The sequence below is a fragment of the Enterobacter cloacae complex sp. ECL411 genome (genome assembly GCF_021869665.1).
GTDB classification, from domain to species: domain Bacteria; phylum Pseudomonadota; class Gammaproteobacteria; order Enterobacterales; family Enterobacteriaceae; genus Enterobacter; species Enterobacter intestinihominis.
In genome coordinates this window covers 173015-230025 of record NZ_CP091487.1, presented here as the reverse complement: position 1 = coordinate 230025, position 57011 = coordinate 173015, and the positions used below count along the sequence as shown (strand labels likewise).

Below are 57011 nucleotides of genomic sequence, written 5' to 3'. Positions count from 1 at the left end.
CCACGCATGGTGAGTGAAGGCACGTTCCGCGCCGACCTGCTGGATCGTCTGGCCTTTGACGTGGTGCAACTTCCCCCGTTACGCGAACGTCAAAGCGATATCATGTTAATGGCTGAACATTTTGCCATTCAGATGTGCCGTGAGATCGGGTTACCGTTGTTTCCTGGGTTCACCGATGAGGCCAAAGAAACGCTCCTCCACTACCGTTGGCCGGGCAATATTCGTGAACTGAAAAACGTCGTGGAGCGTTCGGTATACCGACACGGGACCAGCGATTACCCACTGAATGAGATTGTGATTGACCCGTTCAGGCGTCACGCCGCACCGCCGCTGGCGCAAGAAACCAGACATACATCAGTAACCCTACCGCTGGATCTGCGTGAATTCCAACAGCAGCAGGAGAAGGAATTTTTGCAAACCAGCTTACAGCAGGCGAAATTTAATCAGAAAAAAGCCGCTGAATTATTAGGTCTGACCTACCATCAACTCCGCGCATTACTGAAGAAACACCAAATTTAGCGTGCAGGGGCAGACGTTGGACGCGAGAGTTAAAACAGTTTACCATGTTGCAATCACTGTATAAAAAAACAGGTTAATCATGATGACTCTGGCGTTAGTTGGCGAAAAAATTGACAGAAACAGGTTCACCGGTGAAAAAGTTGAAAATAGCACATTTTTCAACTGTGATTTTTCGGGTGCCGACCTTAGCGGCACTGAATTTATTGGCTGCCAGTTTTATGATCGAGAAAGTCAGAAAGGATGTAATTTTAGTCGCGCTAACCTGAAAGATGCCATTTTCAAAAGTTGTGATCTCTCCATGGCTGATTTCAGGAATATCAATGCGCTGGGAATCGAAATTCGCCACTGCCGGGCACAAGGGTCAGATTTTCGCGGCGCAAGTTTTATGAATATGATCACCACCCGCACCTGGTTTTGTAGCGCCTATATCACCAATACCAACTTAAGCTACGCCAACTTTTCAAAAGTCGTACTGGAAAAGTGCGAGCTGTGGGAAAACCGCTGGATGGGTACTCAGGTGCTGGGCGCAACGTTCAGTGGATCAGACCTCTCTGGCGGCGAGTTTTCATCCTTCGACTGGCGAGCAGCAAACGTTACGCACTGTGATTTGACCAATTCGGAACTGGGCGATTTAGATATCCGCGGGGTTGATTTGCAAGGCGTCAAACTGGACAGCTACCAGGCATCGTTGCTCCTGGAACGTCTTGGTATCGCTGTCATGGGTTAATGTTCAGGGAGCGGTATATGCCGCCCCCTGCCCTTATACAATATTGTCCGGGCTGGCTTTCCCCCTCAGACGTTTCGACTTCGGGGGCATAAACGTCAGAGGGTTCCGGTCCCCCCGTCAGAACACCATACCTGACCGGATGTATAGCTGTTCTCTTCAGCCGCTAAAGTGACATACAGCGGAGCAATTTCTACCGGTTGGCCAGGGCGACCAAGCGGCGCATTTGCACCAAATTTCTCAATTTTTTCCTGTGGTTGGCCGCCGCAGCACTGCAATACCGTCCAGTACGGCCCAGGCGCGACAGCATTTACACGGATCCCTTTAGGGGCCAGTTGCTTCGCCAGCGATTTAGTAAATGCCACTATCGCCGCCTTGGTCTGAGCATAATCAAGCAGGATCTCACTCGGCTCATAAGCCTGTACCGATGAGGTGTTAATAATCACGCTGTCTCGGGAGAAATGGGGAATAGCCGCCTTGGTGATCCAAAACATGGCGTAGACATTGGTCTTGAATGTCGCATCAAATTCTTCTGTGGTGAGGTCTTCGATCGATTCACAAAATTGCTGACGGCCTGCGTTATTCACCAGGATATCCAACCCTCCCAGCGCGTCTACCGCCTGTTTTACCAGATGGTTACAAAAAGTTTCGTCACGAATATCGCCGGGAATCGCCGCAACTTTTCTCCCAGCTTTTTTTATCAACTCAACAACCTCACGAGCATCGTCCTCTTCTTCAGGTAAATAATTAATCGCGACATCGGCGCCTTCGCGGGCATAGGCAATGGCAACAGCACGCCCAATACCTGAATCACCACCGGTAATTAATACCTTGCGACCATTTAACCTGCCGCTTCCCTGATAGCTTTGTTCGCCATGATCGGGGCGCGGTTGCATTTTTCCGGCGAGCCCCGGAAAAGGTTGTTTTTGATGTGGAAAAGGCGGCTGCGGAAAACGCTCTGAATTAGTTTTATTGGTGGTCTGTTTTCCTTTATTTAGGTCAGTCATTCAATCACCTCTCGTGAGTCATCATTCATCGCAAAGACTAATAAGCGTAGAACAAAATGAATGACATGGTCTTTATAATTTACCTACCACTTAATTTTCTCCTAATATTAACCTGGCTCTCACGACGATAACTTCACATAGCATTGAAATATTTCCTAGGATAAGTCCTGGTTTATTTATTTGTTCTTCCAGGCTGACACTTCTTCAATCAATACCGCCAGGCTAAAACGTACCGCCTTTTCAATGACGTCCTGGCAATCCCCGGAAAAACACTCACGTTTTGTTATTATCTGTCCGCGGAAATTCCACGCAAACCACACGGTTCCTGCGGGAGTACCATCCTCCCCACCCTCCGGCCCTGCATATCCGCTGATGGCTATACTGATATCGGTTTCGGCTTGCTGACGTATTCCTACAGACATCTCACTGACCGTTTGCTCACTAACGGCGCTATATTTCTTCAGCGTACTGGCCCGCACGTCGAGCATTTTCTGCTTGGCGCGATCGCTAAAGGTTATAACGCCGATATCATAAAATTCTGCGGTATCCGCCTGTGCGCAAAGCGCCGCGGCCAGCTTTCCTCCTGTACAGGATTCTGCGGTGGTCAACGTTAAATCGCTATCAATGAGCGTGTTTGCAAGCCGTTTTGTCAGTTCATTGACTGTTTTTGCGTCATTGTACTCCGTATTCATTACCGCCTCGCTAATTCTCTTCAGGAATGACAGAAATATGTCCGTTGCGTTCCAGAATGGCATACTTGATTTTACTTGATTCGGTAATCCCCTGATTTTGTCGCGCAGCGACTAATATATCTTCAAGAGAGACATCCACTTTCTTCATTTTATCTAATAAAGGGATCCCGTGATCAAGCAGGATAACCGGGGAACCATCCAGCACGGATTCGGCCCCACCCACCTTTTTTTTAATGAAACCGAACAGAATATCAATAGTAACCAGAGTGACAATCGTGATCATGGCGCCGGTTATCGAAAAATCATTACCCAACAAGGCTTGTTGAGTTGCTTCACTGATAATCAGTAATAAAATCAGATCGAAGCTGGTCATTTGTAATAATGCCCGGCGACCTGCTATTTTGAAAACCACCAGCAAAATAAGGTAAATGGCGGATGCCCGGAAGACCATCTCCATACTCACCTCCTAGGGATAAATAAATTGTCTGAAGCGGATTTCAGGTTCGCCATTTAGCTGGAGAAAACTCTTTACGCTTCCTGGCTTCACGGGCGTAACCCGCAGCCAGATAGTAAAGTTCTGCATTGCTTCAGAATCATTGTAGACGAGGTAAAGATCGTTCCCCTTGCTGTACATGCTGTCTGGCTGCGGCCAAATATTTTCCATTTCATAAAATTTGTTGAAATCGCCGCCAATGCGCAACGTCTTGTTCACAGAATCATACTTTTGTGCAGAGATTTTAAATTTAAATTCCGTTTGCAAGCGCCCAAACCTTTCGTACTGTAACCCTGTTGTCTTTAAGGTGTTTTTTCTCGTCACCTCACTTAAATATCCGCCGGAAAACGCTCCCACCGAAGCAAGAAAAACAATGCAGAGCAAACAGATAAAACCAATCTTGTGAAAGCCAGATTCAAAATTCAGAAAACGCAGGCTCTCTTTTACTCCTTGAAAATGGGTTTTCTCTCTGTTCATCTCCCCGCCTCGCTTATATAACACCAAGCCGTTGTTTTATTGAAAAATTACAATTTGAGACTTATCCCACTCGCCAGATTAATAAATAGCTACCAAACTTAATAAGTCAAATCAATTTCAATGGAGGCTCTATGAAAATATCGTTCGCCCCCTTACTGTTCTGTTTTTTATTGCCATCAGCGTTTGCCGATGATAATGGCGGATTGAAAAAAGATACCGCCCCGCCACCTGCCCATGCACTGGATGAAGGCTATCGCGGCACTGAAAATGCAAGAATCATGACCGTCGAACAAGCTAAAACCATGCATGACGGTGCGACCATCTCTTTACGAGGTAATCTCATTGAGGATCAGGGAGGAGATAAGTTTATCTTCCGTGACAAAACCGGCAGTATCAATACGCTAATCCCGCTTGCGGTCTTTGATGGCCGAACGATAAAACCCGATCAAATGATCAGCATTAACGGTAGCCTTGACGCTAAAATGCAACCGCCGGTGGTGCGCGTTAATAAAATCCAGAAGTAATACCTCAGCCGGGAAGAAATTCACTCTTCCCGCCTCCCACACAACAGATTCATTTTCCCCGTCAGACACCTCACATAATCTCTCTGGCAGCAAATCCAGCGTTTAAGCGAGTCAGAGGGGCCATGAAAATGCTAAGATAGCTACAAGAGTATATGCAAAGTGGATAGCGGGTATGAATTTTGACCAGTACGCGATGTCGAATTCGCGGTTATCAACCCCACTGCCCCAAAAACAAACGGTAATGGCAAATGTCATTAAGTATTAGTAAGATAGCTTCTTTATATATAACCCTTTAAAATTATGCGCCTGGTTTTATCATCTCTGATCGTGATGGCTGGATTTCTGAGTGGTCAGGCTGCAGCTGCGCCTGAGCAGGCCTCGTACGCTGATATTCGTGACAGTGGCTTTGTCTATTGCGTTAGCGGGCAGGTCAATACGTTCAATCCACAAAAAGCAAGCAGCGGTCTCATCGTAGACACATTAGCGGCCCAATTGTATGACCGACTGCTTGATGTCGATCCCTACACCTATCGCCTGGTGCCAGAACTGGCTGAAAGCTGGGAAGTATTAGATAACGGCGCAACCTACCGCTTCCATTTACGACGCGATGTTCCGTTTCAAAAGACTGCCTGGTTCACGCCCACCCGCAAACTAAATGCGGACGATGTGGTATTTACCTTCGAGCGCATCTTTGATCGCCAGCATCCGTGGCATAATGTCAATGGTAGCAGTTTTCCTTATTTTGATAGCCTGCAGTTCGCCGATAACGTCCAAAGCGTGCGTAAACTGGACAACAACACCGTTGAATTTCGCTTAAATCAACCCGACGCCTCCTTCTTGTGGCACCTTGCCACACATTATGCCTCTGTGATGTCGGCCGAATATGCCGCCAAATTAGCAAAACAGGATCGCCAGGAATTACTCGACAGACAACCCGTCGGCACAGGCCCGTACCAACTTTCAGAAAATCGTGCAGGCCAATATATTCGCCTACAACGGCATGAAAAATTCTGGCGTGGTACCCCCTTGATGCCGCAGGTCGTGGTGGATCTCGGCTCTGGCGGGACCGGACGCTTATCGAAATTACTGACCGGCGAGTGCGACGTCCTGGCATGGCCTGCCGCCAGCCAGCTCAGCATACTGCGTGATGACCCGCGGCTGCGCCTGACGCTGCGTCCGGGGATGAATATCGCCTATCTGGCGTTCAACACGGATAAACCGCCGTTGAACAACCCTGCCGTACGACATGCGCTAGCGCTGGCCATTAACAACCAACGGTTAATGCAATCTATTTACTACGGTACGGCGGAAACCGCGGCATCTATTTTGCCTCGCGCCTCGTGGGCTTATGACAACGAAGCTAAAATTACCGAGTACAACCCGGCAAAATCGCGCGAGCAGTTAAAAGCGCTGGGGCTGGAAAACCTGACGTTACAACTCTGGGTACCTACCAGCTCTCAGGCCTGGAACCCCAGTCCGCTGAAAACCGCAGAGCTGATTCAGGCTGATATGGCTCAGGTGGGTGTGAAAGTGAAGATCATCCCGGTAGAGGGCCGTTTTCAGGAGGCGCGATTAATGGATATGAACCATGATCTGACGTTGTCCGGTTGGGCAACTGACAGTAACGATCCTGACAGCTTTTTCCGACCGATGCTTAGCTGTGCCGCCATTAACTCGCAGACCAATTTTGCCCACTGGTGCAATCCCGAGTTTGACAGCATTTTGCGCAAAGCCCTCTCTTCGCAACAACTCTCCTCGCGAATTGATGCCTACGACGAAGCGCAAAATATTCTTGCGCGCGAGTTGCCGATCCTGCCTCTGGCCTCTTCGCTCCGTTTGCAGGCTTACCGCTATGACATCAAAGGGCTGGTGCTCAGTCCGTTCGGCAACGCTTCTTTTGCCGGGGTTTCCAGGGAAAAGGCTGACGAGGTGAAAAAACCATGATTATCTTCACCCTACGCCGATTTTTATTATTGCTGGTCACTTTGTTCTTCCTGACCTTTATTGGCTTCAGTCTGAGTTATTTCACCCCCCATGCGCCGTTACAGGGCGCATCGCTGTGGAACGCTTGGGTATTCTGGTTCAATGGCCTGATTCACTGGGATTTTGGTGTGTCCAGTATTAACGGCCAGTTGATCTCAGAACAACTGAAAGAGGTGTTCCCGGCAACAATGGAACTGTGCATTCTGGCATTTGGTTTTGCACTAATGGTCGGGATCCCCATCGGCATGTTGGCGGGCATAACGCGTAATAAATGGCAGGATCGTTGCATCAGCGCATTGGCTCTGATGGGCTTCTCTATTCCGGTTTTTTGGCTGGCGCTGCTGCTGACGTTGCTATTCTCACTAACCCTCGGCTGGTTACCCGTATCAGGGCGTTTTGATCTGCTTTATGAAGTAAAACCCGTAACCGGGTTTGCCATTATTGACGCCTGGATCTCCGACTCGCCCTGGCGCGATGAAATGCTGGTCAGTGCCATCCGCCATATGGTGCTTCCGGTGTTAACGCTCTCCGTGGCACCGACGACGGAAGTTATTCGTCTGATGCGTATCAGCACTATTGAGGTCTTTGATCAAAACTATGTCAAAGCGGCGGCGACTCGTGGTCTGTCACGGTTAACGATTTTACGCCGTCACGTACTGCACAACGCTCTCCCACCGGTTATCCCGCGCCTGGGGTTACAGTTTTCCACCATGCTGACGCTGGCGATGATCACCGAGATGGTCTTTAGCTGGCCAGGTCTTGGCCGTTGGCTGATTAACGCGATTCGCCAGCAGGATTACGCGGCGATTTCGGCGGGTGTGATGGTGATTGGCTCACTGGTTATCATTGTTAACGTGATCTCTGATATTTTGGGTGCTATGGCTAACCCTCTGAAACATAAGGAATGGTATGCCTTACGATAGCGTCTACAGCGAAAAGCGCCCGCCTGGTACGCTGCGCACCGCATGGCGCAATTTTTACGGCGATGCAACCGCAATGATCGGCCTGTATGGCTGTGCTGGACTGGCAATTCTGTGTATTTTTGGTGGTTGGTTCGCGCCTTATGGCATCGACCAGCAGTTTCTTGGCTACCAGCTTTTGCCGCCGTCATGGTCACGCTATGGCGAAGTCTCTTTCTTCCTCGGGACTGATGACCTGGGGCGTGATGTTTTAAGCCGCCTGCTTAGCGGTGCGGCCCCGACCGTGGGCGGTGCGTTTGTCGTCACCCTTGCCGCCACGTTGTGTGGCTTATTGCTTGGCGTGGTTGCCGGGGCAACACACGGTTTGCGCTCCGCGGTGCTGAATCACATTCTGGACACCCTGCTGTCGATCCCTTCACTGTTGCTGGCGATTATTGTGGTGGCTTGGGTATAGGAAGTATAAACCACCTTTTTGCTCCTCATCCGAAGTATCTTACCTGAAATTCCCTCACTCGTTTACCGCTCAAGCCCCAATTTTAACTGCCGGTCCAGCCTAAACCGCTCTAATAAGGTTCGATTTGGCGGTAAAATCTCTAGCCTGATAGCTCGAGAGATACAAACTGCCCCACCGCCCCGTTTAAAAGTTGGCAGTGTTGAGCAGTGTTGGATTTGGGGTCGTCAGTCAAAGAGACGACTCTGTGATGGATCGAACAGGCTGGGAGTCAGTGGCGGCGCTCGTTCTGGTGGCAGCTCACGCTGCTTGGCGGCATTCGCCTTGGCTGTTTTCTGTTTCAGATGCTTGAGAATCTGCTCAATGACCTTCGGATCTTCGATGCTGGCAATCACTTTGACGTGACCGCCGCAGTGTTCGCAGACTTCAATATCAATATTGAAGACTCGCTTGAGGCGTTGCATCCAGGTCATGGCGCGGTGGCGCTCTGCAGGACTCTTGTCACGCCAGTTAGTATCGAGACCTTCCGATTTGTCGGGCTTCTTGCCCCGCTTGGCGGGTGTTACTTGAACTCGGTGTTTGCTGTTCGGTGCAAAGACGCCGTGGAAGCGTGTGAGGTTGACTCGCGGCTTAGGTACCAACGCAGCGAGTTTGGCGATGAAGTCCAGCGGCTCGAAGATCACATGGGTGGTGCCATTGCGGTACGGAGTTTTGAGCTCGTAACGCACCTGCCCATTGGCGGTTAATGCCAGACGTTTTTCTGAAACCGCTGGCCGACTAATGTAGCGACACAAGCGCTCAAGCTTATCCCGCTGATGCGCTTCGGCCATCACACCGGCGTGTAGCGAGAAACCAGCATGGTTGGCTACTCGACTGCTTGAGTCGGCTTTATCCTCACGCCCTGGCAAGGTTTGCAGGGTGAAGACTTTGCGCCCTTGCTGGGGGCCGACGGCAATGCGATACGTAACCGAAGCACCATGTAATTGAGTCAGCGTATCGTCTTCGCCCTCTTCCAGTGTCAACCACGTATTCTCGGCATCACGCTCCAAAATCCCACGCTTTTCCATGCAGCGAGCGATGCGATGGCTGAGGGTGTGAGCGAGCGTATTCAGCTCATCGTAAGTGGGTGCCTTGACACGATGGAAGCGTTGCTTGCCATAGTCATCTTCGGCATAGACACCATCGAGAAACAGCATGTGGTAGTGGACATTGAGATTTAGCGCGGAGCCAAAGCGTTGGATAAGAGTCACTGAGCCAGTTTGTGCAGAGGCTTTGGTGTAACCGGCTTTTTTGATCAGATGAGTTGAGAGTGTACGATAGACGATACTCAAGACCTGGCCCATCAGCTGGGGATGGCGAGCCAGCAAAAAGCGTAGCTGGAAAGGAAAGCTGAGCACCCACTGGCGAATGGGCTCCTTGGGGAAGACTTCGTCTATCAGCAGCGCCGCACTCTCGGCCATCCGGCGGGCACCGCAGCTAGGGCAAAAGCCGCGTCGTTTACAGCTGAAGGCGACCAGACGCTCGTGATGACAATCCTCGCAGCGAACCCGCATGAAACCATACTCCAGACGGCCACATTGGAGGAGGTCGTTGAATTCTTGTTGGATGTAGCGAGGCAGGTGTTGACCTTGGGCTTCGAGTGAGGCTTTGAAGGCTGGGTAGTGCTGCTCAACCAGCTGGTAGAGCAGCGTCTGGTCGGGTTGGTGGCGTTCGTAACCGTTTGTTTGAGTGGGCGATTGACTCGCCGTGGCGTTCCTTGCCAGCGACATGGGTATCCTCCGCTGATACTGTGGTTATGTACAGTATCAGCGGCTTGCGTTCAGACGTCCAGTCTGGCCCTAGACATCGCTAAATGCTTAACCCGCAATAGCCCTCACGAGTTGTTATCAGCCACTACCGGTTGAGCGAGAAGGTTTTGGGTTCAGGGTGCTATTGCTCCACCAATCACAATACTGAAGCCCCAACTGTTATCAGTTGGGGCTTTTTCTTGTCTGTTTGCGGCGGTTGCGTTTTATCGGTAGTCGTCGAGCTCTGCACCATCCCACATAAGAGCTTAACGGTGCGATCTTCAACGCCATCACACAAAACTTTCTTTTTCACGCACAGTCAACTTATTGGATGTTTTATTAACAACCCAAAAGGAGATATTTAGCGGGCGGCCGGAAGGTGAATGCTAGGCATGATCTAACCCTCGGTCTCTGGCGTCGCGACTGCGAAATTTCGCGAGGGTTTCCGAGAAGGTGATTGCGCTTCGCAGATCTCCAGGCGCGTGGGTGCGGACGTAGTCAGCGCCATTGCCGATCGCGTGAAGTTCCGCCGCAAGGCTCGCTGGACCCAGATCCTTTACAGGAAGGCCAACGGTGGCGCCCAAGAAGGATTTCCGCGACACCGAGACCAATAGCGGAAGCCCCAACGCCGACTTCAGCTTTTGAAGGTTCGACAGCACGTGCAGCGATGTTTCCGGTGCGGGGCTCAAGAAAAATCCCATCCCCGGATCGAGGATGAGCCGGTCGGCAGCGACCCCGCTCCGTCGCAAGGCGGAAACCCGCGCCTCGAAGAACCGCACAATCTCGTCGAGCGCGTCTTCGGGTCGAAGGTGACCGGTGCGGGTGGCGATGCCATCCCGCTGCGCTGAGTGCATAACCACCAGCCTGCAGTCCGCCTCAGCAATATCGGGATAGAGCGCAGGGTCAGGAAATCCTTGGATATCGTTCAGGTAGCCCACGCCGCGCTTGAGCGCATAGCGCTGGGTTTCCGGTTGGAAGCTGTCGATTGAAACACGGTGCATCTGATCGGACAGGGCGTCTAAGAGCGGCGCAATACGTCTGATCTCATCGGCCGGCGATACAGGCCTCGCGTCCGGATGGCTGGCGGCCGGTCCGACATCCACGACGTCTGATCCGACTCGCAGCATTTCGATCGCCGCGGTGACAGCGCCGGCGGGGTCTAGCCGCCGGCTCTCATCGAAGAAGGAGTCCTCGGTGAGATTCAGAATGCCGAACACCGTCACCATGGCGTCGGCCTCCGCAGCGACTTCCACGATGGGGATCGGGCGAGCAAAAAGGCAGCAATTATGAGCCCCATACCTACAAAGCCCCACGCATCAAGCTTTTGCCCATGAAGCAACCAGGCAATGGCTGTAATTATGACGACGCCGAGTCCCGACCAGACTGCATAAGCAACACCGACAGGGATGGATTTCAGAACCAGAGAAAGAAAATAAAATGCGATGCCATAACCGATTATGACAACGGCGGAAGGGGCAAGCTTAGTAAAGCCCTCGCTAGATTTTAATGCGGATGTTGCGATTACTTCGCCAACTATTGCGATAACAAGAAAAAGCCAGCCTTTCATGATATATCTCCCAATTTGTGTAGGGCTTATTATGCACGCTTAAAAATAATAAAAGCAGACTTGACCTGATAGTTTGGCTGTGAGCAATTATGTGCTTAGTGCATCTAACGCGCTGATCACCGGCGGTTGAAAACCGTCCGGTGGATTGGCAGGTTATGCTCCTTCATTTCATTTCTGGTTTCCTATAGGGCAACCAGGCTGTCCTTGCCGGCGCTGGGAACGCAGACGATGGCATCAAATGCCTCGCTCAAATTCGTTTCTACAGAGGCGCTTTGGGACCGCATTCGCTTTGCTTCCATGGGGTCATCTGTCAATGTCAGGCATGAATCCTCCTTACCACAGGCATCGATGACATACTGTTCCACACTATCCTCACGGATTGCATCGGCAGGCGTGGTCACAACAGAGAATCCAAGAGGACTGTCGGGCGATGGGAAATGCATTTCCGGCACGGTGAGTCCAAGATGGGTGAATGCAATCGCACGGTAATCCCCCTCCTCCCTCTCTGCGAGATGCTGTCCCATGGGAACAGCCGTAAGCTCGCCTGAAAAGGAAACTGGAGTTTTTTGTAAATGATTGTTGTGCGCCAGCAGAATTATCCTTACATCCGGATTCGCTCGAACCATTCCATCCACCACGCCCGCCATATACGAGTCACGTACGGAAGTATCTCCCTCAAGAGAGGTACCATCGAAGAAAGCTTTCATTACACGCAAGGTTTCCAACGTATACTCTATCGACTCTATTCGATCAGAGGCTTTTCGGAAAAAATCGCTGTTGACGTGATTTTTCAGGACAGGGGCAAGCGACGCCAAACGGAGCTTCAATCTGGTTACCCCTGAGATAGCTTTCTCCTGCTGAGCCGTTTCCAACTCCCCCCATTTTGCCGATGAAATAACCGCCGACTGGCCATCAATGGACGTCAACAACTGAGTCAGCGCATCAACGTGGGGTTTCATGAGGTGGTCGATGACCTGGATAATTTCGGCCAATTGCGCTAGGTCGTCCCTTGGATTCAAGGTGTTGGGTAAATCGATTCCGACTAACTGCAGTTTTCTTCCTGATTCGCGTAGATATGATTTAACCCAAATCAGCACTGAGCCATACAAAGAAAAGGTCAGGGTATCCGAAAATCGCTCAAGTTCATGAGCACCGGCTGTTGAGTTGAGCCATTCAGATAGCCGGGATGCCTGAATCGCCCCACATTCCAAACCAATCGCATTAAGCATGCTTCCTCCACAATGGAGAGGCCCAGTTACAGGACGTTGCATAACTGCCAGCCGCGACCATTGAGGTCGCGGCATTTCTCTCATGACCGCTTTTGGCGCAATCCGAGCGATCTACTCGGCAGCTGTCGGCCCTTGGGGTCTTGTTTAGGGAACTGGCTCAGATGTTCGTGAGTGATCTTCCAGACATTCGCTTCTCTACGAAGGATAGTTGTTCCTCGCCCACCGCCTTCCAGAGCGCTACCATTTAAAATTGCCCTCCACCGGAAGTGATAGGTGCATCCGGCACAATCTTTCGACTGGGCAACCCACTCCAGGTTTTCTAACCAATAATTTTCAAGAGGAAATTTTTTCCAGGTTTCCTCAAAGGCTTGCCGTATCTGCTTCAGTCCACAAAATGATCCGTCATTGAACCAGAATATCGCATTTGGTGAAATTAACGGCACCAACTGATCGAAGTCGTGCATATTAATCAGTTTGCTCGACTTCACGCGGGATCCAGAACCAGGCGACATAGAGGGCCCGTAGGAAGAGAATCGTCAGCGCCGTTCCCACGACGATGCCGCCCATCATTGCGTAGGCACGATTGCCAGCATGAACTGGCAAAGCGCCGAAGTGCTTGCCAGCCTGGACACGTTTAACCTGACCGAGAGGTACGGTTGCGATGCGGAGATCATATTTGTTAATTAACGCGCTTGCTTAATTAACAATGGCCACGGGATTCTACTCGGAATCCCTTCAAGGCGAGGGGCGATAATCGGCCCCAGGCGGCGAGTGGGCTAAGCAATTTGTGGCATCCGCGACGCGAATAAAGACCAGTGCGGTCATCGGCTACAGTCGGTTCCATGCGCCATGATGGCACTGCCGGCAGGCGACGTTAATCGATGATCTCGGCACCTTCTGCGTTCAGACGCGCCAGGCCCTCCTTCATTTCCCGCAGCCGCTGGGCCGTGTGTGCTTGCCACTTCGTCACTTCAGCAATTACGCGCAATGGATCGCGGGAGCGATAAGACAGGGTCGGGTTACCCGGGAACTTCTTATCCGTCAGGTTCGGATCCTCCTCGATGGCGCCGGTCGGTTCGACGACATAAATTCGTTCCGTTCCGCTGCCACCCGCCAATTCGGCGCCCCAGATCGCCGCATCGAGCGTGCCTGTAAAATACACCCACGACAGGGATTTCGCGTCTGTGAAATTCGATCGATAACCGACGGCGATCAGATCACCGGGTGCAAGAGCGGCTTTGGTTCCATGGAAGAACGACTGGGCAAACATGGTTGCGGTAGCAGACATAGAGTCCCCCTTGATGTTAAGCGCTTCTGTTCACAGTGTCGCGGGGCCCGTATTTTCGGCGGGGCGCACCCTGGATACATAGTCGTTGATAGGGTGCGGGCGAGCATCCCGCATGCCATGCGTCGGATCAGGGCGAGCCAAAGTGCCGTTGAAGATAGTCGACACCGAACGAAACGATATCCCGCGCTTCGAACAAGTAGCAGTGCGCCTGACCGACCAAGCCCTCCCGATGGCGTCGCAGCTCCACATAGGCATTGGTAATTGTCTCGACGGCGTCCGGCTCTCCTTCGATAGCGAAACAATCGAGAATGCCGTTGGAGTCGAAATCCTCGGCGCGTTTCCATCTCACTCCGCCGTCCTCGCTGCGGATCGGCATTTCGTAGCTCACGCGTCGCTTGTTCGGGATGCGGGCAATGGCCTCGGCGTAGTGCAGGACGGTAACGGAATCGAGCGGGGCTCCGAGCAACAGAACCTTTCCGGCACGCTCGACGAAACGCTCCAGCGGCGATCCAGGTCCGAAAGCCTGCCCAAGTTCGTGAGGCCGCGTCAGAGTGCCGGCCAGAGGCCCTACCGCGACCATCGAGGCATCCGGGTGCGCGCTGCGCCGGGCGCCGGGTGTCTGGAGGAGGAACCGGTTGAGCAGGCCGAAGCCGCGATACGTGCCTGATATGGCTGGATCGAACGGCGGCCATCGGTGGCGCAGTTCCGCATCCATCCGTGCGCCATTGAGCGTTTCTTCGTAAGGCGACCGGTCCCACGAGGCGTATCCCATCAAGCTTCCAGTGGGGCCGACGGCATCGAGCAGGGCAGACACTATCGATGCTGCGCCTCCATCGACGGGGCCGATCGCCTTCAGCGATGCGTGAACCATGACGAGAGCGCCGGATTGGACACCCAGCCGTGAAAGGTCCGCCGCAATTGTTTCCCTTGTGTTCATTCCGCTGCCATCCTCTATATCCTGCATTCCCCAAGTGGCGTGTCGTTTGAGGTGAAGATAGCCTGTATCCGAGCGCTAGACAAGGATTTTCTGCCGCAAGCGGCACCTGCGGTCGCGCAGACTGCTGGATCTGGACGGATCAGACCGCGAAGCCGCTGTTTCCTTGCCCAGGGGCGGCGTTTTTCAGCGCAGCGGACAGATCTGTCCAGCCGCTTTCGTTCAGTTTGAGCGTGGATCGCGATCATGCGCATAGCGGTGGCGCTCGCAATCGGCGGATAGCGGCGAGGATGGCGCGTACCATCGTGCCGGTGACAGCGACCTCGGCCAGCTGGAAGGTGATGGTGCGGGCGTGACGGACCACACGTGCCCCGATCTTGATCAGCTTCAGTTGCAGGCTGGTCAACGACCAGTCGGCCATGGCCTCGGGCAGCTCGATGCAGCGCAAGAAGGTGGCCAGGTTGTACGCCAGGGCGTGCAGTTGCAGCCGCACCTCATTGTCGCGGAACTTCCGGCACGACAGCCGCGTCCAGCGAAAGGCGTATTTGCCCTCTTTGATGTGCTGCTCGGCGGTGCCGCGCTGGTTGTAGAACCGCACCACCCAGTCCGGCTCCATCGGCAGGTTGGTGACGATGAAGCCGACACGCGGGAACAGTTCGCCCGGATGCCATTCGATCTTGGCGATCACCCGGCGTTCCTTGTCCCAGGACGCCGCCTGATACTCGAATTCCTCGAAGAACCGCTTGACCTTGGTCAGTGACGGCCGCCCGACAGGGCGCGTTAGCCGATGCGCGATCTTGTCCTTGAGGACCGCGTTTGCGGGCAGCCGGATGGCGTAGAAGAACCGCGCTTCTTCCAATCGCTCATAGATCGCCGGGATCGCGTAGGCAGCATCGGCCCGGAAGAACCTGCCACCAAGGTCGCGCTCCGCGTAGCGCGCAATTACGGGGTCGAGAACATCACGCCAGCCATCGGCGCTGTGGACGTTGCCATGGCGCAGGGCGCAGCGTTCCAGCATCCCGAACTGGTTGAACAGAAAGTTGGGGTGATAGCAGCTACAGTCGAAATGGCCATTCCAGGCGGACCCTTCCTGGTCGCCATGGGTCGGGCTGACCGAGCTGTCCATGTCCAGAACGATGTACTTCAGCCCGTTACGGTCATGGAACCGGTCGATCCATTGCCCGTTCAGGTCGGCCAGCGCGGCACGGTTCCCGGCCAGAGCCAGCGTCTCGGTCTCGAACCGTCCCATCTGCGATGCCGAGGCCGCTTGTGCATCGACCGCTCTGCCGCCGACAACTTGGCGCATGACCGGATCGCAGGCGAGACGGTTGGCGTCGTTGACATCCTCGTATCCGGCCAGCCGCCCAAAGACTGATTGCCGGAACAGGCCGTCGAGCCGATGGACCGTGTTCTTGCCAGAGCGAGTATCGCGCAGCGCCGCTGACGCCAAATCGGACAACCCGAGCGCGTCATCAAGCTCGCGCATCACCAGAAGGCCGCCGTCGGAACTGAGCTGCGTGCCGCGAAATTCCAGCCGCACGCGAGGGTCGAAATCCACCCGATCTGCCCGTTGCAAGCCCGCACCCTCTGGGTGATCCATGAAACGCGCCCCTCGCAGCCTTCAACACCATGTTTTATATAGGAAATATAATGGTCAGGACAGCGAAATCAGCGCCTTACTTGGGAAATGTGGGTTAAAATCATGCCTCTCGACAAAATAGCGAATAAGACTAGCTCTAGCCAGTGAGAACTCCGCGACAAAGTGAGCACCCTCGCCAATGCCGACAATTCGGGCGCCCTCAACTACGGGATTAAGAATCTCAAACTCATTGAACTCCAGCTTTTGAGGCTGTAAAAGTGTTCTGGTCGTTCTCCATGTCATTTTTTTATCCTTTTGCGTTTATTGCTGAAATCGTCATACTTTCGCTTCGCCAATAACCAGGCTCACAGAGCATAACGCCCCAGTTAACCGACATCAACGTGCGCAGCACGTTGATGTCCGGTTGAACGCCCGGTTAGGCTGACGACAGATGCGAAGGCAGATGAGAACACGCCGAGATACCAGTTGGTAGAGATGGTGCAGCCATTCATGACCACTTCCCCTTGATTTTGAAGCTTTGAACAGTGCGCAGGCTTTCGAACGCCTGGCGTGTTTGGACCATGTACACCGCAGGGCCGTCAGGTGTGAGGATGTTTTTTTCTTGAACGAACCCGGCCTTCTCGTAGCAGCGAATGGCGCGATGGTTGCTAGGAGATGGATCGGTTTGGATTTTCGTTACGGCCGGGTCGCTAAACAGGAGTTCAACGAGCGAGCGTACGAGCTTTGTACCCAACCCCTTGTTTAACTGTGATGGATTAGCCAAAGACTGGTCAATCCCGCGGACCCCTGGATCAGTTTCGTCTTCCCACCATCCATCGCCACTTCCAAGTGCGATGTAGGATTGGGCGTAGCCGATGGGTTCGTCATCTAGCATTGCGATGTAAGGCACTACAGCTTGCTTTGCCAGAACTTCGGGCGAATAGTGTTCTAAGACTTCGTCAAGAGTTGGGCGTTCATCCTCGCCGCCCCACCACTCGACTATGTGGGGGCGGTTCAGCCAAGCATGGAGCATTGGCAGATCGTTCTCGGCCATGACTCGTAGAACTATTGCGGCATTGTTGGCGGACATGAGATGTTGATTCCGTGCGGGCCTAACTTTGTTTTAGGGCGACTGCCCTGCTGCGTAACATCGTTGCTGCTCCATAACATCAAACATCGACCCACGGCGTAACGCGCTTGCTGCTTGGATGCCCGAGGCATAGACTGTACAAAAAAACAGTCATAACAAGCCATGAAAACCGCCACTGCGCCGTTACCACCGCTGCGTTCGGTCAAGGTTCTGGACCAGTTGCGTGAGCGCATACGCTACTTGCATTACAGCTTACGAACCGAACAGGCTTATGTCCACTGGGTTCGTGCCTTCATCCGTTTCCACGGTGTGCGTCACCCGGCAACCTTGGGCAGCAGCGAAGTCGAGGCATTTCTGTCCTGGCTGGCGAACGAGCGCAAGGTTTCGGTCTCCACGCATCGTCAGGCATTGGCGGCCTTGCTGTTCTTCTACGGCAAGGTGCTGTGCACGGATCTGCCCTGGCTTCAGGAGATCGGAAGACCTCGGCCGTCGCGGCGCTTGCCGGTGGTGCTGACCCCGGATGAAGTGGTTCGCATCCTCGGTTTTCTGGAAGGCGAGCATCGTTTGTTCGCCCAGCTTCTGTATGGAACGGGCATGCGGATCAGTGAGGGTTTGCAACTGCGGGTCAAGGATCTGGATTTCGATCACGGCACGATCATCGTGCGGGAGGGCAAGGGCTCCAAGGATCGGGCCTTGATGTTACCCGAGAGCTTGGCACCCAGCCTGCGCGAGCAGCTGTCGCGTGCACGGGCATGGTGGCTGAAGGACCAGGCCGAGGGCCGCAGCGGCGTTGCGCTTCCCGACGCCCTTGAGCGGAAGTATCCGCGCGCCGGGCATTCCTGGCCGTGGTTCTGGGTTTTTGCGCAGCACACGCATTCGACCGATCCACGGAGCGGTGTCGTGCGTCGCCATCACATGTATGACCAGACCTTTCAGCGCGCCTTCAAACGTGCCGTAGAACAAGCAGGCATCACGAAGCCCGCCACACCGCACACCCTCCGCCACTCGTTCGCGACGGCCTTGCTCCGCAGCGGTTACGACATTCGAACCGTGCAGGATCTGCTCGGCCATTCCGACGTCTCTACGACGATGATTTACACGCATGTGCTGAAAGTTGGCGGTGCCGGAGTGCGCTCACCGCTTGATGCGCTGCCGCCCCTCACTAGTGAGAGGTAGGGCAGCGCAAGTCAATCCTGGCGGATTCACTACCCCTGCGCGAAGGCCATCGGTGCCGCATCGAACGGCCGGTTGCGGAAAGTCCTCCCTGCGTCCGCTGATGGCCGGCAGCAGCCCGTCGTTGCCTGATGGATCCAACCCCTCCGCTGCTATAGTGCAGTCGGCTTCTGACGTTCAGTGCAGCCGTCTTCTGAAAACGACAGCTACCCCCGGCCAAAAAGGCCGTCATGCGATTTATCTTGGCCGGGTCGTTATTGGCGGGTCTAAATGGCCGCTCCGTGGATCTCATCGCCAGAAATGGCGATGCGAGATCCAGGGCAGGGCGGCCGCCATCGTCAGACCTGGCGATGGTCGACGCCGGCGCGCATCGTCGGATGTGGCGATGCGAGCTCGAGGTCGGTGGCCACCGCCGGCGACCTGGTGCCATCGTCGGCAATGGCGATGCTGCAGCTCGACGTGCGCGGCCTGGTCGTCTCGGCATCGTCGGATGCGGCGATGCTCGAGCGAGGCGAAAAAAAACCGCCTCGGGGTGTCCGAGGCGGCAAGTCTGCATGCGGTTCAGGGAGGAAGAAACCGCGCCGGCGATCAGGGAGGAAAACCGCGCGGCCTGATGTGCAGCTCGGCCACTTTAGCCGGATTTTTCGACTTATCCGATGCGAGCGGCCCGCCGTGGGCGCTGCTCGATCTGCTGTTGCTTTTTCTCGACGTGCTTCTGCTCCTGGTGCTGCTGCTCGTCGCGCGGCACTGTTGCAAAGTTAGCGATGAGGCAGCCTTTTGTCTTATTCAAAGGCCTTACATTTCAAAAACTCTGCTTACCAGGCGCATTTCGCCCAGGGGATCACCATAATAAAATGCTGAGGCCTGGCCTTTGCGTAGTGCACGCATCACCTCAATACCTTTGATGGTGGCGTAAGCCGTCTTCATGGATTTAAATCCCAGCGTGGCGCCGATTATCCGTTTCAGTTTGCCATGATCGCATTCAATCACGTTGTTCCGGTACTTAATCTGTCGGTGTTCAACGTCAGACGGGCACCGGCCTTCGCGTTTGAGCAGAGCAAGCGCGCGACCATAGGCGGGCGCTTTATCCGTGTTGATGAATCGCGGGATCTGCCACTTCTTCACGTTGTTGAGGATTTTACCCAGAAACCGGTATGCAGCTTTGCTGTTACGACGGGAGGAGAGATAAAAATCGACAGTGCGGCCCCGGCTGTCGACGGCCCGGTACAGATACGCCCAGCGGCCATTGACCTTCACGTAGGTTTCATCCATGTGCCACGGGCAAAGATCGGAAGGGTTACGCCAGTACCAGCGCAGCCGTTTTTCCATTTCAGGCGCATAACGCTGAACCCAGCGGTAAATCGTGGAGTGATCGACATTCACTCCGCGTTCAGCCAGCATCTCCTGCAGCTCACGGTAACTGATGCCGTATTTGCAGTACCAGCGTACGGCCCACAGAATGATGTCACGCTGAAAATGCCGGCCTTTGAATGGGTTCATGTGCAGCTCCATCAGCAAAAGGGGATGATAAGTTTATCACCACCGACTATTTGCAACAGTGCCATTTCTTTTCTCATTCCTTCAACACTAAAAGCTCCTTTAAAAAGGTTGCAGGGGGCGCATGATGGAAATAAGTTTTCTATAGCATGCAGTTCAGGGTGCATAACCTTACCCGTACTTCGGGCAACATGAGTTACGCCGCTGCCGACAGGGGCTCTCACCAGTTCAAAGTCGCGTCGAACAGGCTCAACATGATCGGCATGCCACCCTTTTTCAGGAAGCTTGCAACCACAATAGGCACAACGCCCCCCAAATTTCATTCGCAGCTCAGCTCGCTGTATTTTAGAGATCTTATTTTTAGGTTTTGAGAACCTACCATCAGGTGATTCAGCTTTGGATAACTTTGCTGAGGGCTCAGGTAATTCAACTAAATTCCCGTTGATATTTATCACCTTGACCATATCATTTTCCGCCTTTACTAAGCTCACGGGCACAGGAACTGGCTTAAGTAACCGCTAAAGATAACAGCCACTGACTGCATCTACCCAGACCTTCTGTTTATACTCAATAGGCCACCCCTCTTTATCTGCCCGGATGACGCAATCATTTACCGTGGTGCGTGACCGGATACGAACATCAAGCGGAAGCGAATCGTTATCCACACGAGCCTGTGCCTCATTTAAAATGCGTAAAAACATCTCTTTGGTCATTCAGATACCCCCTCAACTTTGCGAATTTTGATCAGATGAGGGCGACTCAGTTTACAAAGTTGTTCTGTCGCTTCATCAATCGAATTGAACCGATGAGCCTCTTCGATATTTAAAGTCCAGTATTTCGCTTTCCCTTCTCCCAGATCGGACTCAAAATAATTTCGCTTTACATCCATTTTTTTAGGCCTGCCATTTATCTTGACGACATTATGTCTGTCATCAAAAAGAAATTCGTCCCCCTCAAAAGTGATTAATACAAATGGCCCCTCAGGCTTGGAAGTCCGGGAACTTTCCATTTTCAAAGTCATACTTCAGCCTCTCGATAGAACTCATGAAACGTCAAATTAAAATGGACTCACACCACACTGATTCAGTATTCCTCCTGAACCCCATTAGGCTCTGTTGTGATTTCATATTTAATTCCGCCAGGTGCTCCCACAGCGTCCGCGACCGACTCACACAGCAGCGAGAGATCGTTGAGGGTCATTGGGTGTTCAATGTCCAGCGTGAAGAGTTTCCCGGCTTGCTTGGCGGCTGTCTTGTCAGCATGTTCGGCATTAAAAAGGTATACGGTGTGTTTTTCCTGAGCGGGTGTATTTTGATTTTGCATTGATGATCCTTTTGTTTAGTTCCCCGATTCCGGGGGTGAGTGAATTAATTTAAATTTATATTCGTCTGGTTTAATTAGAACGTTTCCACGCTATGCGTAAACAGGTAATGCAAGGGCTGTATCAACAGGATTAAAGTTACTTTTCTGGATGCAGCAACGCTTGGACATGATGTCCACATTACATCACGATCAAAGCTAAGTTTTTTTTGTATAACCCCTCCATTTTCGTGTGTTTCGCGTTTCAGACGCTTATACGACCTGCTTGACCATCCTCATCAGAAGGCGGTTTAACAGTCCTTTCGCTGTCGGGCGATTGCTATCGACATAGTAAAAACCTGTTTTGGTCGTACCGTGAGCACTGCTCAGCACCCTCAGTTCCCAGATAACGTCACGGATAACGCCGCCATTTTCTGGCTTAAGGCATTCAGATAAATGGCGCATGAAACGAGCTCTTACGGCACGGTAATAGCGGAACTCCTCTGGCTGGTTAGTATTTTCTTTCACCCGGAGTCGCTGGTTACACAGAGTTAGAACTGCATCCATCATTCCCGCCTTCAGCTTCGCCTGGATCGCACCTTGTTGCTGTTCCCTCTCACCTTCGAGTAACGTTAAAATTCTTTCTCCGAGTGCCGTCTTGTTGTGTACGTGCAACTGAACACAGGCAGCTACGCATGCCCAGAATCTGAACTTTTTTATCTGTCCACGCAATTTCCGGGCTACAACCTGACGGTATGCAGAATCACTGAGTATTTTAAAACGCCGACTGGCAACCAGCTCTGGAAGCGACACTCTGTCGCCTATCCCCAGGCGGGAAAAGGTTTGTCCCCGCTGTGCGAGACGATGATAGACAGCGCCCTTGCCTTTTGAAATTCGGACCGCGCCATAACGAAGAAGATACTGAGCAGCAGTCGTTGGAGTAAACTCACCGTCAGCGATGCGCTGGCGTAACCCGTCGTATTCATGCCAGATAATCCAGGACGCCGTATCTTCTTCAACAGTCAGCTCATCCTCTTCCTCGAATGCCACGACGACAGAACTGCTCTCTCCGGTCTTTAGGCTACGTGAAGCCCTGGGGTCAGCCTGCCCGTCAAAATAGGTCATCAGCGGCAACGTATCAGTCAGTCCATCATAAGCTGTACCGAACCGGCCTCCGGGCAGTTTCATCCAGAGTGGAGCTGGCATTGGTGTACGGGGCACAGGCTGCATGTCAGGCTCATCCTCAAGAAGGTCCAGATCGGCCTCTTCCCAGACCCTGCGATAGATCTCAATTGCCCGAAACGGGCGAGGGTTGAAACAGTGCAACGACCAGAGGAAATCAACGTGGATCACGTTTGCTTCCTGTACAAGCCGAAATTGTGGCTCAGCCATACGACGGTTATAAGCCGTATCGTCAACCTCGCCGGAAAGTAGCTTTCTGCGATGCTCTGCCGCACGTCTTGCTTCAACATAATCAAGGCTGCAACAGGCATGAAAAAGACGTTCAGTCAGGGACGAAGAAAAGATATTGGGTTGAAGACGCACATATCCGCCTTCGAACACTTTACGACCGATATAATCCCGCAGGCTCCAGTCGTACTGGATCTTAGAAAGAAATCGCTGAAGACGACTCAGGCCAGCCTGATAACCGTATTTCTCCGGGTCAGTTCGAAGGAGCGTTTCCATTGAATGGTCAACCCCTACTGCTGTGCAAAATGAGCACCCTATAATTCTGATCATTTAGAAATTTTTTTGCGTTTAAAATCAATGAATTGAAAGATTTCATTTTTCTAAGTCTGATAAAACAGATGAAAACCCAACTGACTATACTCATAAAACTCAATCTTTGCGCTGCTGTACGATACCAGTAATTACAGGTGCCGAGTTTAACATCATGAAAAGTAGCCCAATAATGAATGACGCAACGCCAGCTGCGGTGCCTAACTTCTGACTGAACACCATTGAAACAAAGTACATATTTGGGATAAAAACGGACATAGCAATCACGAAAAGTAACTTATTCAGATAATTATTTATTCGGGTCTTAACCTCAACTCTATCATAAAAAGCCATCGAAACGTAAGCAGTTATCAGTGAATAAAAAGACCATGTCATATAGTTAACCGATTCATTAAATGCCTCTCGCAAAAGCAAAGCACTTTCTGTCATTCCCTACCTCATTAAATCAATAGAAAATAAATCTGAATAATTTATTTTTAAAAGAAAAGAGGCTTTGTTGAATAAATCAGATTTCGGGTAAGTCTCCCCCGTAGCGGGTTGTGTTTTCAGGCAATACGCACGCTTTCAGGCATACCTGCTTTCGTCATTTTGTTCAGCGCTCGTACCAGGGCCATAGCCTCCGCAACCTGACCATCGTAGTCACGCAGCGTCAGTGAACCCCCGAACAGCTGTTTTACCCGGTACATCGCCGTTTCCGCTATCGAGCGACGATTGTAATCTGTTGTCCATTTCCACCGCGCATTACTCCCGGTCAGCCGCTGATTCGCAACAGCACGGTTACGGTCTGCATATTCACCGGGCCAGTAACCCGCACCTTTTCGGGGCGGGATAAGCGCGCTGATTTTCTTACGCCGCAGTTCATCGTGACATAGCCGGGTATCGTAAGCGCCATCGGCGGCGGCTGACCTGATTTTCCGGTGGGTTTGCCGGATTAACCCGGGGAAGGCCTCTGAGTCCGTAACGTTGTTCAGCGACAGGTCAGCGCAGATGATTTCATGTGTTTTACTGTCAACGGCGAGATGCAGCTTACGCCAGATACGGCGGCGTTCCTGGCCATGCTTTTTGACTTTCCACTCGCCTTCACCGAAGACCTTCAGCCCGGTGGAATCAATTACCAGGTGTGCGATTTCACCCCGGGTGGGCGTTTTGAAACTGACATTAACCGACTTTGCCCGCCTGCTGACACAGCTGTAATCCGGGCAGCGTAGCGGAACGTTCATCAGAGAAAAAATGGAATCAATAAAGCCCTGCGCAGCGCGCAGGGTCAGCCTGAATACGCGTTTAATGACCAGCACAGTCGTGATGGCAAGGTCAGAATAGCGCTGAGGTCTTCCCCGTGATGAAGGCGTTGCCGACTCATACCAGGCCTGAATAGCTTCATCATCCAGCCAGAAAGTTATGGAGCCACGGTTGATGAGGGCTTTATTGTAGGTGGGCCAGTTGGTGATTTTGAACTTTTGCTTTGCCACGGAACGGTCTGCGTTGTCGGGAAGATGCGTGATCTGATCCTTCAACTCAGCAAAAGTTCGATTTATTCAACAAAGCCTCATAGAAGTAAAACTCAGTTAAATGAAGATCGTTTTCTTTCACGTATGCCGCCAATTTGCGGATACGCTGTTCAAGCATTGTATCTATCCGTAAGGAAACACTCTGCGGAACGTCACTTGCAAATTCATTGATACAATCAACGGTAGAAACTATGAATTTATTGGTCATGGCAGGCTCCAGGCCACCGGGGAAACCGGTGGCTACGGTAATTGGCAGGCTTAAGCGCCGCAAAGGGTGTCAAGGGAAGGGAGAAGCTTGCTCAGCTTGTCGTAATCGAGCGGAGACAGTTCTGTAACGAGTTCGACCGAAAGACTAGTGTTGTCTTCTTCACACAGAATATAGATTCCGTCTTCTGGCTCTTTTCCGGCACATGCCTTCAGTCGTTTGTTAACGACCTCCTGGGCTGAATCCGCTACGTCGCAGCTCAGGACATAGCTTGCCACATAGCTGCTCTCACCGTGGTAATGCGTCACTTTACACAGAGCATACTGGATACCGGCTTTGTGAGCCTCATTCATGAGACGAGAAAACTGACAGCCATCCTGGTAATAGTGGGTATCCTTTGTGACCAGAATAGTCATACCCCCAAATTCATCTGTCCGGCTTTTACTGCATGTAAATGCAGCAGTAATTGTTACCATTTCCGAGAGGTCGAATACCGACAGCACGGCAGTTGTGAGGCAAATTGCATGGTCAAGATCAATGGTCTCTCCATGAAAAACTGCCAGCCCACTGCTGGTAACTTCTGTTGCGAACAACAGTTCATAATTGCAGTCTGGGCAGGATGGTTGCCCAAAGCTCGGCTCAGAAGGGTCATACTCAGGGTGGTTCTCGATAATACTGAGGATCAGCTTCTCAGTCAGAGAACAATCTGTCAGTGGCTTATCAAGCAAACGCTCACCTTCTGCAATTTCTGCTTCGGTAACGAATGTGATTGCTTCTTGTGCCATTTTTGCCTGCTCCTGAGTGCAGGGAATAATAAACGACGCCTGAGTATAATTATCTGCCACAGTTGACTCCTTGATTATTTAATTAATGTATTTGATGAGAAGATCATAACAAATACACTAATACCAACTAATAACCTGAAGGCGTTTTTTTAGAAAAAATATTAAGAAGAAGAATATGAACACTACCTCATCTTAAATTAATATCATTCAGGATTAATATTCATTTTTGCAAATAAAAACCGCCAGACGGCGGCTTTTATAAAGAGGGAAATATCATTGGAAGTTGAAATTACTTCACGGCAGGCCGACAAATTACGCGACTGCTGTGAGCTGAAGCGAAACTTGTAGAGGAAACTATAATCACCTTTTCTAAGTCGTCGGCACTGTCAGCAATATGATGCCGGAAAGCCTCCTCTGCATCACCAGGGGAGTCGGCTTCGACCAGGTAGGCCTGATCATCATCATCAAACATAATGCGCCCGGAAATGAGATAAAGTCGGCTCAAATCTGGCGTTGCTGCGCTCGTGCTTCGTTCGTTCAGATTCATTTTTTCTCCGTCTGTTGCTCGTAAAAAGAATGACGCCGGTTTAAAAGGCGTCGCCAGGGTTCGGGCTAAAACGCAGGGTTGCCATCGAGGAAGCTCATTGGCTGGCCAATAGCGGATGCCACCCTGAGAATTTCACCTGGTGTGGCATAACGCAGCATTTCAGAGCGTCCAAATTTCTGATACTCATCTACTGACATCTTTCTCCACTCTGGGTGAGGATCTTTTCCGCACAGTGACCAGTTGCTTTCAGAGGAATCACGACGGAGAACGTACACATCAAGCGAGGCTGTAAGCCCACTTCCATATCCCCGCTGCGCTACAATACGAACCTGAGAACCATCGTCGCGTTGCAACGTCTGGGTTAATTTCGTGATAGGATCCTGAGAATGCATGCCATTTACCTCGTTTTCAAAAGATTTACCGTAAGTAAATGATACCGAATCGAGAATTCTGGCTAATAGGTCAGAAGAAAAAATAATGAATATTTTTGAAGTGTAGGATAATGATTAGAATAAAATGGCCTGAATAAATCGCTAGCGGTTAAATCCGCTTATTTCAGAGAAGCTCTGATTTAGTAGTTAGGGAAAACGATGCGGTGAAAAGTAACTTTTACACCGCAATTCAGAAAAAAGTTTCAATTAGTCACATTACGAATAACCCGGCTTACTTTCGCATGTGCGTTCCCCTGGATGTTAAAGTAAAGCCCCTCAGGCAGACTCGTCGCCCACTTAACTCCTCGCTCAGCCATACGCTTCGGTGTTTCCAGCCAACCACGAGGAATATTGCCCGTAACGTCACCGATAACCCGTGAAATGCATGCTGCTACCCGGATGCCGCCGGGAATATCGCATTCGGATTCAACAATATGCATAACCTCAAATAAAGCACCATGCCGCTGGACATGATCGCCAATGTGCAACTCGATAGGAGAAACCATTTCTGTATCTGACTTCATATCTGTCCACCTTTAATTTAGAAACCGTCTAAATTACCAATATAGTTAATGTACCGGATGTTAATTCAACAAGTTCTGTATCACAACCATCAGTTTTTTTTGTTGGGTCTATATCGGAGAAACAAGTGAATATTGAATACACTCGTTAATACAGACAACCGGAAATGAATGGCACCCTAATTATCTCTGCGGCGTATGCTAAGCCGTTAATATTGTCATTTTATGGTAGAAACAATGCAAAATGAATAAACCGCTTGTCGCTTCAAACCACTTTATCAAAACCGTTAACTTGCATTAAGCCCGATACAGTTCGGCGAGCTCGTCCAGCATGGGGTTACTCTTATATCCCGGTGCGGCCGTAAAAAGGTTTCGGGAAATCGCCAGCCATTCCATGATTTTGTCCGTCGCCAGCCAACGTCTGCCAAGTCGCTCGGCTGCGATGGGAACTTTATGCAGGCCAGCGAAGGGATCTACAACAAGATCTCCCGGCTCTGTCAAAAACTCAATCAGAAACGCTGCAAGCCTGGTAGGAGACGTTGCACCATGCAGCGGAAAACCTAGCTCGCGGGCAATGGAATGGCAAAATCTCGTATCAGCGCAGCTATTGCCGTAAAACAAAGTATTTTTGGGGATCGTTCCTTCTGTTTTATTTCCAAAGGATCCGCTTTTAAGCTGGTACGCCCCATCACCATAAAAGGTCGTGCGATTTTCACCGCCTGCTGCCTGCAATTTAAGATGCTGCTCTGAATGCGGTTGCAGTACACGTAAGTTGTTTGAACGAACCTTACTCGCATCATTGGTAAACCACAGCACAGGCTCATACGATGAGCAGAGCTGCACTCGTTGCTTACATGCCCAGTGCGTTGGCGATGGGGGCTTACTGCGATTCACCCACTGAAGCCTGTCCATGAGCTCAAGCCCCAGCTTGTCACATAATGCCAGTGTCAGACGCTCCAGATACAGAGAACGTGAAGGCCTGCCCCTATTAAAGCTATCTTGAGTGATATTCAATGCCACACTTGCGCCGGGTACAAGCTGTTTCACGATCGGTTCGAGGATACGCAGAAGCCAGTCAATATAAACCTGCTCGCCACGCCCCCCGCCATGCCCGTAGTCTCTTGAATTTCGAAGGAGGTAAGGCGGCGAGGTCAGGCAAAGATGAATTTGCTCTGTGATATTGCTGAAGAAGGCATAGGCGTTTCCAAAAACCGATGCCCCAAGAGAAGTTGAGAAACCGACAACACAGAGCTTTTCCCATGACTCGTGTAGGTTTGTTTTCGTCTTAGAGGAGTATCTCCAGACGCCCCGTTTTTCTGGAACGCGTTCGATGACTCCGGCCTGCCGAAGAGTCTGCTGAAACCAGCGTACTTTGTGTTTGACGCCGCTGGTTCTGGTTTTATCTGACCCAAATTCTTTCAGTTCGTGCAATTCGGCATCCGACATGCCAGTTTCACGCTGCACTTCGCGATAAAGCTCGTCGTTGCTCAACGGCAATTCGGAGGCTGCGTAGATCCGTGCAATTAAATCCGTAGAAATCGTGCTCATCAGCCATCCTTAATGGAGATGCAGTTTAAATATCGGCCTGATGGTTGGAAGGGGGATTACTAAATCAAACCGATCTGTTTATTTATAGGCTTTGTCAGGTCATGCAGCACAGCTGGGCATGCGCAAAGAGACCCAGTCTTCTTTAGCGGAGACACCTTCAAAAGTTGTACTCAATCAGCCCCAAGATTTTGAAACTCAATGTGCTTTTGCTCACACTCCTCCCTGCCCCACGAGCCCTGCCATTCACAGATGTCCCGGTACTTAATTTCCAGCTTATCCATCTGTGAGAGGTTAGCTGTTGCGAAGTCTGGCCATATGTCGTGCCAGCATGCGTTGTACGTGACGCCTGCTGGTGGGCAATACATCATTGCATCAGCATGGATAATTTCAACGCGAGGATCGTTTGCAAACGAGGCCGCAACGAGGTTAATAACGTCCTGTTCTTTTTCAATTACTGTTACATGGGTTACATCTTCTTTTTGAAGAATGGCGTGAAGCACCATCCCCAGACCAAGACCATTAATGAGCACGCGCCCGGTGGCTCGCTCTAAAAAATCCTGGCAGGTTCTGATCTCCATCGGGGTATTGGACATCACCACATCCCAGCCGTTGGACAAACGCCGATATCTACCGGGCGGGATAAACTCGTCTGTATTACCTGTATACTCGGCACGAAGGGCGAGGCTCATCGCCTTATCTGCGGTAATTTCGAATGTGTCCAGTTTCCAGGTTCCGGACGTGCCGTCTTTAACGGGTAAATCAGAAAAGCAGCTCTTCATCAAGGCAACCAAAATTCCAGTAATGTTGTTACGCTGAACCTATCACAAACCTGCTCTTAATACAGTTATCAGGAGTGACAGCGATCTTTGAGGAATCGTTTAAATCACGGGCATCCTGTAGCGGACGCCCGATATTTAATCAAATGTCGCAGGTGTTAAAGGAAGCGTTGCAAAGTTGCAACGTCTTCTGGAGCAACCTCCACGCAGCTCCTGACACTGTAGTGATTTTCGCCGTTGTAGTCGTAAACCCCACCGTCTTCAAAACTCAGCTGTTCAAGCTCGCCATGGCACTCTGAAATGAGTGCCGTCTGGCAAGCATTTTTCTCACAATCGCTGACGAGTAACCGAACATAGCTATTCTCATGGTCGCCGTTTCGGTTCTGGATTTTAACGATAAAGTGTTTTTCAGACATTTGTGCCTCCAGCACAGTTTGAGGTTAATTTAGCGTTGCCCCGGCTCACCGGGGCAAGAATAAATCAACCCTTAATGAAACTGTGCCCCCAGGTGTTAGGCTTAAATGCCTGCTCTTTGATATATGTTTTCATTACCTTGCAGGTTTTTTTCAGGGCTTTGGTATTGGCATCGGTTACTGAGATAAAATGGCGAGAATAACGGTTTTCCCGGTATTGCTTATCAGCGTTTGGGTCAATTGCTTCGCTTTGCAGGAGTCCTTCGTGCCTGCCAATTACTATTACGTAGTTCATTTCACCTGAAACACGATCCGTGAGTAATTGAATGGAAATATCAGTCGCTCGCGTGGCCTGGCTAGCAGAAATTTTTGCATGTAAGAAAGCTCCCTTTCGAAAGTTGGCCGGAGTCAAACCTGTAATATCCTCGGTGCTAAAATTAAGTGAAGATAGAGTTGAAAATAAATCACAGCTAATGACTTCAGTATTATTAGACATAACCCGGCTCCGCTCATATTCATGTTAAGGTAATTATATCAGGTTGATAGCATTACCTAATAACTTGGTGGCAAAAAGTTGTGGTTTTTGATTAACTAAAATTGATGTTCTCAATACTGCTCAAGAATTCTTTCTTTACACCCGGAGTAAAAGGTATACGTTCAATGTATTTATAAAGCGTCGCAAAGGTTTTGGTTTCAATGTTTCGTGAAATAACATCATCAATCGGGTCTTCGAACATATTAATAAAAACATCAATATGCTGCTCTCCGCTTTCTGAAGCTAAAGAGAGAATACAGACCACTTCAATGTAGCGGTTATCCTGCTCTGCAATGAACAACCAGTGCCCTTCGTTAAAGGCTGGTGCAGCACTGAAGCGTTTTACAACAATTTCTGAAAGAGCATATCCTGCCTGATCCAACAGATTAATAAAGTTGAGTTGAGTTGAAACCACGTCTAACGCTTTCATAAAACCTCCTTTTCATCTGTACTTATTATACTGTTACCCATCCCCCCAGCTAATAACCTCCCAGCAAACTTTCAAAAAAAATACCACCTTTAATTAGAATTGAACACATCCTTTTTAAATAACAAAAAGGATTATGAAACCCACAATGTTTGTGATGTGCCACCAAGGAAAAGTAACTTTTATGTGCTCATAAATCTTATTTCGTATTCACTTTCCTTTGTCTTTCGGTCGTAGATTATCAGGGGAAGCATAAGAAGAATATGTGAGGTTTAAGCAAATGCGGTGATCGGGCATTATAATTTGGTGAGGCTATTATAAGTGGATAAAGATAGTCGTAGGTATAGGATCAGGTTAAATTGCATTTTCCCGGTTGCCTTCCCTGGCCTACCGGTTTCAGCTCAGATACTAAGACCAGCGGTAATACTTAAAATATTCCTCATTTGCAGCTATAAACTCCCTCAAACCGTTCATTAATCCCTTCTCAAACGCTGTCACGATAAACCGGTAACCGTCCAGTGTTTCAATGTAGTAAATACCGCCTGGTGTAATTCCAACATGCAACACCTCGGCTGTCATCATAAACTGGCCTTCCGGAAAATCATGCGAAAGGTAAATGAAACCAGTAGTGGCCGATGCGGGTGTGGCATTCACTAAGACCCCGTTAAACTGCTGCCCGTGCCTCGCCGGTACAAGCTCACTTCCCCTGGTTGACTTATCAAGCAGCCTCTTAACATCTTTTTCTTCTTTTAACGAGGTATAGACCCGCACATCACTGTCATCACCTGGGCGAGAGCCGGTGCCAACATGAGCAAGACGACGGTAAGCACTGCGCATATTAACGTGGCAGGATGCCCCTGCTCTACCCTGAAGCCTTACGCCAAAGTCTTCGCAAAGTAACAAAATCTGACGTAGCTGGTTTTCATGCACGGACGCTGAGAGTGAAAGATTGAAACAGGAAAAGGTCAGTTCTAAAACCTTTTCGCGTTTGTCATTGAAATGAGCTTCCAGCCTGATGACTGGCTTTTCCGACATTGCAAAAGCTTTGTCCGTTACTCTGTACCGGCATTCATCTCCGAAACATTCTTTAACAACGCTGGCTATGACCGTGTCGTGTTCTCCATCTTCCGGAGCTGGCACAAAGATTTCAAATTGTGCCGGTGTATCCGGCTCAAGCAGAACGGGATAGAGACGCGGAGAATTAAGCAAAGCGCATTCAGAATTAATGAGCTTAACCCAGGCGCTTTTGTCGTCCGGATCCTTAAGCTGCTGTCCAAGGTTATCGCAAAAGTCAACTATCTGACGGGTATGCTCATCCGTGACTGCACAGATCAGGTTAAGACCATGCGTGGCCATACGCAGTTCCCGGGTTCGGGACTGGGAATTGATCGACCAGGGGTTAAGTGAAAGCGAAATAGGGCTTATGGAAGGGACGACCGTCTCATTCTGCAAATCTGTAAGCTGGCAGTTCGCAGTAGGCTTCGGGGAAAGGGTACTAAATATGTAACTTGCCTGTTGTTTAGTACTGGCCTGGATATAAAACATCGCGTCCATGCTTGTATCCCGGGATGAAATTGAAAATAGCTTCATTTTTAACCTTAATGGATGAGCGATTTATAGTCATGTGCAGACAAATGAACATTATGTGCGCCATCATTCCATTCAAAGAATAATCGATACTTAGAGTTTACTCGAATGGAGGAATAACGGTTTGACGTCATTCTTAAGCGTTCATAACGCAAGCTGTTGGATAATAACTCCCGCTCACTCTGGACATTATCCAGCGTTTCAAGTCGACACAGAATCGCGTTAATAATTTCAGAAGGAATACCTGCCGTTGTTTTTCCATTACGGAAGAACTTTTCAAGCCGTCTGTCTTTAAATGAATGGATCATAGTTCCTCCGTAATAATTGACCTTAAAATTAAATTAAAAGGGCTTTGAATTAATGAATACCTAAAATGCGGGCGGCAACTGCCAGCTGCTTATCACTTAACTGACGCTGGTGGGTTAAAGAAGACTTAAGGCTTTCCAGAAAATTATTACTACTGGATTGTTGGGTGATTGCATCAACCATTTTTTGATGAGACCTGCACCATGCTGTGAACGCAGAACTGTGGGCGCTTTCAGTCCTTAAACGCTCGTCTTGCAGGGATGCTGACACTTTGCGGGCAGCTTGCGCATTAATGCGGTACAGCGCATTCAGCGTGTAAGCAGTACGGGTCGTTTCGAGGCTGTAACCCGTGGCTTTACAAGCCATACAGCGACTTCTATAAAAATGCTTACGCTCTCCCCGCCCATTGCATTTATCGCAAACAATACGAAAAGTATATTCCGCAGTACCTTTTACAGAATCAACACAGCGGATTTTTGCGCTGGAGATTTCAATTCCACTGCGATCATAATATTTGGTCATAATGTGATTCCTCCGGTTAGTTCTGGAGTAATCATGACAGAATGAATCTACTGGCTAATAACCTGAGAGTAAATATTTTAAAAAAACATTGAGAGAGGGGCTGCAAATTTATACACGAAGGATTCAAATATAATTTGTTTAAAAAATTAAGAGCATTCTGAAGTAAAATTGCATCAAAAAGCATTCATGGATAAATCATGTACTGGTGCCAGCGATTTAAACGAGGACATTGTTCCGGTGTAATTACACAGTTTAGCATCATAGATTATAACCAAAAGGAAGGAGTCCTTCCCGTCTCGGGAATATTACTTTCCCGTTTGCAGTTTAAGAGACACTTAATGAGAAAGTAATAATTAAGTCATGCTCAACTCTACATTTTACATTGAGGATGGCGTAACAGGGTACGGCATACTACCGTACCCTTGTGTAGGGTTTATGTTTGAGGGAATTCTATAGTAAATGTGGCCGTGCCAGATTGACCACTTACAGCGGGAGTAACGGGATATGTGCGCTCTTCACCATTACCAAGATCCAGTGACAGCGATTTAGTTTCACCAGGCTGGACCGTAACTCCGGCAACCGTAACGCCGAACTGGGCGTTTTTCTGAACAGTCAGGGTTCCGTTTAACTGTCCGGTAATGATAGAACCGTCCTGACGACGCAACACACTGGTTCGGATGATGGCCAGCGGCGTGTTGTCCGTTGCTTTCAGTGCTACGGCTGTGGCCAGCGTCTTGAGATTATCCAGCATAATCAGGTTAGCTGGCTGGTAGGTAAAATTAAGCGTTTTAGTGGTCCGGTTACCTGATTCGTCAATAGCCAGAGCCTCCAGATGATACATCTGTCCCGATTCGTCAGTATTGGGGAAGATTCTGGGGTATTCAGGAATAAAGACATCCTTGGATAGCGGCGTGAATGCAAGGGTGACCTTTTCAGAGTTAGGTCCACCAGCGAGCTGAAGCGATATCAGGGAAGCATCCCCAGAGGCATCAGTAACGCTTATGCGTAGGTTCTCAAGCCCTTTAACCAGTTTTCCTTCTGCGTCTGCGCCATTAAAGCTGAACGCAATAACCGGAAGCGTTGAGTCAATTTTCAGCGGTGCATTAAGCGTTTTGGTTCCTGTGTTTCCAACAAGATCCGTGGCAGACACGCTAACAACCGTATAATCCCCGTCCGGTAGACCAGCGTATGAGAAAGTGGCGTTTTTGGTTTTATAATCGCTTTCACTGACAGTCACAGGCTTCAGGGTGAAAGTTTCCCCCCGGGCATTTTTAAGGGTGGCTTCGAAAACTTTGGTATCCCAGTAGCTGATGTTCCAGGCGTTGACGCGATCATTATCGGTGGCCGTCATAGTGATTGTCTTGGAGGCCTTGTTTACCTGAGCGACATTAACCACCGGTGGGTTGTTATCCCAGATAACCGTAAAATTACCAGCAAGCGCATCGAATATGCTGTCACCATCTTTTCCCGAGTAAAGATGCAGATACTCAAATCCTTTGTCACTGGTGTAGTTGAAGTTAACCGTCATCTCGCATGAACTTTGTCCGACAGGAATAGTGCAGAACCAGGCTGCATTTTTTACCGTTCTGAACTTTTGCACGTATGGTCGGGGTTCTGCGGTTACCTTTATGCGGCTAATGGTGGCGGTTTTAACGCTGATTGAGGCCTGAGTTAACCACTCACTGGTATCACTCCGGTACATCTCTTTAGCCACTATCTTCGGGGCTATTTCCATCGCCGGGGCTGGAGTGAAGTTGAGGGAGTTATGATGAATTCGTCTTACTCCTCCCGCCAGAGTCTGAAATTCATGATAAGTATCCCCCACATTTGGATATATGTATTTGAAAGTATAGATATTATAAGTGCTATCGGACGTCTGGAAATTCGAGTCCGCCCAGCCATATTTGGAACCGTTAACAGCAGTAAAGTCACTTTTCTTCCTTAATACCCGTACGGAAATAGGGTTCTGGAAGACGGTCATGCCAGACTGATAGGAGACCCATGATCCGGTAGTGGCGTCCTGCACCTGGATGATATCGTCAGGCTTAACCCGATCAATTACGCTTCGGCGGCTTAGTTCGCTCCTGTTTCCCGCTTTGTCATAAAGGTAGATCCCCACTTTATATTCAGAGCGGTTTTCCGGTGCCAGGGCATTGCTGCTTGCGTCGGCGACTTGAACGGTTACGCTACCTTCCACTGTATTAATTTCCGCTGGCTTTTTACGCTCCACTCCAGCGGCATCGGTTATGAAATATTCAGCATTAGCAAGCCCGGAACCTTTATCACTCAGTCCATTAAAGACCAGTGCCTGGACGCTGGCGTACTGCATACCGGCTGGTACTGAAGTGAAGATCGCTTCGCTGCCAAAGTTCCACCCATTTCTCGTATAACTTATGGTACCCGTTGCCGGAGGCGTTCGGTCAATTGCAAGCGGGTAATCCTGCCGGGAGACCTCCTTCCCTTGCAAGTCGGTAATCACCTCTCTGAGGGTGAAGCTATCTTCTCCCATCGCTGGTACGGTCAGAGTCTTGCCGTAATAATCAAAGCCTGTCGAAGATGTGGTACGGTCATCAACGGTAACCAGGCTGCTTTTCGTGCTCCAGATGAGGCTCCCGTCACTTTTCAGCAGACTGAGCGTAATATAACGGTCCAGACCGGAAATAACGGCAACGTCAAAGCTCGTTACCGGATTAATCCATACGGATGCAGGCGATACGGTCTTTTTAACGTTCAGGGTATCTTTAAAGCTGAATTCTGCGATTTCAGCGGAAGCTCCTGCGCTGAAACCTGCAAATGCAATAAGCAGGGCTAGTTTGATTTTCATGGGTTGTCTCCTGATCAGGTTCCCCATGATACTTTTTCAGTGTTCGTGATCTTTTCGGGAAAATAGCTATTTTTGATGTTTTTCTTTTCTGCCCGGCGGGACTTTTTTGTTTACGTGAATGCAACAAAACCAGAAAAGTTACTTTTTGATAGGGTAAAATTAGGTTTCCCTAATTTCCAGAAGCAAGCGAAAGCAGAACTAGCTTAATAGCCATTAAGAACGCCATACCTATTGATAAATAACGCTCCTTACATTTAATGATTTGAGCATTTAAAAATGAATTAGCGAAAGAATTTTGGTTTGCTTTTTATTGCATGAGTAAAACAGTATTAATAATCCGGAGCCATTAGAACGTACTCTAAAGACTCCGGTATACAGATATCTTGCCAGTAAAAATGGCCTTACTCCTCATCATCCCCCAGCGCTTTTTTGATGGCGCGGCGGCGGGCTGCATCACCTACACGATATCCGACTGAATATACGTCATTCAACCGGCGCAGAATAAGATTTATTTCCTCATCCTGAATGTAGGCAGGTAAACACAGAACCACGTCGCCATCTTCATCATAGACTCGAACAACTTCCTTCTGCCCATCTCGCTCGCGAATAATCTGGACATGCTGAACCCTGGTGTATTCTGGGTTTACGCTCATTTTAAGTATCTCTCTGTAATTGTTGTTACCAGTTAGCTATAAGCCGGATAATTCTGGTATTCAGTGTTCTGCACAGCAATCGCCTGCTCGTGGATCATTGACACTGCCAGGCGGGCTTTAACTCGCTTGCTGGTGAGAAAACGCTTCACTTCTTTAAGTTCGCTGCCAGCCGACAGCATATTGAAGACATGCTGTTTGAGACTGTTGTTATTTTTGGCCACTTGTTTCTCCATCATCTTTGTACATGGTTATTTCAGGCTGGCCTGCCAGATCACACACGTTATCCATATGCTTTTGGACCCAGTCTGTTAGACCCAGACCTTCGGCCTTTGCCTGATTGACGTAACGCAGTTTACGTTCAGGGGTAACCCGCATCTGTAGTTGTGCCGTCGCTGGAACCGCCTCTTTCAGGGCGTTAAGGCCCCTCTGATCACGGGCCTGAATTGATGGTTTACCGCTAGGCATCTGATGTATCGCTCTCCCGGCGAGCGGTGGACAGCTCTATTTCTTTTGCGATAGCTTTATCTATGGCATCCAGCTGCATGGCAAACTTGATTTCAAGCGAACAGCGTAATGCCTTCAGGGCGCGTTCTTTGGTGCTGTATTGTGGTATGCCGTTCTGGCTACCATTCATGCCTCGCATGCGGCGGGAGGTTGCATCGACAACCTCTCCCTCTTCCCGTGTGCCGTGAACCGTAGTTCCGCTCCATGTCGGATAAACAGTGCCAGTGGCGGTGTTGAAGCTCCAGCCGTTTTGGTATTCCCCCGAGACCTCTGGTACGGGCATATCGCGTTCAACGCCATAGTCAGACCAGCGTAAAGCGCGGTTTATTCTGGCCTGTGCCACCAGCTCATCATACGCGGCTTGTTCTTTTTTATTCATCGCCATTTAGGGCAATCTCCTTAGAGGGGAATTAGGTGTTATATCGGTACGTAAGTGCTTTTCAGGCCTAATCTCTGACAAGGCCTGATGTGCCAGACTGCCGTTGCATTCACCGTTTTATGGCGGTTGACAGAGCCTCATTAAGAGCCGCAATTAGCTCAGGCGAAGTCGGCTCCAGATTTTTGGAAGCGTTCAGCAGCTCCTGAAGTGAAGAGATTTCCTTTGGCTCCACCTGGTTTGTTTCAGGTGCCGTTTTTTGCACTTCATCCAGTGTACGCTGTGCACCGTTATCCAGCACCAGCACCCCCCCGGCACGAATTTCTGAAATGGTGCGCAACGTATACATCAATTTATCCCAGACACGGCTACCAACCTCGAACCCGGAATCAGCTACTTTTTCTTCATTATGCTTTTGAAAAATTTCTTCTAACCAAGTGGTGAAGCGCTTTCCAAAAGTATTGGCGGCTAAAGAAGTGCAGGAATAAACCTGTTCAACCTGTTTTGTTCCATTTTTATCAGTGAATGTAATGAGACCGATTCGGCCACTGTTAACAGTGTAAAAGCGAGGTTGAAAGCCAGCTTTGAGAAGGTTTTCAATAGCTGAAAAAAAATCTTTTTTGAGCATCGGTTTCAAAATGGTTTTCCTTTTATGCCCGGTGCCGCCGGGGCGGTGGCGTTAAATATACGCCATGTAAGTAAATTAATTTATACCCATTTGATTGTCAATACAAACAAAAAAACAAACCATGTTTATTATTTTATCAACGATGCTATTTTAAAGTCCGTCTAAAATAAAAAACCAAAAAGTTAAATTTGAAGCCGTCCTTCCTAAATTCATTTCTTGCGCATATTAGCACCCTGCTTTAAGTAAATAATTTTTGAAAAAGTTGTCTGGAGGTTATTAGCTCGTGCATCTGGATTGGTAATATAAAGCCAACACAGAAAAGGAAAACAAAATGTATAAATTAGTATCTCCTCGTGAACTGACTGAGATTATTACCGGTTTACTGCTTAAACCTGAACTCCTTGGTGAGCTGGACTCACCAGAAAAGCATCGGATGTTTATGGCAGATTTAGGCCGCGTGGTGGCCGAACATTGTGGAGGTCTGGTAAACAGCGTCGTCTTGCCAGGAACAGAAGTTACAGTGTCGGATGGGTTACCGCTTAATGGCCAGCCGGTACGTTATCTCGGAATCAAAGAGAACATCCCTCACCTCCTTGTAGAGCCTGATGCTTCCTTACCTTCGCTCGCTAAAAACGTCTGGATGTATGCAGATCCTGAAGGCTGGAAAGAACATTTTGGAGCTGAGGAAGACTGCCTTACTCCTGAAATGATGCAGCTGTTCCGTAAAGGTATCCAGGCTCTTCAGAAAGAGCATGACACCCCTGAAATTAGCCTCACACTTCAGGACTGGCGCCTGGAGGAGGAAACACTGCCAGAAGAGGACAGTCAGGCCTATCAGGTCAGCGTTACCGGCCAACATAACATCCACTGTGAAGTTGTTAACAAGGAAGGTAACCCCTGTTTTGGTGTCATGTTCGAAATCGATCAGGGTGTGCCTGCCTTACACATCAACACCGGCGGGGATATGTTGCTCCACATTCATTGCGCCCATAACGGACTCGTTCTGACCCCTGATGCAAGCGGTCAGCGATTTGATAAGGCTCCCGTTGACCGCTTCTCTTATAACAGCCCATCCCTGCTGTTGTCTGCCGACTAACCAAGGCCAAATCTGAATTGTCCCGTTTAAGTAACCAACCCGCTGCCGCCAGGCGGGTAAATCCTCTTAATGGAGTTTTAATGCAAATCTCAACTGAAGTTCTGAACGTCTTATCTCGCTGCCGTGCTGAAGGGAACTTTCTTTTCCTGGCCGACCAGCTCGACCGCAGCATTTATGTTAAGACAAACAAAGTGCTCGAAGCCGCCGGTGGCAAATGGAACCGAAAAGAGCAGGCACATATTTTTACGGCGGATGCAGCTGAGCGTATCGAGCAAATCATTCTGACAGGTTCGGTTGACATCCCACGAGATCTGTTCAATTTCTTCCCTACACCTGAGAATTTAGTCACAGATATGGTTCTACGCGCTGAACCAGCTGCCGGGGAGCGTGTACTGGAGCCAGAGTTTGGTGATGGCCGCATTCTGAAAGCCTTAAAACTGGCGGCTCCGGATGCATTGATTACCGGGATCGAATTGAACGATGAGCGATTCCTTGCAGTGAAGAACGATAGTGTCCTTAGCACAGGAGTCGAGCTGGTGCATACCGACTTTCTTGGGTACCAGCCCGATGAAACTTTTGATGTTATCGTTATGAATCCACCATTCCTTAAACGCTCTGACGTTAAACATGTCATGCATGCCATCGCAATGCTCGCTAAGCGAGGTCGCTTACAGGCCATTCTGTCAGCTGGGGTATTGTTCCGGGAAGACACACTGACAAAAGCGCTCAGGGAGCGAGTCAAACAACTTGGCGGACAAATTTCGCCTCTTCCGGATGATACATTTAGGGAGTCCGGAACAAAGGTCAAAACAGCCCGCCTTGAAATTGATCTTCGCCGCTAACTGACAAGCAACCGGAAAGAAATCTTAATACGAGTAGCCGGTTAAAGTTACCTGACCGGCTTAACTGACTAAATCAATAAAGAGTGAACAGAAATGACGCATACTGCCGTTTCTCAGGCTAATAGTGCTTTGCAGCTACCCACGGTGGAGCATGTCTACGCTCTTCTGAAAGCAAATTGTAAACCTGACCGCTTTGACGGGCGTGACGGACCCGTGTGGGGCCAGGAATACTCGTGGAATCTGGCAAAAGATCGCTTACAGGATCTGGAGAAATACGGTAAGGCATATGTCTCCCGTCATGAAGACCGTATGGGGGAAGGATTTAGTTTTGGTCCTGACCTGTTAATTATTCGCTAACGCTCCTAATGCCTGATGATATGGTAAGCACAACTGGAAAAATATGTTTTCAAAGCCTATGACCACTTTCACACCAGAACGTATTGAACAAATTTTGGAATTTGCCGAGGGTAGTAACCCAAGCGAAGCAATGAGTCTCAGAGCTGACGAAGTTGCTGTACTGGCACGTATTGGAAAGGCAGTTATGTCGATTGCGCCTGTTTATCAGTGCGAGTTTTGCCACCATGACGCAACCGGGCAACTTCAGTGGCACTGGGAAGATGTGAACAAAGCTTTTTATGATAAATACGATCCAGACAGACGCGGAAGACGTCGAATCCTCTATACCGCCCCGCCGATGCCTTTAGTTTCGGCTGACCTGCTTAACATGGCTTCATCTGCTATTGAAGACTTGCTCACTAACAAAGACAGAAGTGGTGCGGGAATGTGGAATGACATTCCAGAACAGCTACGACGCGCAGCAGAACTGGTAATGGATAATAGCCGGGCCGCTGAAACAGAAGCGATGCTGATGCGTCTTTATGTAGAATGTGACACAGGTGAGCGCAGGGGCAACGGCACTCAATCTGGCGTAGCAATGCCTTCTTGGCAAACCGTTGAAGAGGCACGTGTGTTGCTAGGGGTGAAATGATGCAGTTCTCGCCAGGGCAGTTTGTAATTCACAACAAGAAGCGCCTTGCGGAACGAAGGTAGACGTACTGACTGAGGTTCACTCCCCTCTCGACTGGTGGCGTAATGCCGCCAGGTTTTGATTCATATATGCCGTCCGTTAACGCATTTATATCTGACATACCTAATTTATCCTGATTCTTTTTTACATAAAGTAAAAGCATCACTTAATGCGATATGTGGATGCCGATAGTTTCAGGCTAATGTTATAAGTTTTGCAATCGTTGCCAGTTTGGACACCACAGAAATGTCAGATGTAATTCCAAAAAGAAAGATTTCCGTCCTGAACGCACAATAAGGTTTGTCGAAAGGCAAATTATAGATTTGTAATTTCGAGCACCATATGGAGAAGTTTTTTATACTTTTACGAACATAGTGACCTTTAGGAAAAGCTTAAAATAACACCAAACCTAAAGGGGAATAAGAATGAAACATCTCGCTTTTATTACTGCTGTAGCCGGACTCGGTATGTCTGTTCAGGCCCCAGCTCAGATATATGAATCGGCCTTTAAAGACACGAACGGTATTGAGATCCACGCCCCGTCTTCTCGTCTTATGCTTAATCCGGCATCACCGGTAACTTTGACACTTATTTCAGGTCTTGATCGTTTCGTTAATGTCAAAGTCACGAAAGACACTGGAACTGTCATTCTTAATACTACGACTACACGGACGGGTGTATCAGACCGACTAACAGCTGCTGACGGTAGTGAGTTCTACGGCAAAAAAGTAACTTTGCCTGCTTTGGGTGAAGGCAAATTTGTCGTTCAGATAAACGTGTTAGATCTCAATCAGAAGCCTGTAGCGACCTATAACTATAACTGGCTAATTGATGTCACCCCTCCAGCGGCAAATGCTCTTACCGCTAATACTGGTTCTGGCTCTACCGCTGGTGACGTGTGGAAGCTTGGATTAGAGGCAACGGGGCAGTATGACTTCACCTCTTCGGGCGTAAGTGATGCAAATGGTATTGATAAGGGCCTAATATATATTTACAGGCAGGACGGTAGCCTCTACAGCACTACACAGATGCAGTATGACGTATCCGGCCAAAAGATGTACCACACTTACTCTAAGAATTCAGTTAAGGGAACCGGAATACCAGACAGCAACCTGGATGAAGACTTTACTGCAAAAGTTGTTATCTTCGATAACGCAGGTAATAGCCGAACGCTGCCAACTCAAAAATTTCGCTACGACAACACGCTGGGTGAGATGACACTGTGGGCCGTTCATGATCCAAATACGTCTTCCAGCGTCGTACCCGGGGTTTCTAATTATCCGGCTTACAAAGCCGGTATGGTCGTTAACGAAAACCCTATTCGATTAGTCTACCGGATCCCAAAATCTAACTACCGTGCTTATTCAGAAGGTGGGCTTCAGTTCATCAATCAATATTCCGCCCCCAAAGAGATAGCTGTAGACAGCACTTATGCTTATGTTGAAATGACTCTTCCCTATGGCTCAATTAATGGGGATATGGCTCGTATGGCGAACTTTGGCCAGTGGGGAGGGTATTATCCGTCATACAGCCTCGTTCTAAACCCATCTGCAAACCAAACGCCTGCATTTGCGGGTACCTGGGTAGATTTCCTCGATGACAAGGGGAACTGGGTTAAGTGGAAGGATTTTGAGAGTGTGGCTTCATCACGACTGCCAATTAAAATTTCCCGACTTCGTTTTAACGTTGAAGCCCGGCCCTTTGCACAAGAGATCGGCGGTAAGGCGACCTGCACCATTCCGGCAGGAAAAACCTCGTGTGAAGCGCCTGAGACGTTTGATATGGCCTTGGGTACCCAGGGCTACAATAGGATCCTTTACTTCGTTCGCAGCATCAGCAATCCCATTTTGCGGTCTGAGCAATGGATTATGACACGCTGGAACAATAAACAACTGCCGGTAATAAACTCGATATCATATGACGAGACTAACAAGCAGCTGGATGTACTGGCGTCACTTGAAGGCGATGGTAACTGGTTCGACTCGGTCTCATTGAGGGAATTTTATCTTTCCGATAAGAACACCGGTACCCGGATGTCACCCACAGGCGTAATCAAATCTCGTATCTCAGGTAACTACACGATTGCTTATGATTTATCCCGTCAGTCTGAAGGAAAATACAACGTTGAGGTCAACATCAGGGACTTCTTCCAGAACCAGACCAATAAAACTTTCGGAGAAATTGCTCTGGATAACACTCCTCCGACAGTGGCCATAACATTCGACGGAAAGCCGGTAAAAGACGATACGGTAGTGTACGGCCTGGAGAACCTCAGGATCGCTCTGGCAGATAATCTGACAACCCCGAGGATAACCCGTCTTCAGCTCGTAGGTGGCCCCACAGCTGATAACGTTGAGCTTACGTGGTCACCGGCAGGCAAAGATACATACATGCCTGAGTATCCGAGGCTGTTCCCAAATTTCGAACCATCTGAAAATTATTCAATTAGCGTAACAGTTGCCGATAGTCAGTCGAATACCAAAACCTATACTCAGAAGTTCAGTTATCTACCGAATAACCTTGTGCAGTTACATAATCTACGCACATTATCGGTCAGTTCGCCTCTCAAAACGACAGATGGCGTACCCCTTGCGTACCTGTCCACTAACGTTCTGCGTAAGACAAATGGAGAAATTGCTAAAGGGGTCCAGAACGCAACGCTGACTGTGCGGAAGGATGCAGCCTTCGGTATTAAATTTAACGGGGCACAGGCGGCTCCAGGTGAGTCAGTTGAGGTGCAAATAGATATGGGCCAGGGGGATAATCTTCTGTTACCCGTTTATCCTTCCGAAAATGGGAAAGTTGGCACCTCAGAATTCATGATTCAGATCGACGAGTTGAAGTAACTACCCGGAGCCGACAGTAAAACTGACGGCTTCAATTTTACTGCCCTCCTTGACTCCGATCAGCCAGTACGTCTTCAGAGATTCGCAAGGAAGAACCGAAAGAAAAGTTACTTTAATCGTACGTTTCCAGCGATGCTTTTAAAAGACAATGCACACTCGTTGATTACGACAATGGGAGTGAGTGTCGAAACCCTTGAGTAAGGATACCCGGTAAATATACAGCCCCGGGGATCCTCTTCCTTCAACCGGGGATGACAACGGTAGTGAGTCCGGCAACTCACTCCCGTTGTCACTTCTCTGACATATCGTCATACGAGCTTACTCAAGTGCATCCACAAAGATGGGATCGTTTTGAATCTAAACTGGTACTGGTTAGCCAGTCACTTGCATCTATTCCCCCGTCGATACTTAAGTGACAATTGTAGTGATCTGCAATACTGGTGTCTCAGAAACACTGACGACGGTAGAGACTCAATACCCTAACCCCTGACAACAGGAGTGAGCTTAGAGGTGTTACGCTGCTGTCACTTAATGCTTGGGAATTGCCTGACTCACAACCATTGTCATCCGGAGCTACTGATTAACGTTGAACCGCTGGACTTTAATGACAGTGGTAGTGATGGATAGGCTCATTTCCATTGTCGTCATTTTATCGGACAAGCCTCTTCGTCCTACAGGTTTAAGCTGACAATGGTAGTGATTGGATGATCTCACTACTGTTGTCACTCAGTTCTTTGAGCGGACCCTTCCCTCGGTTGGTCGGCATTAACAACGGTAGTGACTCGATTGGCTCACTGCCATTGTCATCGTGTAAATGACGTACCTTATCAGCTCAGCTGAAAGCAATGACAACGGAAGTGACTCTAATTGCTCACTGCCATTGTCGTCGTGTCTATTGAGAGCCTTATCAGTGCACCTGAAAAGCAATGACAACGGTAGTGATTCTAATGGCTCACTACCGTTGTCACCGTGTGTATTGAGAGGATGGTCCACTTAACTGGACGTCTATGACAATGGTAGTGACTTTAATAGCTCACTACCATTGTCGGCGTGTGAATTGAGAGGATGATCAGCTCAGCTGTACGGCCATGACAATAGTAATGACTTAATGAGCTCACTACCGTTGTCACCCTGTTAATTAAGAGGCTCATCTGCTCTTCTGGAAGGCTATGACAACGGAAGTGACTTGCTGGGCTCAGTGCCATTGTCGCCGTATGAATTGAGAGGATCATCCGCTCTTCTGGATGGCAATGACAACGGTAATGACTTAATAGGCTCACTACCGTTGTCATCCTGTAAGTTAAGAGGTTGATCTGCTCAACGGGACGACTATGACAACGGTAGTGACTTGCTGGGCTCACTACCATTGTCACCCTGTGAATTGAGAGGTAGATCCGCTTAACCAGACGTCCATGACAACGGTAGTGACTTTCTGGGCTCAATACCGTTGTCACCCTGTGATTTAAGAGGTTGACCCGCTCTACTGGACGGCCATGACAACGGTAGTCACTTTCTGGGCTCACTACCGTTGTCGCCACATAGAATGAGAGGAGCATCAGCTCAGCTGAACGGCAATGACTACAGTAATGAGCTGGATGAAGCATAACCATTGACATCTGGCCCAACCGGAAGCCGTATTCGCCAATCCAATCGAGATTCACAATGGCCGTGACTCGCCGCATTAAGTTCCGGTGTCCTCCCAAAGCTGAACGCACACTCGGAGGACAATGACAATGCCAGTAAGGTACACATCATTACCATTGTCACTATAGCTACCAGAGAAGCCGGGATTTGAATGTCGATGGTAGTGAGTGGGTCAACTCACTGCCATTGTCACCCCGTTACGATATTTTCCGTTGGATGTACTGGCCAATGAAGTAAAGCGTAGAAACCGGGTGTTAACAGGTGACTCAGGAGAAAGCGTTGAATTCGCAATCTCGATCTACATAGGGTGGTAGAGAACAATGACAACGGTAATGACTTTTGACTCATTACCGTTGACGTGAAAGAGCGGGCTGGGACTAACGAAAATCGAAGAAGTAATTTAGCACCCGGAGCCTGAACCGCCGGGTTAACTTTAGCTGGCGTTGCTGTTCTTTTTCTGGCTTCGAAGACTACGAATATAGCGCAGTTCTTCAGCGGTTAAATCATGGACGGTAAGAACATCATCGCCGTCTATCGGGTCAGCTGGTGGGCATAACTCACCTTCTAAAACAGAAGACCCTGAGTTCTCTTCTTCATCTTCAACCACTTCTAAAGGAGGCTGAGTATTGTTCAAATTCAGATCGGGATCCCGCTTATGAATCTGGAAGTATACTTTTCCGTCTTTCTTAATTTCGGTGTACTGGAGGTATCCTATCGATGCCAACTCTTCAAGAGCCTTTCTCACGGTAGCATTCTGACTATTTGCTCGTGTTTTGAGGTTCAGACGATTTTTCAGCCGAGTAAGGGATATCGGTATAGGATTTGGCGGTAATGACTCTATGAACGTATAGAGAGCCTGGGCGCTTTCCTTCTTGGCCAACTCCTTAATTGCCTTCAGCTGCATCAAAACCTTATGATCGTATTGATAGAGCTCGAAAATCTTAGGATCAACCTGAAGGACAACCTGATCTGATTCCGGGTCTAACAGGGCAGACTGTACCAGATGCGTTGTATAGACTTTGGACGAGTTATTACTGGTGAACGACAAGGTAACGGATGCTAACCTGCGTAAGGAGGCGTCTATACGTTTTCTGGACGCTGTAGATGAGCGATAATTTTCAGGCGTACATAGCTTGAGGAATTCAGTGAATTTTAAGCTTATCGTGTCATTGTTAATCGGATGATTGGCATAGGTTCGAATGATGCCCATCCACGTCTTAAAATCTACTGACATATCAAGACGCTCACCGACAATTGAAATATTGGTGAACCCCTCGCTCTCCATTAAAGAGAGCGTCTGTAACTCTTTCGTTGCGTCAAAGCCAACCGTTTTATATTCCCGATTTTGACGCCCCACACTCTTTGGTGATGGGACGAACAGCCCGAGCCGCATCAAAGCAATAGACTGCACCGTACGGTTGCTGTTAGGACGCAAAATGATGTCTTTACCTGATTCTTTCTCTCTAACAGAGAAAGCCCTGGTGACCAGGTCCTGCTGCTCAGTATCTTTCTCTTTAGTCATAATAAGTTATCACTGAATGTGTAAACAGATTGGTGAATAGTAAGCCCCAGCGAACTCTATGTCACTGGATGGATCATTGTGATGATCCATATCTGTGCATAAGTTCTACCTAAAAAAACGACTCCACTCATTAAAACTTGGCAAAAACTCTTTGCATACAATGACCTGCAACTCTTATCAACAACGGATCAGATCAAGTTAAAAAGATCTAATGAAAAGTCACTACTATTGTCGCTCTGATCACTACTGATGTCAAAAAACTCATTACCAACGTTATAATAATCACTACCAATGTCAAAATAATCACTACTGTTGTCACTGATCACGTCTCAGGCCTTGTGCCGTCTGGCCTGGAGGCAGCGGGGATCTCTTTTGATCTATCAGGAACACTAAGGTACTAATTATTGGAACTACCTTGTGGAAAATGGGGATAAATAAATGCTTAGTTCTTATACAGGTCTCAACTTGCCTCCCTGATAAAAACTGTCGTCAAAGCTAAATCACAGCCACAGGCATTTTCGGTGGATAAATTTTTGAGAAATAGAAGCATACATGCAGACTCGTGTCGCAAGTAATTGAAAGTAATAATTTATTTAAATAATGCGAGTCACCTTACCTTACAGTGGAAGTTTAAGTCTAACCTCACTACCATTGTCACTTAAAATCATTACCAACGTCGAAATAGTCTCTACCATTGTCTTTTAAGTCACTCCCGTTGTCACTTATGTCGCTACTGTTGTCAGTGACAATGCTCCAGCCCAGTAACCATGCGGCCTACAGCGTACCGGGATCTTCTTTGTACTCTCTGGCACCTTTGGGATCATTTATTGGATCTACATGAGGGATAAAATCTTTTGACGATTTCGTAGTGCAGTTATACCAGCGACTTAGCAAGACAAAAGCTGCAATTTAGTGACGAGTTACTAGTCTGCCCAACAAGAGCAATGCAGAGAAGATATGTGGTGAAATGACCATGGTAGTGAGTCTAATCACTACCATGGTCCGCAGTAAGCGTTACTTACGCAATGAACGTCGGACTGATTTGCAACAACATGGGCTACGGCGCATCAGAAGACGGCCGTTGTGCTTCAGCAAAACAGCCCTGCTTTATTTTAATTCTTCAATGTTAATCATGAACTCAGATCTGCCTGTAAGGCCGGATACAGCAGGGAAAATAGGAAAGCTACGGCTGTCCCCGAGCCCCAAATCCAGTTGAAGCTCTTTGCTTTCACCTGGCATCGCAGAAACACCATTTACAGTCACGCCGAATGCAGCGTCCTTACGGACAGTAAGCACTGCGTCCTGAAGCCCTGTAGCGATTGAACCATCCTTTTTACGCAGCTGGCTGGCATACAGAACAGCCAGAGGAGTATTGTCAGATGTTTTGAGAGAAGCATTGACAGCTAAGGTTTTCAGATTCTCTAGCCTGACGAGATTGTTTGGAAGGTAGTTAAATTCGACTGAGCTTTCTTTAACGTTGTTCATCTCATCTTTGGCCTGAACTGTGAGAGTGTATGTTTCGCCTTCATTAAGAGACGGAAAGATCTTGGGATAATTAGGTGCATACAGGTTGTTTCCCAGATTCACCCAAGACAATTCCACCGCATCAGAAACAGGGCCACCGCGAAGAGTCATACGGCTTAAGGATGGTTTAGTTAGAGCATCGGTGAGCTGTATACGGACGTTCTCCAGCCCATATACTGTTACGTTTTTGCTGATCGGTTTTCCTTCGTAGCTAATACTTACAGATGGTGCTGTATTATCAACGACAACAGTTTGATAAGGGAGGTTACCGGTATTGTTGAATGTATCTTGGGCATTAATTACCACGTTATAACTGCCTTCTGGTACCTCTTTCATGTTGAACTCATACGTGTAGTTCCCAGACGCCATATTTCTACCTGTTTGTTTGCCGGTTACGCTTATTTCTGCGTTGTTACGGTTTTTATCTGACAACCAAACTCGATTTACATAAACATGGTCGAAATATGAACCATCTCCAGGTTGATTCACGTAAACCTGGAGAATGTTGGTGGTTTCAATGTAATCAAATCCAGTGACGGAGGGACCCAGTGTATGCCAGGCTATATTCTCCCATATAGGGGCAAAGAAGGTTGCTTCGGTGGTTGACCTTACTTCATAGCCACTATGAAGATAGCCGGTAGTGCCATTTATAATATCCTGGGGCAAAGAGACGGTACAGGTTGTTGAGCCAGCTGGAATACTGCATGTTGCTCCGCCAGTGATTTTTTGATCATATGGCCTAGCCTGTACATTGAACCGGATATTAGTAAGTTTTATAGGCATATCAGATGCCTTGAACAGGTTCCAGTTTACGCTGTTGAACCATGTTCCATCAGCCTTTTGTCGTTCTATGGGTGAACTTCCCCAAGCCGGACTCTTTACAGAGGCAGGATCCCAGTTGAGCCAGCTGGCATACTGACCAAGATCTCCTCCAGACCATTGATATGTATTCACAGGTCTATAGTAGTTTCCATCTAAGGCACCCTGTGGCAGCTTAACTTCCACGTAGACATAGGTGGCATCTTCGGAAAGGACCTGTACTCCGCCATAGTTATTGGTAATGCTCATGCCACCATTTCGATATGGCTTCCAGTTAGTTCTTGGGATACGTATAACCAACTTGTAGGGGTTTTCCAGCACTGTAAGGCCTCGTTTAAACGGGACGTATCCCGAAGAAATGCCGGGTACAACACTGGTGCTTACACGTGAGTCATGAACTGCAAATGGCGTAAATTCTCCCATTTGATCGTCATATAAAAACCGCTGGGGAGGAATGTTAAGCGTATTTCCTGCCAGGTCCGTAACGATGAAATTGAAGGTGAATTCTTCATCAAGATCACTTGAGGGCATGCCAGCCTGGGTGTTCATATCTTTAATCCACGGATAGAACGCACGTTTATTGGCTGTGTCATAACTCAGGTTATTGTCGGAGACCACAGAACCATTACTTCGTTTAATGACAAGACGGATCTTGGCAATTCCACTAGCATCCTCAATACCGTCTGCAAATATAGAAAACTGGCCACTACCGCCTCGGCCCAACTCCCAAAGTGGCCCAGAAAGTACCATGTCGTAACCTGCGTTTTGACTCGGATAAATACTCTTATAGCGTGGAGGAGTTGTATCAACGATGAAATGATAAGTAGATGTGCTCACTACAGTCTGGCGAATATCCAGAGTTTCATTGACTACAGTAAAGGTCCCTTCTCCGAGCGCCGGTAGAACCATATCCTTTCCATAGTATTCTGTTCCATCGGCAGCAACGATACGATCTGCAACGCTCGTTTTGGTCGAGACGGAGGAATACATAACCTTTTTATCGCTGTCTCGTGTGACCGTCACTCGCTCGTACCGATCAAGACCCGATATCAAGTTCAGAGTCAAAACACCAGCGGGATTAAGATATGTTTGTGTTGCAGGCTTAATATTCCGAACAGCCTTATTGGTATCTGTAAATGAGTAGCTAAATACCTGAGCATGTGCCGAAGATACAGTAGCAAGGGCAGTTGCAACCATGCAGCCAATTAGAGTTTTACGCATATGATGCTCCGGGAATAGGTTATAGCCTTATTCTACGGATTCAGCCTACAAGGTCCGGTCGGATAAAGTGATAATTTGCCTGTTAAAAGAGACATCAAGTGAGAAAGCAACCAACGTACAGAATGCAAAATGGCGGCAGTGCATCTGGATGACGCAAAAGTAACTTTTTGTACCCACTTTTTTGGATTTTAGCCTTCAAAATGAGTATTCAACCAATCATAAAAGTAACTTTTGATAGACGCTGCTCCTTTATGTTTGCCAATTGTGCTGATATGTTTTTAAATTCAAGGAAGCGAGATTTTAAAAGCATCTGTTGAGTCAAATTTATGTAAAATAACAGGGTAACCATCACTTCTAGGTTGAGGAAACCCAATGTTATACATGCTCTTATGCTGTTTTCTGATGCTCAACAGTACATTCGTTATGTTCAGAGCAATGTCTGCAATAAGTAAAGGATCCGCTAAAGAAAACCGGTCTGAAATATCGCTGATAGTCCTAGCAACACTTGGAATTGCATCACCATTCATTGTCGCAATGATTACTATTAATGAAAGTATGACATCTAAAACAGTAACAGATTTTTCTTTGGGTGCTCAGTGGTCCGGAATGGTTTCAGCGGTAGCGCTAATGGGGTTATATGCTCGACGCGTTTGGAAAGAGAAGAAGTCCTTATTTACTGGCGCTTTCCTGGCCTCTTCCTTAATGGCCTTTATTTTTACTGACAGCCTTGTTTTCGTATCCCAGAAGGACACCGGCGTTCTGGCTACTTTCGTACTCGATAAAAACGCTGGAGATATTGATTGTAGTCGCCCGGCTATGATTGTCCATTACAGTAAAGGTGTTCCAACGGACTGGCGTTGCCCAACCAGTATCATGTTGATGGCGTATTCTTCATATCCTTTTTTACCTTGGCCTGAGTATAGCCATGGTACCAGCCAGTCTCTTACGGTTGTTATTGATACATTTATGGAAAACGCTGTTAATCTCAGTCAAAAATAATAAATAAACCTCTCTAGTGAGAGGTTTTATAAACCTGAGCCACCAATCTAATTAACTCTATATTTTTGTTTTAGCTTTTTTAAAGGTAGACTTACCGAATAAAACAGCAATTATAGAGCAAAGGCCTGGCGTTAGGACAAAAGCTAATAATGCACTGCCAAAACTTGTCATTTCAGGCACCACGAACCAGCTGATAGGCCACGTCAGGGCAGGTAAATTTAGCGGATCATAAAGCGCATGTAGAGCGCTTAACACACAGTAAAGTGCTAAAAAGCAAACTAGATAAACAACGATCCACATTTTAATTTGCTCAGCAATTTCAAATTTAGGACTGCCCATGCTTTACCTCAGTGGCTGAATATTGATGGTTAATATCTTTAATCACCCGTAAGCACTTAGTGCATACCTTAGTTCGATTTGTCTGCTTGTCCAGAGTGTATTTAACTTCAAGTTGACCTCCAGCATTAAGCAAAGTGAGCATCTCATCTTCTAACACGCTTCGGTAAATGGTCTTGTCCGAGAGTGTGCCCGGTAACGAGTACTCAACATAATTGTTTGAAACTCTTACCGATTTAGGGATTTTACCACTGAGCTGGATTTCATTCGTTGAAGGCATTACAGTTACTTTAATCACAGTTGCCGGTGACCAGAAATCCTGATAACGCACTTTATGAATTTTATCAGCTCTAAGGCCTAACCACACATTTCCGGCGATAAGAACAATAAGCAATCCATAAACTGATCGTCGAATGTTACGCCTTTTAATCACAATGTCCCCCATCCCTCAAATATCATTCTAAATAACTGCACCAGGATATCATGAGCGTAATTAAAAGAATTCTTCATAACCGGGGTTTTCAGTTGAGTTTGCGGACTCTTTACTTTGCGGTTTCTCGCCCTCTATTTGAGTATCCCTGACAGGTTTGGATTTACCCATGCTCCTCTGAAAGGTATCCATAACAAACTCAATATCTTCTTCTGGCAGGCTGGTGGGTTGGTTGCTCATAGGACTTCCTCTTGTTGAATACGTTCGGCGTACAGGATGCGAACCGAAACGGTCGTGTTTTCAAACTCGTTCTCAAAAACGTCCATCCATTCCGTCCGGAATTCTTCCCCCAGAAGGTTATCGAGCCCCTGAAGAGATAATGGAAGAACGGCTGCTAGAGATCCCCCGGCTGCGAGATGAGATGCAGCTGCCTGGAGATGCAGCCTGGCCCGGTTATCGGCAAAAGGTGGGTTCATCACGACATAATCAAACTTCTTCTGTTGATTAGACTTAGACCATGTGAGGAAGTCAGCTTCTGTCGTATCGTATCCCTTAGCCCGGGAGATAAGGCAATTCAAAGTATCAAGCTCGATGCCAGTAACGATCACACCGGCAGGGAATGATTTAAGCAAATCCGCATGGCCAATATTAGGCTCCAGGAGGGTATCCCCTTCCCCTGCACCGAGCAGGGAATATACATATTCGCTGATTCGGCAAGATGAAGGGTAAAACTGATGCGATACAATATCAGGCATCTCCCCTATCTGGCCGATGTAACGAATAACCTCACACGGATCATAGGAAAATGTCACATCGTATTTTGTTACTGTTGCCCCTAAGAACCGAAGGGTGTCAGCGGCAACACTCGAAGATTTGCGTTCGGCGAGAGACCCTAAAGATGTCCAGCAACTCCATTTATTGTCCCCGTCATTTTTAAACATTAGTTCAGAAAGCTGCATCCGGGTATCAAAGTCGATGCACTGCTTAAGTACAGGGAATGCCTCCAAAGATTTCTTGCTATGAGCCATGCGGTCGGCAGGTAATGCCAGCGGTACGATAGCTGATAAAATATTGTTAAGCCGCTCGGCGATATCAGGGTGGACGTCAATATGCATTGATCCATTTTTGTAAACCCTGAAACGAATACTGTTGCCATCGATGCAGATCCATTTTCTGAACCCCTCATGTTCGACCAACGCCTCAACCAATGATTTGGTGTTATGGATCGCCTTCACCTGTTCGCCACGGAAGAATGCGCATATAACGCGGAGCTCGCTCAGTGGTGAAATGCCAGACTCTTTAAAATCCACCCTTAATTTCTGCCAGGGGTATTTAGACGGCTCGCAAACTCCGGTAGTGATCATGCGGGTGGAGAACCCAAAAGCTTTGTTTGTCTTATGACTGCGGCTCAGAGACTGGAAGACGTCGTAAACCCTTTCTTTAATAAATTGATTGCGGTCATTAAGCAAAGCAACGACTGTGCCTACTACAGCGTCAGCTGTGAAATCAGGGATCACCTGAGGCGGCATAATATAGCGGTCGGCCGTAAACTGCTTATCCCATTCGTTACGTTTGGCATCCGACATGATAGGCAAAACATCAGTGAGTGCCATAACGCGTTTCCAGTATTCAGATCTCAGAGCGTTTTCCGCGAACAAGGCATCCGCTTCAGAGATACTGTGGTTGTAGCCTGAGAGATAAGAATAAAGTTTCTGGTGATTGTGGGTTTTGAACTGGACAGCCATGTGTTTCAACAAGCAGAGTTCATCATTATAGGACTCAACAAGATCCGCGATAATGCCGAGCTCTTTGCGCATATCTGGAAGAAATGTTTCAGAAGAGCTAACCACCAGGCTATGAGAGGTTGTTAAAGCCAGTACGCTGTGACCTGCATTATCGGGTTTAGCTTCAGAATCAAGAGATGACATTTTACCGGTCCTTTAGAAAAAACTTTTACCAGGATAGCAACGTCGCTCTGTAACCTAATAGGTTCAGTGACACGAAAAAGTTTTTTATGTCTCTGAATAAAACTTAAAGATGTCAACTCATAGAAAGAAGCAAAAAAAAAGCCCCGCATAAACGGGGCAAGAACGATACATGGAGGTTTAAAAAAGGCGGGCAAAAAGCCTGAATCCTTAATGACTCTGACAAAACCAACACTTTGCCAAAAGTAAATTATTCTGCGTCCGGCTGTGGGTCAGTATCCTGATCGGTCTCTTCCCCTGCCTTCTTAGCATTTTTTTTACGTGGGTATTTTGGCTTCTCACCATTAAGTTTTGCCTGACGATTCTCCGCACGGCGAAGCTGCTTGTTCTCTGATTCTGTGATCTCTTTTGAAAGATTTCTCAGCATCTCCAGAGTACTGCGGTTCAACGTAATGTTGATTTCTTCGTCAGCACTTGAATCTGTCATCTCCGGCAATTCAATATCCCCCAGTTTCTGTAATAAGCTGGTGGTGATGAGTTTGACGCCTTCTACGGCTTTTGTGGCAATAACCGGCGGAATCCGTGCTGGCTTGAAGTCTGAAGGTCTGACTCGTACCTGACCATGTTGGGTTTTTTTCACCGTGATGCCATTCGCATCGGCCTGCTCAAGTTCCGCGATCATCTTCTTGATACGTGAAATTGCTTCTGTTTCACCGAGCTCATCGATCAGTGAAAGCACGTTAACATACGAAATAGCGTCAGCATGAATCCATTTCTTGATAACAACAGAACAGGTTGTCAGGCGGATAAGAGAACTGATGGTCGTCGGGCTTTTATTTTCACGTTGAGCAATTCGTTCGAGTGACCAGCCAGCAAGAGAATGTAGGCGACGATAGGACTCGCCAAGCGCAACAGGAGAAAGCGCAAGACCACGGTTACCATCAATGGTCGCGAGCTCACAGCCAATTTCATCTTCTTTAATCTCAACGCAAAGGATTGTGATGTCATGATCTTCATCACATGCCATCATTGCGGCTTTTAAACGGCAGTGCCCCTGGCGAACAAAAGGTACCCCATCAATGACACGTACTCGGATAGGGTCTACATAGTCACCTCGAATGTAGGCATTCTTGATGTTGTAGATGTGTTCTTCAACCTCAGGGAGCTTATAGTAATCGTCACCCATTCCCATTTCGCGGGAGTTGAAGCCTGGCGTGACCTGAATTACTGAAGGGTGGATAGCCCATGCTTTCTGGTCACTTACTTCAGTACAAAGTTCAGGGTTTGCATCACGGAACTGTTTAAGCCCAGTGACGTAACGACCTGTGCCAGTAACTACTGAAAAGGCAACATGGGCCGTTTTAAAGACCTTGTCATTAGCTTGCTGTGTAGGTTCTGTCAGTAAAACACTCATAGGGGCTCCGTTACATTTTTCTGCTTACTTTCTGCGTAGCGGGGATACTACCGAAAAAAAAATCCATAATTTTTCGCAAAAAAGGTACTTTTTGAGCCTATTCTGATTTTTCACAAAAAAAGAGGGCTCCCCATTTCTTGTGATGGCATCAAAATCGCTTCATAAACAAAGACATAAATCCAAAACATAAAGTTCAGGTATCAGTGAGGAAAAATCTTATAAATCCGCAATGCTGAAAGTCAAAACTGTGCGTCTTAAACAACTTTTTTTTGCTCCCTAAGTTATTAGTTAAAGCCCGTGGTTAGGTACGATACCAGCACCTAAATTTCTCTCTCAGGTATAGACACTTTGACTCGACATCTCAGACACATGCCGATAATCAAATGGGCTGGTGGAAAAACGAAACTGATGCCTTTCATCAGCCATCACTACCCACACGATCATAGTTGCCGGTGGGTAGAACCCTTTATAGGCGGTGGTGCCGTTTTTCTGAACATGTTTGCACAAAATGCATTGCTTGCAGATAGCAATCCAGACTTGATCAACCTATACAGGACTATTCAAAGACAGAAAACTAACTTTATAAATCAGGTCCAAAACCTAGCGGATAAAACCTTTGTCGAAAAGGACTACTATGAGATGAGGGACCGTTTCAACAAAACCTGTATTTCTGGTCAACCGCTTCAAAGAGCGGCTTTGTTTTACTCCCTGAATCGCCTGGGCTATAACGGTATGTGCCGCTATAACTCAGAAAGAATCTATTCAGTGCCCTGGGGGAAACATACAGAACTGAAGCTTGACTTCAATAAAATAGACTACCTTTCATTTCGTCTTTCAGGTATTGAACTGATCACCGCTGGTTTTGAGGAGACTCTGGCCGCAACCGGCGAAGGAGATCAGATTTATTGTGATCCGCCATATGACAAAACAAGCAAAACTAGTTTTGTCAGTTACGATGGTAAACCGTTCAGCCAAAGCGACCACGTGCTGTTAGCAAATATGCTCGTTGACGCTCACAGAAAAGGCGCTGCTGTTGCGATATCAAATAGCCTGACACCATTCACTTTGGGCCTCTATGAAGAGCGTGGATTCGTCATACACAGACTCAGCGCTTACCGATCCGTAGGAAGTAAGCCAAATACACGGAAAACGGAAACAGAAATACTGGCCGTGCTGAAATAGAGTTAATTCTAATCAACGGGGCTAATCCATTCCTGAAAAGTTAATACCTCAGGGTGAGTTCGTTGAACATAAGGTATAAACTGAAGCTCTTCTATTCTCCGGTCGCCCCTCTTTC

Annotated in this window: 61 protein-coding genes and 3 pseudogenes (2 of these 64 running past the window's edge); 14 read left to right on the top strand and 50 right to left on the bottom strand. The window is 48.4% G+C overall.

What is annotated here, in order from left to right; genetic code table 11:
• Both pspF and L3069_RS24005 read left to right on the top strand, forming a co-directional pair.
• On the top strand, positions 1–519 hold the 3' portion of the coding sequence (pspF, locus tag L3069_RS24010; protein WP_017900991.1) for a phage shock protein operon transcriptional activator. It extends 471 nt beyond the left edge of the window; only the last 519 of its 990 coding nucleotides appear in the window; its start codon lies off the left edge, out of view; it ends in the stop codon at positions 517–519.
• Positions 520–601: 82 nt separating this feature from the next.
• Positions 602–1246 carry a quinolone resistance pentapeptide repeat protein QnrB4 gene (locus tag L3069_RS24005; protein ID WP_017900990.1) on the top strand — a complete coding sequence of 215 codons (645 nt, stop codon included), beginning with the start codon at positions 602–604 and terminating at the stop codon, positions 1244–1246.
• 95 nt (positions 1247–1341) lie between these two features.
• Here L3069_RS24005 and L3069_RS24000 read toward each other — a convergent pair whose 3' ends face one another.
• The 4 genes from L3069_RS24000 to L3069_RS23985 form a co-directional block, all read right to left on the bottom strand.
• Positions 1342–2250, bottom strand: coding sequence for an SDR family oxidoreductase (locus L3069_RS24000; protein WP_004193260.1), 909 nt, complete (start codon positions 2248–2250; stop codon positions 1342–1344).
• A 176-nt stretch (positions 2251–2426) separates the two neighbouring features.
• Positions 2427–2942, bottom strand: coding sequence for a 2-oxo-tetronate isomerase (locus tag L3069_RS23995; protein ID WP_017900989.1), 516 nt, complete (start codon positions 2940–2942; stop codon positions 2427–2429).
• A 10-nt stretch (positions 2943–2952) separates the two neighbouring features.
• Positions 2953–3399 (bottom strand): DUF421 domain-containing protein, encoded by a 447-nt coding sequence (locus tag L3069_RS23990; protein WP_004193264.1) that lies wholly within the window; start codon positions 3397–3399, stop codon positions 2953–2955.
• Between the two features lie 9 nt (positions 3400–3408).
• Positions 3409–3912 (bottom strand): hypothetical protein, encoded by a 504-nt coding sequence (locus L3069_RS23985; RefSeq protein ID WP_004193267.1) that lies wholly within the window; start codon positions 3910–3912, stop codon positions 3409–3411.
• A gap of 131 nt (positions 3913–4043) precedes the next feature.
• Here L3069_RS23985 and L3069_RS23980 point away from each other — a divergent pair, with 131 nt between their 5' ends.
• From L3069_RS23980 to L3069_RS23965, 4 genes and pseudogenes are all read left to right on the top strand, one after another.
• Entirely contained in the window at positions 4044–4436 is a 393-nt protein-coding gene (locus L3069_RS23980; protein ID WP_004193269.1) for a YdeI family stress tolerance OB fold protein, read from the top strand.
• Between the two features lie 300 nt (positions 4437–4736).
• Positions 4737–6380, top strand: coding sequence for an ABC transporter substrate-binding protein SapA (gene sapA / locus L3069_RS23975; protein ID WP_004193272.1), 1644 nt, complete (start codon positions 4737–4739; stop codon positions 6378–6380).
• Positions 6377–7342, top strand: a complete 966-nt coding sequence (gene sapB, locus L3069_RS23970; RefSeq protein ID WP_004193276.1) for a peptide ABC transporter permease SapB — start codon at positions 6377–6379, stop codon at positions 7340–7342. The genes sapA and sapB overlap by 4 nt, the downstream gene beginning before the upstream one ends.
• Positions 7329–7787 (top strand): annotated as a pseudogene (locus L3069_RS23965) (peptide ABC transporter permease); the annotation flags it as partial. The gene sapB and the pseudogene L3069_RS23965, both read left to right, overlap by 14 nt.
• 230 nt (positions 7788–8017) lie before the next feature.
• Here the strand turns inward: L3069_RS23965 and L3069_RS23960 are convergent.
• The 11 genes and pseudogenes from L3069_RS23960 to aac(6')-IIc form a co-directional block, all read right to left on the bottom strand.
• A complete protein-coding gene (locus L3069_RS23960) occupies positions 8018–9559 on the bottom strand; it encodes an IS91-like element ISCR1 family transposase (protein ID WP_000050481.1) in 1542 nt (513 codons plus the stop codon).
• A 404-nt stretch (positions 9560–9963) separates the two neighbouring features.
• Entirely contained in the window at positions 9964–10803 is an 840-nt protein-coding gene (gene sul1 / locus L3069_RS23955) for a sulfonamide-resistant dihydropteroate synthase Sul1 (RefSeq protein WP_000259031.1), read from the bottom strand.
• On the bottom strand, positions 10797–11144 hold the full coding sequence (locus L3069_RS23950) for a quaternary ammonium compound efflux SMR transporter QacE delta 1 (protein WP_000679427.1): 348 nt from the start codon (positions 11142–11144) through the stop codon (positions 10797–10799). The genes sul1 and L3069_RS23950 overlap by 7 nt, the downstream gene beginning before the upstream one ends.
• Positions 11145–11326: 182 nt before the next feature.
• A pseudogene (ere(A), locus tag L3069_RS23945) lies at positions 11327–12367 on the bottom strand (EreA family erythromycin esterase); the annotation flags it as partial.
• Positions 12368–12453: 86 nt separating this feature from the next.
• Positions 12454–12861 (bottom strand): nuclear transport factor 2 family protein, encoded by a 408-nt coding sequence (locus L3069_RS23940; RefSeq protein ID WP_063613390.1) that lies wholly within the window; start codon positions 12859–12861, stop codon positions 12454–12456.
• Positions 12862–13247: 386 nt separating this feature from the next.
• Positions 13248–13661 (bottom strand): NAD(+)--rifampin ADP-ribosyltransferase, encoded by a 414-nt coding sequence (arr, locus tag L3069_RS23935; RefSeq protein WP_012695486.1) that lies wholly within the window; start codon positions 13659–13661, stop codon positions 13248–13250.
• 127 nt (positions 13662–13788) lie between these two features.
• The gene (aac(3)-IIg, locus tag L3069_RS23930) at positions 13789–14598 is read right to left on the bottom strand and encodes an aminoglycoside N-acetyltransferase AAC(3)-IIg (RefSeq protein ID WP_012695485.1); all 810 of its coding nucleotides are present in this window, start codon (positions 14596–14598) and stop codon (positions 13789–13791) included.
• Between the two features lie 241 nt (positions 14599–14839).
• Positions 14840–16195 carry an IS1380-like element IS1247 family transposase gene (locus tag L3069_RS23925; protein ID WP_006473457.1) on the bottom strand — a complete coding sequence of 452 codons (1356 nt, stop codon included), beginning with the start codon at positions 16193–16195 and terminating at the stop codon, positions 14840–14842.
• A 93-nt stretch (positions 16196–16288) separates the two neighbouring features.
• A pseudogene (locus tag L3069_RS23920) lies at positions 16289–16477 on the bottom strand (erythromycin esterase family protein); the annotation flags it as partial.
• Positions 16478–16560: 83 nt separating this feature from the next.
• Positions 16561–16686, bottom strand: a complete 126-nt coding sequence (locus L3069_RS27400) for a hypothetical protein (RefSeq protein ID WP_022646489.1) — start codon at positions 16684–16686, stop codon at positions 16561–16563.
• Positions 16683–17264, bottom strand: a complete 582-nt coding sequence (gene aac(6')-IIc / locus L3069_RS23915; RefSeq protein ID WP_012695484.1) for an aminoglycoside N-acetyltransferase AAC(6')-IIc — start codon at positions 17262–17264, stop codon at positions 16683–16685. Before aac(6')-IIc ends, L3069_RS27400 begins: the two co-directional genes overlap by 4 nt.
• A gap of 162 nt (positions 17265–17426) precedes the next feature.
• On the opposite strand from aac(6')-IIc, the gene intI1 reads away from it, so the two are divergent.
• Positions 17427–18440, top strand: a complete 1014-nt coding sequence (gene intI1 / locus L3069_RS23910; protein ID WP_000845048.1) for a class 1 integron integrase IntI1 — start codon at positions 17427–17429, stop codon at positions 18438–18440.
• Positions 18441–19086: 646 nt separating this feature from the next.
• Here intI1 and L3069_RS23905 read toward each other — a convergent pair.
• From L3069_RS23905 to L3069_RS23775, 27 genes are all read right to left on the bottom strand, one after another.
• Positions 19087–19227, bottom strand: coding sequence for a hypothetical protein (locus L3069_RS23905; protein ID WP_001044210.1), 141 nt, complete (start codon positions 19225–19227; stop codon positions 19087–19089).
• A gap of 5 nt (positions 19228–19232) precedes the next feature.
• Entirely contained in the window at positions 19233–19937 is a 705-nt protein-coding gene (locus L3069_RS23900) for an IS6-like element IS26 family transposase (protein WP_001067855.1), read from the bottom strand.
• 11 nt (positions 19938–19948) lie between these two features.
• The gene (locus L3069_RS23895; RefSeq protein WP_000241453.1) at positions 19949–20398 is read right to left on the bottom strand and encodes an HNH endonuclease; all 450 of its coding nucleotides are present in this window, start codon (positions 20396–20398) and stop codon (positions 19949–19951) included.
• Positions 20399–20452: 54 nt separating this feature from the next.
• Complete coding sequence (locus L3069_RS23890) at positions 20453–20647, bottom strand: hypothetical protein (RefSeq protein WP_000159617.1); 195 nt, start codon at positions 20645–20647, stop codon at positions 20453–20455.
• Positions 20644–20955 (bottom strand): hypothetical protein, encoded by a 312-nt coding sequence (locus L3069_RS23885; protein ID WP_000172888.1) that lies wholly within the window; start codon positions 20953–20955, stop codon positions 20644–20646. Before L3069_RS23885 ends, L3069_RS23890 begins: the two co-directional genes overlap by 4 nt.
• 62 nt (positions 20956–21017) lie before the next feature.
• The gene (locus L3069_RS23880) at positions 21018–21257 is read right to left on the bottom strand and encodes a hypothetical protein (protein ID WP_001180999.1); all 240 of its coding nucleotides are present in this window, start codon (positions 21255–21257) and stop codon (positions 21018–21020) included.
• A gap of 249 nt (positions 21258–21506) precedes the next feature.
• A complete protein-coding gene (locus L3069_RS23875; RefSeq protein ID WP_022646499.1) occupies positions 21507–22919 on the bottom strand; it encodes a hypothetical protein in 1413 nt (470 codons plus the stop codon).
• 153 nt (positions 22920–23072) lie between these two features.
• Positions 23073–23402: a hypothetical protein gene (locus L3069_RS23870; RefSeq protein WP_000140246.1), complete on the bottom strand. Its 330-nt coding sequence runs from the start codon at positions 23400–23402 to the stop codon at positions 23073–23075.
• Positions 23403–23518: 116 nt separating this feature from the next.
• The gene (locus L3069_RS23865; RefSeq protein WP_072223036.1) at positions 23519–24487 is read right to left on the bottom strand and encodes an IS5-like element IS903B family transposase; all 969 of its coding nucleotides are present in this window, start codon (positions 24485–24487) and stop codon (positions 23519–23521) included.
• Position 24488: 1 nt separating this feature from the next.
• A complete protein-coding gene (locus L3069_RS23860) occupies positions 24489–24689 on the bottom strand; it encodes a hypothetical protein (RefSeq protein WP_022646497.1) in 201 nt (66 codons plus the stop codon).
• Positions 24690–24739: 50 nt separating this feature from the next.
• Positions 24740–25531 (bottom strand): hypothetical protein, encoded by a 792-nt coding sequence (locus L3069_RS23855; protein ID WP_000774871.1) that lies wholly within the window; start codon positions 25529–25531, stop codon positions 24740–24742.
• Between the two features lie 229 nt (positions 25532–25760).
• Positions 25761–26018: a hypothetical protein gene (locus L3069_RS23850; protein ID WP_001052325.1), complete on the bottom strand. Its 258-nt coding sequence runs from the start codon at positions 26016–26018 to the stop codon at positions 25761–25763.
• 65 nt (positions 26019–26083) lie between these two features.
• Positions 26084–26410 (bottom strand): hypothetical protein, encoded by a 327-nt coding sequence (locus L3069_RS23845; protein ID WP_000556022.1) that lies wholly within the window; start codon positions 26408–26410, stop codon positions 26084–26086.
• 242 nt (positions 26411–26652) lie between these two features.
• Positions 26653–26973, bottom strand: a complete 321-nt coding sequence (locus L3069_RS23840; protein WP_000834113.1) for a hypothetical protein — start codon at positions 26971–26973, stop codon at positions 26653–26655.
• Positions 26974–27267: 294 nt separating this feature from the next.
• Positions 27268–28518: a site-specific DNA-methyltransferase gene (locus L3069_RS23835; protein WP_000104393.1), complete on the bottom strand. Its 1251-nt coding sequence runs from the start codon at positions 28516–28518 to the stop codon at positions 27268–27270.
• Positions 28519–28688: 170 nt separating this feature from the next.
• Positions 28689–29297, bottom strand: a complete 609-nt coding sequence (locus L3069_RS23830; RefSeq protein ID WP_000833775.1) for a hypothetical protein — start codon at positions 29295–29297, stop codon at positions 28689–28691.
• Between the two features lie 155 nt (positions 29298–29452).
• Positions 29453–29710 (bottom strand): hypothetical protein, encoded by a 258-nt coding sequence (locus L3069_RS23825; protein WP_001290639.1) that lies wholly within the window; start codon positions 29708–29710, stop codon positions 29453–29455.
• A 64-nt stretch (positions 29711–29774) separates the two neighbouring features.
• Complete coding sequence (locus tag L3069_RS23820; protein WP_000069824.1) at positions 29775–30203, bottom strand: hypothetical protein; 429 nt, start codon at positions 30201–30203, stop codon at positions 29775–29777.
• Between the two features lie 91 nt (positions 30204–30294).
• Positions 30295–30672, bottom strand: coding sequence for a hypothetical protein (locus L3069_RS23815; RefSeq protein ID WP_000645320.1), 378 nt, complete (start codon positions 30670–30672; stop codon positions 30295–30297).
• 405 nt (positions 30673–31077) lie between these two features.
• On the bottom strand, positions 31078–32223 hold the full coding sequence (locus L3069_RS23810; RefSeq protein ID WP_000339750.1) for a hypothetical protein: 1146 nt from the start codon (positions 32221–32223) through the stop codon (positions 31078–31080).
• A 44-nt stretch (positions 32224–32267) separates the two neighbouring features.
• Positions 32268–32564, bottom strand: coding sequence for a type II toxin-antitoxin system RelE/ParE family toxin (locus L3069_RS23805; protein WP_000581857.1), 297 nt, complete (start codon positions 32562–32564; stop codon positions 32268–32270).
• Between the two features lie 49 nt (positions 32565–32613).
• A complete protein-coding gene (locus tag L3069_RS23800; RefSeq protein WP_000170639.1) occupies positions 32614–33084 on the bottom strand; it encodes a hypothetical protein in 471 nt (156 codons plus the stop codon).
• 433 nt (positions 33085–33517) lie between these two features.
• Positions 33518–35908 carry an Ig-like domain-containing protein gene (locus L3069_RS23795; protein ID WP_000694552.1) on the bottom strand — a complete coding sequence of 797 codons (2391 nt, stop codon included), beginning with the start codon at positions 35906–35908 and terminating at the stop codon, positions 33518–33520.
• 401 nt (positions 35909–36309) lie between these two features.
• Positions 36310–36561 carry a hypothetical protein gene (locus L3069_RS23790; protein ID WP_000115760.1) on the bottom strand — a complete coding sequence of 84 codons (252 nt, stop codon included), beginning with the start codon at positions 36559–36561 and terminating at the stop codon, positions 36310–36312.
• A gap of 32 nt (positions 36562–36593) precedes the next feature.
• Complete coding sequence (locus L3069_RS23785) at positions 36594–36782, bottom strand: hypothetical protein (protein ID WP_001107529.1); 189 nt, start codon at positions 36780–36782, stop codon at positions 36594–36596.
• A gap of 236 nt (positions 36783–37018) precedes the next feature.
• A complete protein-coding gene (locus tag L3069_RS23780; protein WP_001251242.1) occupies positions 37019–37450 on the bottom strand; it encodes a hypothetical protein in 432 nt (143 codons plus the stop codon).
• 103 nt (positions 37451–37553) lie between these two features.
• Entirely contained in the window at positions 37554–38069 is a 516-nt protein-coding gene (locus L3069_RS23775) for a hypothetical protein (RefSeq protein ID WP_012695482.1), read from the bottom strand.
• 331 nt (positions 38070–38400) lie between these two features.
• On the opposite strand from L3069_RS23775, the gene L3069_RS23770 reads away from it, so the two are divergent.
• From L3069_RS23770 to L3069_RS23750, 5 genes are all read left to right on the top strand, one after another.
• Positions 38401–39165 (top strand): hypothetical protein, encoded by a 765-nt coding sequence (locus L3069_RS23770; RefSeq protein ID WP_000277498.1) that lies wholly within the window; start codon positions 38401–38403, stop codon positions 39163–39165.
• Positions 39166–39245: 80 nt separating this feature from the next.
• Positions 39246–40007: a methyltransferase gene (locus L3069_RS23765; protein WP_001447802.1), complete on the top strand. Its 762-nt coding sequence runs from the start codon at positions 39246–39248 to the stop codon at positions 40005–40007.
• A 93-nt stretch (positions 40008–40100) separates the two neighbouring features.
• Positions 40101–40364, top strand: a complete 264-nt coding sequence (locus L3069_RS23760) for a hypothetical protein (RefSeq protein ID WP_000149862.1) — start codon at positions 40101–40103, stop codon at positions 40362–40364.
• A gap of 43 nt (positions 40365–40407) precedes the next feature.
• Entirely contained in the window at positions 40408–40995 is a 588-nt protein-coding gene (locus L3069_RS23755) for a hypothetical protein (protein WP_000491820.1), read from the top strand.
• Between the two features lie 464 nt (positions 40996–41459).
• Positions 41460–43880 (top strand): Ig-like domain-containing protein, encoded by a 2421-nt coding sequence (locus tag L3069_RS23750; protein WP_000681217.1) that lies wholly within the window; start codon positions 41460–41462, stop codon positions 43878–43880.
• A 2077-nt stretch (positions 43881–45957) separates the two neighbouring features.
• Here L3069_RS23750 and repHI2 read toward each other — a convergent pair.
• Positions 45958–47046, bottom strand: a complete 1089-nt coding sequence (gene repHI2 / locus L3069_RS23745) for an IncHI-type plasmid replication initiator protein RepHI2 (protein WP_000159528.1) — start codon at positions 47044–47046, stop codon at positions 45958–45960.
• 1107 nt (positions 47047–48153) lie between these two features.
• Complete coding sequence (locus L3069_RS23740) at positions 48154–50610, bottom strand: Ig-like domain-containing protein (protein ID WP_001232713.1); 2457 nt, start codon at positions 50608–50610, stop codon at positions 48154–48156.
• Positions 50611–50982: 372 nt separating this feature from the next.
• Between L3069_RS23740 and L3069_RS23735 the strand changes: the two genes are divergently transcribed.
• On the top strand, positions 50983–51609 hold the full coding sequence (locus L3069_RS23735) for a hypothetical protein (RefSeq protein ID WP_000966518.1): 627 nt from the start codon (positions 50983–50985) through the stop codon (positions 51607–51609).
• A gap of 57 nt (positions 51610–51666) precedes the next feature.
• On the opposite strand, the gene L3069_RS23730 is transcribed toward L3069_RS23735, so the two are convergent.
• The 5 genes from L3069_RS23730 to L3069_RS23710 all read right to left on the bottom strand — a co-directional run bounded on the left by L3069_RS23730 (position 51667) and on the right by L3069_RS23710 (position 55714).
• Positions 51667–51948, bottom strand: coding sequence for a hypothetical protein (locus tag L3069_RS23730; RefSeq protein WP_000535423.1), 282 nt, complete (start codon positions 51946–51948; stop codon positions 51667–51669).
• Positions 51935–52378, bottom strand: a complete 444-nt coding sequence (locus tag L3069_RS23725) for a hypothetical protein (protein WP_001805248.1) — start codon at positions 52376–52378, stop codon at positions 51935–51937. Before L3069_RS23725 ends, L3069_RS23730 begins: the two co-directional genes overlap by 14 nt.
• A 60-nt stretch (positions 52379–52438) precedes the next feature.
• Positions 52439–52615, bottom strand: a complete 177-nt coding sequence (locus tag L3069_RS23720; RefSeq protein WP_000070862.1) for a hypothetical protein — start codon at positions 52613–52615, stop codon at positions 52439–52441.
• The gene (locus L3069_RS23715; protein WP_000096325.1) at positions 52612–54303 is read right to left on the bottom strand and encodes a DUF4942 domain-containing protein; all 1692 of its coding nucleotides are present in this window, start codon (positions 54301–54303) and stop codon (positions 52612–52614) included. The genes L3069_RS23720 and L3069_RS23715 overlap by 4 nt, the downstream gene beginning before the upstream one ends.
• A gap of 247 nt (positions 54304–54550) precedes the next feature.
• A complete protein-coding gene (locus L3069_RS23710; RefSeq protein ID WP_000114860.1) occupies positions 54551–55714 on the bottom strand; it encodes a hypothetical protein in 1164 nt (387 codons plus the stop codon).
• 369 nt (positions 55715–56083) lie between these two features.
• Here L3069_RS23710 and L3069_RS23705 point away from each other — a divergent pair, with 369 nt between their 5' ends.
• Positions 56084–56896 (top strand): Dam family site-specific DNA-(adenine-N6)-methyltransferase, encoded by an 813-nt coding sequence (locus L3069_RS23705; protein ID WP_001121574.1) that lies wholly within the window; start codon positions 56084–56086, stop codon positions 56894–56896.
• Between the two features lie 8 nt (positions 56897–56904).
• Here L3069_RS23705 and L3069_RS23700 read toward each other — a convergent pair whose 3' ends face one another.
• On the bottom strand, positions 56905–57011 hold the final stretch of the coding sequence (locus tag L3069_RS23700; protein WP_000970401.1) for a hypothetical protein. The gene runs 748 nt beyond the window's last position; 107 of the gene's 855 nt are visible here — the last part of the coding sequence; the start codon falls outside the window, past its right edge — the gene reads right to left on this strand; it ends in the stop codon at positions 56905–56907.

Coding starts and splice junctions, on each gene's coding strand:
- L3069_RS23870 (WP_000140246.1), bottom strand. CDS start 23,402: ATGACAGAAAGTGCTTTGCTTTTGCGAGAGGCATTTAATGAATCGGTT.
- L3069_RS23900 (WP_001067855.1), bottom strand. CDS start 19,937: ATGAACCCATTCAAAGGCCGGCATTTTCAGCGTGACATCATTCTGTGG.
- L3069_RS23880 (WP_001180999.1), bottom strand. CDS start 21,257: ATGCAAAATCAAAATACACCCGCTCAGGAAAAACACACCGTATACCTT.
- L3069_RS23730 (WP_000535423.1), bottom strand. CDS start 51,948: ATGGGCAGTCCTAAATTTGAAATTGCTGAGCAAATTAAAATGTGGATC.
- L3069_RS23985 (WP_004193267.1), bottom strand. CDS start 3,912: ATGAACAGAGAGAAAACCCATTTTCAAGGAGTAAAAGAGAGCCTGCGT.
- L3069_RS23715 (WP_000096325.1), bottom strand. CDS start 54,303: ATGTCATCTCTTGATTCTGAAGCTAAACCCGATAATGCAGGTCACAGC.
- L3069_RS23775 (WP_012695482.1), bottom strand. CDS start 38,069: ATGCTCAAAAAAGATTTTTTTTCAGCTATTGAAAACCTTCTCAAAGCT.
- L3069_RS23850 (WP_001052325.1), bottom strand. CDS start 26,018: ATGAATCTGAACGAACGAAGCACGAGCGCAGCAACGCCAGATTTGAGC.
- L3069_RS23860 (WP_022646497.1), bottom strand. CDS start 24,689: ATGACCAATAAATTCATAGTTTCTACCGTTGATTGTATCAATGAATTT.
- L3069_RS23845 (WP_000556022.1), bottom strand. CDS start 26,410: ATGCATTCTCAGGATCCTATCACGAAATTAACCCAGACGTTGCAACGC.
- L3069_RS23790 (WP_000115760.1), bottom strand. CDS start 36,561: ATGAGCGTAAACCCAGAATACACCAGGGTTCAGCATGTCCAGATTATT.
- L3069_RS23795 (WP_000694552.1), bottom strand. CDS start 35,908: ATGAAAATCAAACTAGCCCTGCTTATTGCATTTGCAGGTTTCAGCGCA.
- L3069_RS23825 (WP_001290639.1), bottom strand. CDS start 29,710: ATGTCTGAAAAACACTTTATCGTTAAAATCCAGAACCGAAACGGCGAC.
- L3069_RS23895 (WP_000241453.1), bottom strand. CDS start 20,398: ATGGTCAAGGTGATAAATATCAACGGGAATTTAGTTGAATTACCTGAG.
- L3069_RS23875 (WP_022646499.1), bottom strand. CDS start 22,919: ATGGAAACGCTCCTTCGAACTGACCCGGAGAAATACGGTTATCAGGCT.
- L3069_RS23840 (WP_000834113.1), bottom strand. CDS start 26,973: ATGAAGTCAGATACAGAAATGGTTTCTCCTATCGAGTTGCACATTGGC.
- L3069_RS24005 (WP_017900990.1), top strand. CDS start 602: ATGACTCTGGCGTTAGTTGGCGAAAAAATTGACAGAAACAGGTTCACC.
- L3069_RS23740 (WP_001232713.1), bottom strand. CDS start 50,610: ATGCGTAAAACTCTAATTGGCTGCATGGTTGCAACTGCCCTTGCTACT.
- repHI2 (WP_000159528.1), bottom strand. CDS start 47,046: ATGACTAAAGAGAAAGATACTGAGCAGCAGGACCTGGTCACCAGGGCT.
- L3069_RS23950 (WP_000679427.1), bottom strand. CDS start 11,144: ATGAAAGGCTGGCTTTTTCTTGTTATCGCAATAGTTGGCGAAGTAATC.
- L3069_RS23815 (WP_000645320.1), bottom strand. CDS start 30,672: ATGAAAGCGTTAGACGTGGTTTCAACTCAACTCAACTTTATTAATCTG.
- L3069_RS23760 (WP_000149862.1), top strand. CDS start 40,101: ATGACGCATACTGCCGTTTCTCAGGCTAATAGTGCTTTGCAGCTACCC.
- sapA (WP_004193272.1), top strand. CDS start 4,737: ATGCGCCTGGTTTTATCATCTCTGATCGTGATGGCTGGATTTCTGAGT.
- L3069_RS23735 (WP_000966518.1), top strand. CDS start 50,983: ATGTTATACATGCTCTTATGCTGTTTTCTGATGCTCAACAGTACATTC.
- L3069_RS23990 (WP_004193264.1), bottom strand. CDS start 3,399: ATGGAGATGGTCTTCCGGGCATCCGCCATTTACCTTATTTTGCTGGTG.
- L3069_RS23720 (WP_000070862.1), bottom strand. CDS start 52,615: ATGAGCAACCAACCCACCAGCCTGCCAGAAGAAGATATTGAGTTTGTT.
- L3069_RS27400 (WP_022646489.1), bottom strand. CDS start 16,686: ATGAATGGCTGCACCATCTCTACCAACTGGTATCTCGGCGTGTTCTCA.
- L3069_RS23800 (WP_000170639.1), bottom strand. CDS start 33,084: ATGACCAAATATTATGATCGCAGTGGAATTGAAATCTCCAGCGCAAAA.
- L3069_RS23885 (WP_000172888.1), bottom strand. CDS start 20,955: ATGACTTTGAAAATGGAAAGTTCCCGGACTTCCAAGCCTGAGGGGCCA.
- L3069_RS23770 (WP_000277498.1), top strand. CDS start 38,401: ATGTATAAATTAGTATCTCCTCGTGAACTGACTGAGATTATTACCGGT.
- L3069_RS23995 (WP_017900989.1), bottom strand. CDS start 2,942: ATGAATACGGAGTACAATGACGCAAAAACAGTCAATGAACTGACAAAA.
- L3069_RS24000 (WP_004193260.1), bottom strand. CDS start 2,250: ATGACTGACCTAAATAAAGGAAAACAGACCACCAATAAAACTAATTCA.
- L3069_RS23980 (WP_004193269.1), top strand. CDS start 4,044: ATGAAAATATCGTTCGCCCCCTTACTGTTCTGTTTTTTATTGCCATCA.
- L3069_RS23780 (WP_001251242.1), bottom strand. CDS start 37,450: ATGGCGATGAATAAAAAAGAACAAGCCGCGTATGATGAGCTGGTGGCA.
- L3069_RS23820 (WP_000069824.1), bottom strand. CDS start 30,203: ATGTCTAATAATACTGAAGTCATTAGCTGTGATTTATTTTCAACTCTA.
- L3069_RS23830 (WP_000833775.1), bottom strand. CDS start 29,297: ATGAAGAGCTGCTTTTCTGATTTACCCGTTAAAGACGGCACGTCCGGA.
- L3069_RS23755 (WP_000491820.1), top strand. CDS start 40,408: ATGTTTTCAAAGCCTATGACCACTTTCACACCAGAACGTATTGAACAA.
- sapB (WP_004193276.1), top strand. CDS start 6,377: ATGATTATCTTCACCCTACGCCGATTTTTATTATTGCTGGTCACTTTG.
- intI1 (WP_000845048.1), top strand. CDS start 17,427: ATGAAAACCGCCACTGCGCCGTTACCACCGCTGCGTTCGGTCAAGGTT.
- L3069_RS23810 (WP_000339750.1), bottom strand. CDS start 32,223: ATGGACGCGATGTTTTATATCCAGGCCAGTACTAAACAACAGGCAAGT.
- L3069_RS23835 (WP_000104393.1), bottom strand. CDS start 28,518: ATGAGCACGATTTCTACGGATTTAATTGCACGGATCTACGCAGCCTCC.
- L3069_RS23890 (WP_000159617.1), bottom strand. CDS start 20,647: ATGACCAAAGAGATGTTTTTACGCATTTTAAATGAGGCACAGGCTCGT.
- L3069_RS23710 (WP_000114860.1), bottom strand. CDS start 55,714: ATGAGTGTTTTACTGACAGAACCTACACAGCAAGCTAATGACAAGGTC.
- L3069_RS23750 (WP_000681217.1), top strand. CDS start 41,460: ATGAAACATCTCGCTTTTATTACTGCTGTAGCCGGACTCGGTATGTCT.
- L3069_RS23705 (WP_001121574.1), top strand. CDS start 56,084: ATGCCGATAATCAAATGGGCTGGTGGAAAAACGAAACTGATGCCTTTC.
- L3069_RS23925 (WP_006473457.1), bottom strand. CDS start 16,195: ATGGATCACCCAGAGGGTGCGGGCTTGCAACGGGCAGATCGGGTGGAT.
- sul1 (WP_000259031.1), bottom strand. CDS start 10,803: ATGGTGACGGTGTTCGGCATTCTGAATCTCACCGAGGACTCCTTCTTC.
- arr (WP_012695486.1), bottom strand. CDS start 13,661: ATGTCTGCTACCGCAACCATGTTTGCCCAGTCGTTCTTCCATGGAACC.
- L3069_RS23765 (WP_001447802.1), top strand. CDS start 39,246: ATGCAAATCTCAACTGAAGTTCTGAACGTCTTATCTCGCTGCCGTGCT.
- L3069_RS23805 (WP_000581857.1), bottom strand. CDS start 32,564: ATGATCCATTCATTTAAAGACAGACGGCTTGAAAAGTTCTTCCGTAAT.
- L3069_RS23960 (WP_000050481.1), bottom strand. CDS start 9,559: ATGTCGCTGGCAAGGAACGCCACGGCGAGTCAATCGCCCACTCAAACA.